47 protein-coding genes and 2 pseudogenes are annotated in these 54,046 nt (G+C 41.8%); 26 read left to right on the top strand and 23 right to left on the bottom strand.

Going from position 1 to position 54,046, the window contains the following annotated elements; genetic code table 11:
* From HHO47_RS14325 to HHO47_RS14335, 3 genes and pseudogenes are all read left to right on the top strand, one after another.
* Positions 1-180 (top strand): annotated as a pseudogene (locus HHO47_RS14325) (ISAs1-like element ISPsesp1 family transposase); the annotation flags it as partial.
* A gap of 15 nt (positions 181-195) precedes the next feature.
* Positions 196-372 (top strand): transposase domain-containing protein, encoded by a 177-nt coding sequence (locus HHO47_RS19420; protein ID WP_348981664.1) that lies wholly within the window; start codon positions 196-198, stop codon positions 370-372.
* A gap of 186 nt (positions 373-558) precedes the next feature.
* Positions 559-1,926: a hypothetical protein gene (locus tag HHO47_RS14335; RefSeq protein WP_169020905.1), complete on the top strand. Its 1,368-nt coding sequence runs from the start codon at positions 559-561 to the stop codon at positions 1,924-1,926.
* A 43-nt stretch (positions 1,927-1,969) separates the two neighbouring features.
* Here the strand turns inward: HHO47_RS14335 and HHO47_RS14340 are convergent, their stop codons facing one another.
* From HHO47_RS14340 to HHO47_RS14345, 3 genes and pseudogenes are all read right to left on the bottom strand, one after another.
* Positions 1,970-2,677: a hypothetical protein gene (locus HHO47_RS14340; protein WP_169020906.1), complete on the bottom strand. Its 708-nt coding sequence runs from the start codon at positions 2,675-2,677 to the stop codon at positions 1,970-1,972.
* 420 nt (positions 2,678-3,097) lie between these two features.
* The gene (locus HHO47_RS19590) at positions 3,098-3,220 is read right to left on the bottom strand and encodes a hypothetical protein (protein ID WP_282435327.1); all 123 of its coding nucleotides are present in this window, start codon (positions 3,218-3,220) and stop codon (positions 3,098-3,100) included.
* 121 nt (positions 3,221-3,341) lie between these two features.
* Positions 3,342-3,923, bottom strand: a pseudogene (locus HHO47_RS14345) (hypothetical protein); the annotation flags it as partial.
* A 476-nt stretch (positions 3,924-4,399) separates the two neighbouring features.
* Here HHO47_RS14345 and gloA point away from each other — a divergent pair.
* Positions 4,400-4,927 carry a lactoylglutathione lyase gene (gene gloA / locus HHO47_RS14350; RefSeq protein ID WP_169020907.1) on the top strand — a complete coding sequence of 176 codons (528 nt, stop codon included), beginning with the start codon at positions 4,400-4,402 and terminating at the stop codon, positions 4,925-4,927.
* A 74-nt stretch (positions 4,928-5,001) separates the two neighbouring features.
* Here gloA and htpX read toward each other — a convergent pair whose 3' ends face one another.
* The 5 genes from htpX to bioB all read right to left on the bottom strand — a co-directional run bounded on the left by htpX (position 5,002) and on the right by bioB (position 9,770).
* Entirely contained in the window at positions 5,002-5,865 is an 864-nt protein-coding gene (htpX, locus tag HHO47_RS14355) for a protease HtpX (protein ID WP_169020908.1), read from the bottom strand.
* A 139-nt stretch (positions 5,866-6,004) separates the two neighbouring features.
* Entirely contained in the window at positions 6,005-6,688 is a 684-nt protein-coding gene (bioD, locus tag HHO47_RS14360) for a dethiobiotin synthase (protein ID WP_169020909.1), read from the bottom strand.
* Positions 6,685-7,524 carry a methyltransferase domain-containing protein gene (locus HHO47_RS14365; protein WP_169020910.1) on the bottom strand — a complete coding sequence of 280 codons (840 nt, stop codon included), beginning with the start codon at positions 7,522-7,524 and terminating at the stop codon, positions 6,685-6,687. The genes bioD and HHO47_RS14365 overlap by 4 nt, the downstream gene beginning before the upstream one ends.
* Entirely contained in the window at positions 7,521-8,675 is a 1,155-nt protein-coding gene (locus HHO47_RS14370; RefSeq protein WP_169020911.1) for an aminotransferase class I/II-fold pyridoxal phosphate-dependent enzyme, read from the bottom strand. Before HHO47_RS14370 ends, HHO47_RS14365 begins: the two co-directional genes overlap by 4 nt.
* Positions 8,676-8,729: 54 nt before the next feature.
* Positions 8,730-9,770, bottom strand: a complete 1,041-nt coding sequence (bioB, locus tag HHO47_RS14375) for a biotin synthase BioB (RefSeq protein WP_169020912.1) — start codon at positions 9,768-9,770, stop codon at positions 8,730-8,732.
* 95 nt (positions 9,771-9,865) lie between these two features.
* Here bioB and bioA point away from each other — a divergent pair, with 95 nt between their 5' ends.
* Positions 9,866-11,155 (top strand): adenosylmethionine--8-amino-7-oxononanoate transaminase, encoded by a 1,290-nt coding sequence (gene bioA, locus HHO47_RS14380; RefSeq protein ID WP_169020913.1) that lies wholly within the window; start codon positions 9,866-9,868, stop codon positions 11,153-11,155.
* A gap of 81 nt (positions 11,156-11,236) precedes the next feature.
* Here the strand turns inward: bioA and HHO47_RS14385 are convergent, their stop codons facing one another.
* Positions 11,237-11,671: an AAA family ATPase gene (locus HHO47_RS14385; RefSeq protein WP_169020914.1), complete on the bottom strand. Its 435-nt coding sequence runs from the start codon at positions 11,669-11,671 to the stop codon at positions 11,237-11,239.
* A 287-nt stretch (positions 11,672-11,958) separates the two neighbouring features.
* On the opposite strand from HHO47_RS14385, the gene asnS reads away from it, so the two are divergent.
* Positions 11,959-13,356 (top strand): asparagine--tRNA ligase, encoded by a 1,398-nt coding sequence (asnS, locus tag HHO47_RS14390; RefSeq protein WP_169020915.1) that lies wholly within the window; start codon positions 11,959-11,961, stop codon positions 13,354-13,356.
* A 200-nt stretch (positions 13,357-13,556) separates the two neighbouring features.
* Here the strand turns inward: asnS and HHO47_RS14395 are convergent, their stop codons facing one another.
* The 8 genes from HHO47_RS14395 to HHO47_RS14430 all read right to left on the bottom strand — a co-directional run bounded on the left by HHO47_RS14395 (position 13,557) and on the right by HHO47_RS14430 (position 22,246).
* Entirely contained in the window at positions 13,557-14,408 is an 852-nt protein-coding gene (locus HHO47_RS14395; protein ID WP_169020916.1) for an HDOD domain-containing protein, read from the bottom strand.
* Between the two features lie 177 nt (positions 14,409-14,585).
* The gene (locus tag HHO47_RS14400) at positions 14,586-15,347 is read right to left on the bottom strand and encodes an SDR family NAD(P)-dependent oxidoreductase (protein ID WP_169020917.1); all 762 of its coding nucleotides are present in this window, start codon (positions 15,345-15,347) and stop codon (positions 14,586-14,588) included.
* Positions 15,348-15,350: 3 nt separating this feature from the next.
* Complete coding sequence (mmsB, locus tag HHO47_RS14405; protein WP_169020918.1) at positions 15,351-16,241, bottom strand: 3-hydroxyisobutyrate dehydrogenase; 891 nt, start codon at positions 16,239-16,241, stop codon at positions 15,351-15,353.
* A 4-nt stretch (positions 16,242-16,245) separates the two neighbouring features.
* Positions 16,246-17,391 (bottom strand): enoyl-CoA hydratase/isomerase family protein, encoded by a 1,146-nt coding sequence (locus tag HHO47_RS14410; RefSeq protein ID WP_169020919.1) that lies wholly within the window; start codon positions 17,389-17,391, stop codon positions 16,246-16,248.
* Positions 17,391-18,170, bottom strand: coding sequence for an enoyl-CoA hydratase (locus HHO47_RS14415; RefSeq protein ID WP_169020920.1), 780 nt, complete (start codon positions 18,168-18,170; stop codon positions 17,391-17,393). Before HHO47_RS14415 ends, HHO47_RS14410 begins: the two co-directional genes overlap by 1 nt.
* A 10-nt stretch (positions 18,171-18,180) precedes the next feature.
* Entirely contained in the window at positions 18,181-19,338 is a 1,158-nt protein-coding gene (locus HHO47_RS14420; RefSeq protein WP_169020921.1) for an acyl-CoA dehydrogenase family protein, read from the bottom strand.
* Between the two features lie 114 nt (positions 19,339-19,452).
* Positions 19,453-20,943 carry a CoA-acylating methylmalonate-semialdehyde dehydrogenase gene (locus HHO47_RS14425; RefSeq protein ID WP_169020922.1) on the bottom strand — a complete coding sequence of 497 codons (1,491 nt, stop codon included), beginning with the start codon at positions 20,941-20,943 and terminating at the stop codon, positions 19,453-19,455.
* A gap of 121 nt (positions 20,944-21,064) precedes the next feature.
* Positions 21,065-22,246: a thiolase family protein gene (locus HHO47_RS14430; protein ID WP_169020923.1), complete on the bottom strand. Its 1,182-nt coding sequence runs from the start codon at positions 22,244-22,246 to the stop codon at positions 21,065-21,067.
* Between the two features lie 328 nt (positions 22,247-22,574).
* On the opposite strand from HHO47_RS14430, the gene HHO47_RS14435 reads away from it, so the two are divergent.
* The 8 genes from HHO47_RS14435 (at position 22,575) to HHO47_RS14470 (ending at position 30,980) form a co-directional block, all read left to right on the top strand.
* Complete coding sequence (locus HHO47_RS14435) at positions 22,575-23,009, top strand: MerR family transcriptional regulator (RefSeq protein ID WP_169020924.1); 435 nt, start codon at positions 22,575-22,577, stop codon at positions 23,007-23,009.
* A gap of 63 nt (positions 23,010-23,072) precedes the next feature.
* A complete protein-coding gene (locus HHO47_RS14440) occupies positions 23,073-24,248 on the top strand; it encodes an isovaleryl-CoA dehydrogenase (protein WP_169020925.1) in 1,176 nt (391 codons plus the stop codon).
* A gap of 11 nt (positions 24,249-24,259) precedes the next feature.
* The gene (locus tag HHO47_RS14445; RefSeq protein WP_169020926.1) at positions 24,260-25,888 is read left to right on the top strand and encodes a carboxyl transferase domain-containing protein; all 1,629 of its coding nucleotides are present in this window, start codon (positions 24,260-24,262) and stop codon (positions 25,886-25,888) included.
* Positions 25,889-25,898: 10 nt separating this feature from the next.
* Positions 25,899-26,669, top strand: coding sequence for an enoyl-CoA hydratase/isomerase family protein (locus HHO47_RS14450; RefSeq protein ID WP_169020927.1), 771 nt, complete (start codon positions 25,899-25,901; stop codon positions 26,667-26,669).
* Between the two features lie 8 nt (positions 26,670-26,677).
* The gene (locus HHO47_RS14455; protein ID WP_169020928.1) at positions 26,678-28,654 is read left to right on the top strand and encodes an acetyl/propionyl/methylcrotonyl-CoA carboxylase subunit alpha; all 1,977 of its coding nucleotides are present in this window, start codon (positions 26,678-26,680) and stop codon (positions 28,652-28,654) included.
* Entirely contained in the window at positions 28,647-29,558 is a 912-nt protein-coding gene (locus tag HHO47_RS14460) for a hydroxymethylglutaryl-CoA lyase (protein WP_169020929.1), read from the top strand. Before HHO47_RS14455 ends, HHO47_RS14460 begins: the two co-directional genes overlap by 8 nt.
* Positions 29,559-29,612: 54 nt before the next feature.
* Complete coding sequence (locus HHO47_RS14465; protein WP_169020930.1) at positions 29,613-30,311, top strand: CoA transferase subunit A; 699 nt, start codon at positions 29,613-29,615, stop codon at positions 30,309-30,311.
* A 12-nt stretch (positions 30,312-30,323) separates the two neighbouring features.
* Entirely contained in the window at positions 30,324-30,980 is a 657-nt protein-coding gene (locus HHO47_RS14470; RefSeq protein ID WP_169020931.1) for a 3-oxoacid CoA-transferase subunit B, read from the top strand.
* Positions 30,981-31,170: 190 nt separating this feature from the next.
* Here HHO47_RS14470 and msrA read toward each other — a convergent pair whose 3' ends face one another.
* A complete protein-coding gene (gene msrA, locus HHO47_RS14475; protein ID WP_169020932.1) occupies positions 31,171-32,463 on the bottom strand; it encodes a peptide-methionine (S)-S-oxide reductase MsrA in 1,293 nt (430 codons plus the stop codon).
* 162 nt (positions 32,464-32,625) lie between these two features.
* On the opposite strand from msrA, the gene pxpB reads away from it, so the two are divergent.
* The 7 genes from pxpB (at position 32,626) to HHO47_RS14510 (ending at position 40,648) form a co-directional block, all read left to right on the top strand.
* Positions 32,626-33,294 carry a 5-oxoprolinase subunit PxpB gene (gene pxpB, locus HHO47_RS14480; RefSeq protein WP_169020933.1) on the top strand — a complete coding sequence of 223 codons (669 nt, stop codon included), beginning with the start codon at positions 32,626-32,628 and terminating at the stop codon, positions 33,292-33,294.
* The gene (locus HHO47_RS14485) at positions 33,291-34,226 is read left to right on the top strand and encodes a biotin-dependent carboxyltransferase family protein (RefSeq protein WP_169020934.1); all 936 of its coding nucleotides are present in this window, start codon (positions 33,291-33,293) and stop codon (positions 34,224-34,226) included. The genes pxpB and HHO47_RS14485 overlap by 4 nt, the downstream gene beginning before the upstream one ends.
* 60 nt (positions 34,227-34,286) lie before the next feature.
* Positions 34,287-34,994 carry a DUF969 domain-containing protein gene (locus HHO47_RS14490; RefSeq protein ID WP_169020935.1) on the top strand — a complete coding sequence of 236 codons (708 nt, stop codon included), beginning with the start codon at positions 34,287-34,289 and terminating at the stop codon, positions 34,992-34,994.
* Positions 34,991-36,016: a DUF979 domain-containing protein gene (locus HHO47_RS14495; RefSeq protein ID WP_169020936.1), complete on the top strand. Its 1,026-nt coding sequence runs from the start codon at positions 34,991-34,993 to the stop codon at positions 36,014-36,016. The genes HHO47_RS14490 and HHO47_RS14495 overlap by 4 nt, the downstream gene beginning before the upstream one ends.
* Entirely contained in the window at positions 36,009-36,677 is a 669-nt protein-coding gene (gene pcp, locus HHO47_RS14500) for a pyroglutamyl-peptidase I (protein ID WP_169020937.1), read from the top strand. The genes HHO47_RS14495 and pcp overlap by 8 nt, the downstream gene beginning before the upstream one ends.
* A 154-nt stretch (positions 36,678-36,831) precedes the next feature.
* On the top strand, positions 36,832-38,505 hold the full coding sequence (gene asnB / locus HHO47_RS14505) for an asparagine synthase B (RefSeq protein ID WP_169020938.1): 1,674 nt from the start codon (positions 36,832-36,834) through the stop codon (positions 38,503-38,505).
* A 562-nt stretch (positions 38,506-39,067) separates the two neighbouring features.
* Positions 39,068-40,648: a BCCT family transporter gene (locus HHO47_RS14510; protein ID WP_169020939.1), complete on the top strand. Its 1,581-nt coding sequence runs from the start codon at positions 39,068-39,070 to the stop codon at positions 40,646-40,648.
* Positions 40,649-40,731: 83 nt separating this feature from the next.
* Here HHO47_RS14510 and HHO47_RS14515 read toward each other — a convergent pair whose 3' ends face one another.
* The 5 genes from HHO47_RS14515 to HHO47_RS14535 form a co-directional block, all read right to left on the bottom strand.
* On the bottom strand, positions 40,732-41,442 hold the full coding sequence (locus HHO47_RS14515; protein WP_169020940.1) for a 3'-5' exonuclease: 711 nt from the start codon (positions 41,440-41,442) through the stop codon (positions 40,732-40,734).
* A gap of 3 nt (positions 41,443-41,445) precedes the next feature.
* Positions 41,446-43,341 (bottom strand): DUF294 nucleotidyltransferase-like domain-containing protein, encoded by a 1,896-nt coding sequence (locus HHO47_RS14520; protein ID WP_169020941.1) that lies wholly within the window; start codon positions 43,339-43,341, stop codon positions 41,446-41,448.
* Positions 43,342-43,423: 82 nt separating this feature from the next.
* Complete coding sequence (locus HHO47_RS14525) at positions 43,424-46,507, bottom strand: efflux RND transporter permease subunit (protein ID WP_169020942.1); 3,084 nt, start codon at positions 46,505-46,507, stop codon at positions 43,424-43,426.
* 2 nt (positions 46,508-46,509) lie between these two features.
* Positions 46,510-47,526 carry an efflux RND transporter periplasmic adaptor subunit gene (locus HHO47_RS14530; RefSeq protein WP_211183734.1) on the bottom strand — a complete coding sequence of 339 codons (1,017 nt, stop codon included), beginning with the start codon at positions 47,524-47,526 and terminating at the stop codon, positions 46,510-46,512.
* Between the two features lie 214 nt (positions 47,527-47,740).
* Positions 47,741-48,748 carry a rhodanese-related sulfurtransferase gene (locus HHO47_RS14535; RefSeq protein WP_169020943.1) on the bottom strand — a complete coding sequence of 336 codons (1,008 nt, stop codon included), beginning with the start codon at positions 48,746-48,748 and terminating at the stop codon, positions 47,741-47,743.
* Between the two features lie 215 nt (positions 48,749-48,963).
* Here HHO47_RS14535 and HHO47_RS14540 point away from each other — a divergent pair, with 215 nt between their 5' ends.
* The 5 genes from HHO47_RS14540 to HHO47_RS14560 all read left to right on the top strand — a co-directional run bounded on the left by HHO47_RS14540 (position 48,964) and on the right by HHO47_RS14560 (position 53,721).
* Entirely contained in the window at positions 48,964-50,289 is a 1,326-nt protein-coding gene (locus HHO47_RS14540) for a DEAD/DEAH box helicase (protein WP_169020944.1), read from the top strand.
* A gap of 2 nt (positions 50,290-50,291) precedes the next feature.
* Entirely contained in the window at positions 50,292-51,122 is an 831-nt protein-coding gene (locus tag HHO47_RS14545; protein WP_169020945.1) for a CvfB family protein, read from the top strand.
* A gap of 352 nt (positions 51,123-51,474) precedes the next feature.
* Positions 51,475-52,353: a hypothetical protein gene (locus tag HHO47_RS14550; RefSeq protein WP_169020946.1), complete on the top strand. Its 879-nt coding sequence runs from the start codon at positions 51,475-51,477 to the stop codon at positions 52,351-52,353.
* The gene (locus tag HHO47_RS14555) at positions 52,353-52,838 is read left to right on the top strand and encodes a hypothetical protein (RefSeq protein WP_169020947.1); all 486 of its coding nucleotides are present in this window, start codon (positions 52,353-52,355) and stop codon (positions 52,836-52,838) included. Before HHO47_RS14550 ends, HHO47_RS14555 begins: the two co-directional genes overlap by 1 nt.
* Before the next feature lie 46 nt (positions 52,839-52,884).
* A complete protein-coding gene (locus HHO47_RS14560) occupies positions 52,885-53,721 on the top strand; it encodes an alpha/beta hydrolase (protein ID WP_075170337.1) in 837 nt (278 codons plus the stop codon).
* Positions 53,722-54,046: the final 325 nt, after the last annotated feature.

Genomic DNA, 54,046 nt, shown 5'->3' on the forward strand with positions numbered 1-54,046 from the left:
ATGTCGTGTTTAAAGAAGATGCATCTCAAATTCACGATCCGTTAAGCGCACAACATATGGCATTATTTCGTCGAGTGGTTAGAAACATGGTAAAACAACATACGAAAAGTAATAGTTCAATAAGAAGCAAGTGTGTAAGAGCGTGTTAATGCTTTTAGAGAGGAATTGTTGTTCGGTTAACATCGTTAACAAAGTGTGCTCGCGCCCTGTGCACATGCCAGCGCTATACTTTATAGTCTTGTTGAAACCGCAAAGGCAAATGACCTTGTGGTGCATGACTATATCACTACTTGCTTACAGCACCTCGCTGAGCAGCCAGATAACCTTGAACCACTGCTACCTTGGAACATTAGCAAAGCTAGGTGTCGTTAGCTATACGCTTACCATTAATTCTCTCAAAAAGCTTGATGTCCTCTATGTGTACATTAGCGTCGCAGGCTTCACGAGAGTCCAAATTTAAAAAATTTAAACTAACAGGCTTTTCATTAACTTTTGTTGCAATTGTGGGTTTTTATGTTTACTTTGTAGATTCTAAAACAATCAAATAAGGACGTTAATGTGAATAAAATCACACTCCCACTCTCATGTTTATCACTTTTAATCTCATCTCAAGTATTGGCAGTTGAACATGATTTAGATAATGCAGGTGAGGTAAATAAATTTGTAACAACAGATGTATTTCCTCAAAAGGCATTAATGAAAAAACAAAGAGCTATTAAGTTAAATGAGGAGTTAGCTGTAGAAAGTACAATCACACCTATCTGTCCTACGCTAGCTACCGGAAGCCTATATACACTTAGTAACTCTCAACCTGGTGAAAGTATTTGTTACCACTTTGAAATTACAGAACGAAGCAAAACGACAGCTTTGCTCGTTGGGCAATCCACAGAGACAGATGTTAACTTAAGTGTACTACGACATAATCCTGATGATACTTTCACTGCGATAGGTACATCTGCGAATGTAGGCAATTTAGATGAGGCTGTATTTGCTTTAACTGAGCCAGGACATTATTACTGGTTTATGGAAGTTATTGACTCCGATGGTTCACCATTCAACTTTGGCGCAGCCGTCACTGCAAATCTAGATGCTTTTGAATATAACGATACAGAAGCGCTTGCGACAATATTACCAGATCAACAAATTGGCCTTACAGGTAATATGGATAGCATTTATGATATTGATTATTACCAATTTACAGCTGTTAACGGGCAAGATTTATCTATTATTCTAACGGATGCAACGTCGAGTGATGAGTATATTATTGAAAAAAATGAAAATGGGTGGGTCCCCTTAACTGTAAATGAACATCACATCGTGTCGAATCTATCTGAAAATCAAAAAATTAATTTAAGAGTGAGAGCAAATACAGCATTGCCAGCTAACCCCGCAAATAATTACAAATTGAATATAGCATCCATTGTGACGTCTTTCTCTAATCAAGTAATTAAGGGAGAAAACGGTGTAACTAGAATACCATATACAACTTTAAACTATGTAGGTCCGTATCTAACAACACAAGCTTATAATAAGCTAAATTGGTCTCTTGTACTCCTTGATTCTGCAGGGGCTCCAATTAAAGGCGCTAGTGCAAATTTTTATCTAATTAAAAATAGTGACGATGCAGGTTCATTAACAGCCCATCAAGCTATATCTGATGTTAATGGACAAATATCAGGGCAAATAAATCTAACTTCTTGTGATGCAAATGTAAAAGGAATTTTACATACCGAGCATAGTTTAGGCTATAAAAACACTTGGGAATCAGACGTAGAAGTCGGCTTGTGGCGTATAGAAATACCGACAAATGAAGGTTTTGATGAAGATGGATACCCTTATACTATAGGTATAGGGGGGGATAGTGTTCCTTATGTATACTTTGGTCATATTTGCGATCAAACCCTTATATCAAGTGAGCCATCATAAATATCAATCAGAGCCTCTTTTAGAGAGGCCCGTATACCAACCTTTAGCGTTTCGAAGCATTACTTCTCAGTTGTGCTGAAACATTATCGTTTAACTTAAGCCAATTCGTTTCATAATCCCATGTTCCCTTAAAATCTTCATTACTTCTTGAGGTTTCTAGCATTTCTCTAAAATCAAAAACTTCAGCAAAATTATTTTCATTTACGTCGTACTTACCCCAGCCCCTAGGCTCCATCTTAATATACTTTAAATAATTAGACTTAAAGTCATTAACGGCAGTGACTAACTCTTCATTACTATTTAGCTTTTCTGCAATGATTGACTTTTCATCATCATTAAGAGAACCAGTTACTGTAAGCTCACCCGACTCATTGATAGAAATTCCCCAACTTTTATTTGCTAAAGAGGGCTGTTCACTTCTTAATTCAGCCATGACTTTATCATAGGGTGAAAGCATTTTTTCAACCGTTTTAGGGACGTCGCCGCCTGGCATATACAAATGAGCTGTGGCAACTCCAATATCATACATAACATCTTCAATAGGTCTTAATACATTGGCATCTTTATTTATAGGCTTATAATAAGTCGCTTCAGGCTCTTTAGGCATGTCTTTGTGATAGATATCCTTTGCTAGTCGTTCCATTTCATTATTTAACTGCTCTTTACTATTTGGTGATTTATTTATTTTTACTGCTGAACTGTTCGATACAAGCTGCGGTGTTAAATTGGTATCATTTGAGTTAACTTTCATATCATTTCCTTGTTCATTCGCTATTTATTTATTATCGGCAAGGTTCTCTTGAACTTTAACTGTTTCTAATAAGAAAACTTAACTTATTAATAAACACTACTTAAGCCTTTGATAGCAGCATTACTATTTAGTATTGTTGAATGGCTAAGTGAAAGGCTGCTCATAATTTCAGTGCAAAAAAAGAGGCTTTCATATGTTGTTTAGCTTATGCTAAAAAACCTTGCTCAAGCTCACAAATAATCCGTTTAATTAATTCACCTCCTCCTATAGTGTTTATAATATTTTGACTTACCAATAGATTAAAAGGCTTATTGTTTTTTTGATGGCGTTCAATTGTCTTAACGCAAACCCCAGTTGCTTTTGCAAGAAAAGTTAAGTCCCAGCACAAGCTTTTCCTAAATAGAGTCGCGTCACTAAATATTATGCCTGCACTAACAACTTTAATTTCATCCAATGGGTTTGAGCTATAGGTTGTTTTCCGCCAGTGACTATTTTTATAAAATCGATATCAGTATCGGCTGTATTCATGTTGGCCTTATTCATAGAAAATACCATCAATAGTTAAATACTACATAGATTTTAGCACCGACGTCGCTCTACCTTAGAAATGTGTCAAACGATGACTTATGCGCCTATTAAAACGTTTATCTAAATTTGAAATACTTTAGATGATTGCGGTCAGTGCCGGTAAAAACGGCGCTACAACAGGCCCATAAACTTGCATATGGTCAGATAAAACAGACATGAACTTATTATAGTTAACTTTAAAAGCGTCGGTGCCTTGGCTGTCACGCATTTCTTCTACCGTACCTATGATTTGCTCTTTAGACTTTTCAGTTCCATTTGTTTCAAGTAAGGTTTGCAACAACTTATTGAATATTTCATTTTGTTCATTATTAATAGCATGCTGTCTTACATGATTACTACCTGTAGCAAGGTTTTGCACATTACCAGCGATGTGTGTATGAAATATTTGCTGGACCTTTTCTTCTGCCACGGGCTGTGAATTCAGTGGCGCATCTCCAGCCTCAGGGGCTTCTGATTCTATTTCTAGCACAAAGTTTAATACACGATTTCGGATCATGTCTAATATGCCAACAAGTGCATTCACAGGAATAACTTTCCATGCTTTAAGACAGTTCATTCCTTGATATATGTTTCGCCCAAAATGAGCAGTAACATCAGCAGGCCACGGCTCTTGAACTGTGCCTCCGTCAGAGCTTTTAATAAGTGATTCGAGAGAAGATACTGGGTGAGTAAGCTAATGTACCCCCAAAATTAGCCTTTATATATCAATGAATTAATAGTATTAAAAAATGTGGGAAGCGAGGGAACATTCATGGTGTTTTGTGATCTTATGAATCGCTCAAAAACAACAGAACTAAACACCATGAATGCGTCTACTATTTTGCACAATATGCTCCACGCTGTCACCCCTAACTCAATTCATAAAGCCAGATTTAATACTTTAGTCGCTGCCGTTAAATCTCTATTGCACTGTCAGCAATGTACCTTGACTTCTATCGGCCGCAACCACTGAAATACAACATAGCCATAAACACACAGCTAAGTATCACCCTATTGTTTTGCCCATAAAACACACATCAGTTTGTAATTTAGCTAGGTGGTTTTAATTTTTGCTGCTGTTGATTATGATGAGCGTACACTCTGCCTTTTTAAATCCATTAAGGTTTTTTCAGTCATTTTATTAAGGATTATCTCATGTCTAGCTATAACGAATCTCCAGAGCAAATTGCACAGGCCACTGAGGGCTATGTGATGCAGCAAACTATGTTGCGTATTAAAGATCCAAAACCGTCGCTGGCATTTTATGAAAACGTATTGGGCATGAAGTTGTTAGGAAAGTACGACTTTCCTGGTATGGAGTTTACCTTGTACTTTTTAGGCTATGAGCAAGACATGCCAAAAGGCGATGACAAAGAAAAAACCCAGTGGGTGTTTCGCCGCCCTGCGCTCATTGAGCTTACCCATAACTGGGGCACTGAAAACGACGATAGCTTTACGGGCTATGTTAGCGGTAATGAAGAACCAAAAGGCTTTGGTCATATTGGTATAAGCGTACCCGATGTATACGCGGCGTGTGAGCGCTTTGCTAAATACGATGTTGAGTTTGTAAAAAAACCAGACGGTGGTTCAATGAAGGGTCTTGCCTTTATTAAAGACCCTGACGGTTACTGGATTGAAATACTCTCGCCCGAGGGCATTACTGACATTATTCAATCGCAATGAAAAACATTAAACATAAAAAAGCCTGCAAATGCAGGCTTTTTGTTTACAAGTACTGTGAAAAACTTGAATTTAATTTAACGACGTAGTGCGTCTATACGTGCGTCAAGCGGTGGGTGAGATGAAAACAACTCAGCCATGCCTTTACCACTGGCAATACCAAAGGCCATCATTGAGCCTTCTAATTGCGATGGGTGGTTTTGCTTTAATCGCTCAAGGGCTGAACGCATTTTGTCTGCGCCCACCAACTGAGCTGCGCCGCTATCGGCTGCAAACTCACGTTTACGGCTATAATGGGCAACTACAATGCTTGCCAGTACGCCAAATAATATTTGGAATAACATATCGAATAAGAAGTAAGTCCAGCTGCTGCCGCCCTCTTCTTCATCGCTATTGATAAAGTTATCTACAATGCCAGCCAGTACTTTTGCGGCAAAAATAACAAAGGTATTAACCACACCTTGAATAAGCGTTAGCGTTACCATATCACCATTGGCCACATGCGATACTTCGTGCGCCAGTACGGCTTCGGCTTGATCTTGGCTCATGTTATGTAATAAACCCGTGCTTACCGCCACCAGCGAATTATTTTTACTCGGGCCGGTTGCAAACGCGTTCATTTCTGGGCTGTCGTAAATAGCCACTTCTGGCATGTTAATACCGGCTTTTTTAGCTTGAGCAGCCACGGTGCTTACCAGCCATTGTTCGGTTTCGGTACGAGGTTGGGTGATCACTTGCGCACCGGTTGATTTTTTTGCGATCCATTTCGACATAAATAACGAAATAAACGATCCACCAAAACCAAATACAGCAGCTATTAATAAAATACCACCTAGGCTACGATGGCTTAATCCCAGCGCACTCATTATTATTGAAAGCACCACACCTAATACCAACATAACCGCGAGGTTAGTTAATAAAAACAAAAATACACGTTTCATACGAGTTCTCCAAAAATAACATTTATTGCTGAGCGATTTACTATGTTTGATCGGCTTTGAGCAATCACTGCGTTATGACACACTATGTCATAACGTCAGCGCCATTCTGTGACAAACTATGTCACAACACAAGGGTTATTTATGGATTTATCGATAATTTTTCAAGCAGGGTTTTATAAATTTGTAATTTAGGGGTTTGCTCTGTGTATGGGCTAATGGCAAGCAGTGGAAAAGATAAATGTGTTTTCAGTGAATCTAGGTTTGCTTGGTATTCATCCATAGTGGAATCAACTTGGTTAGCAATCCAGCCAATGCAATTAACACCTATACTTTGCATATGTGCTGCAGTGAGTAAAGCATGATTTATACAGCCTAACTTCATACCAACTACTAATATAACCGGCAATTGCTCTGCTTTTACCCAGTCGTATAAATACTCTTTATTATTGATTGGTAATGCCCAGCCGCCTGCACCTTCTGTTAACAGATAATCTGCACCTTGTTGCTTAACATGTTGATAAGCCTTACTGAGCTTTTCTACTGTTATGTTTATACTCGCTTGCTCTGCAGCTATGTGGGGAGCTATTGGTGGCGCAAATGCAAATGGGTTAATTATGTCGTACTTAGCGCTTACTGTGGCACTTTCCATTAGTATTAGCGCATCGGCATTTACGAGCTGTTCGAACGCCATTTCACACCCAGAGGCAATCGGCTTAAAGCCTATTGCACGCTTTTTATGTTGTGCGAGTAACTTTAACAGCAAACTGGTTACATGGGTTTTACCGGCGTCGGTGTCTGTACCGGTAATAAAAAACTGTTTCATGGCATGGCCTTATTATTTTTACTGGGCTTTTCTAATGATAACAATACTACATGGTAAGATACATGAGCTTTATTGTTTAAAAGCGGATAGGCATCACAGACTTTTTTTAGCGCTGATTTAGTTAATAAACCACGCCGACTTGTTGTGTGATTTTGTGTGGTGGCACCAATGGCCTTAATCGATTTTATAGCCGCTAATGCACTGCGATGTTGGTCGGTATAAATTACTTTATTTGAGGCGTTGATCTTAAACCCTGCCTTTTCGACCGATTGGTTTATATTGTTATGGCTAGCAAACTGATTAATATGGTTAAGTGAGTCAAGCGCAGTAAAGGCCATTTTTATCTCGTTTAATGACCCTGCAACAACCGTACTAATATAAGCTTGCCCGCCTGGTTTTAATGCTTGGTAAAGCGAGTGCATTAGCGCTTCAAAATTAGCAGACCACTGGAGCGCAAAATTACTAAATAGCACATCAATACTGTTAGCTTGCAGCGGTAAGTTATCCATATCAGCGCACAGTTTAGGGATATTTAAGGTACTGCTTTTTAGCATGTTAAAACTTAAATCTATGGCAACAACTTGGTCAAATAATGCCTTTAAAGCCTCAGTATTAACAAGCGGCCCTGCCCCTAAGTCAACACAGAGCTTTTTAGGGTTAGCTGTAATGAGTTTAAATAAATCATTCGCCGCTTGTTTTTGCACATTGGCATGCTGGCAATAACTGTTTGCTGCTTTTGAAAAGTTATGCGCGGTGGTTTTTTTTAAAACCTCAGCCGCTATACACACAGTGGTGGGACTAAGTGGCTTAGTTTTAATTACCTGCGGGCTTATCATGCGATGGCCTTTTGTAAGCTAGCCACAAGCAGAGCTATATCGTCATGGGTGTGGGCTGCACTTAAAGTGATACGCAAACGCGAGGTATTGTGTAAAACAGTTGGCGGGCGAATAGCCGTTAGCCAAATGCCCTGCTGCTTTAGTTGCTCACTGGCTTTTAACGTTTGCTCGGCGCAACCTAAAACGATTGGCTGAATCGCGGTATTAGAGTCCATTAGTGCAATGTGCTGCTCTTTTGCTAGGCGTTTAAACAGCGCAATATTGGCGTTTAATTTAGCCCGCTTATCGTTAGCATCTCTTATGCTTTTAATACGTGCTAAAGTATGAGAGGCAATAAACGGTGACATAGCGGTTGAATAGGTATAATCTCGATTAAACTGCAGCATGTAATCTATAAAATGCTGCGAGCCTAATACACACGCCCCGCTACTAGCAACCGCTTTACCAAAGGTGATCACTAAAATATCTGGCATACACGCTTCATTGATTAATGACTCACAACTGCCCAACCCGGTTTTACCCAGCGCACCAAAGCCATGAGCGTCGTCTATCATTAACCAGGCATTATGCTGCTTTGCTAAAGCGAATAGCGCTTTAATTGGCGCGGTATCGCCATCCATGGAGAACACGCCTTCAGAAATTATGAGCTTATTGCGCGCTTTTGATTTTTCTAACCGTGAACGGAGATGATTTATATCGTTATGGTTAAAACGTATTAAGGCCGCGTTAGCGTGTAATGCGCCATCAATTAAACTGGCATGGTTTAACTTATCTTGAAAAATAGCACTGTGTTGCGCTGTCGCTTTATCTTGAAATAAGGCTTTAATAACACTGCTATTTGCGCTAAAGCCCGAATTAAAAAGCATCCCAGCTTGATAACCCAAAGCATTACATAAAGCTTGCTCAAGCGCTTGCTGTGGTTGTTGGTAACCCGTAACTAATGCTGAGCTATGGCTACCTAACAATAGTGAGCTGGTTAACTCCACTGGTGAATCACCAAACCCTAAGTAATCATTACTCGCAAAGTTAAGGTGGCTTTTATCATTAACCGTGATTGTGCGCGCCGTTGCGCTTTGTACTATATAACGTTTACGCTGCAACTGCTGTGCTTTGCGCTCATCTAAATGGGTGCTTATAAATTCAAATGACATAAATGCTCTAACCTTCAACGCGATACTCTAAACTATTCCCTATTACTGAGCGCTTTACGCTTCGTAAAACATCTCTGAGGTTGCTTTATCTGCGACCGCTGACGATAACGATGCTTCATAGGCTTCGTCTGAATAATCATGGCGTTTTTCAGGGTTCATGCCTAATTTTTTGATCAAATTCATATCCGCATCAGCTTCTGGATTTTCTGTGGTTAATAACTTATCACCATAGAATATTGAATTAGCACCGGCAAAAAAGCACATTGATTGCATTTGTTCATTCATTGCATTGCGCCCTGCTGATAACCGCACATAACTGTGTGGCATCATAATACGCGCTGTGGCAATGGTACGAATAAACTCAAAGTGATCTAAGTCGTCAACGTTCTCCAGTGGCGTGCCTTTTACTTTTACTAGCATGTTAATTGGCACACTTTCTGGTTGTTGCGGTAGATTAGCAAGCTGCATCAATAAACCAAATCTGTCGGCTGCTTGTTCACCCATACCCACAATACCGCCAGAGCACACTTTCATACCGGCATCACGTACATTACCTATTGTATCGAGACGGTCTTGAAATGTACGGGTAGTGATAATTTGCTCATAGTATTCTGGCGAGGTATCAAGGTTATGGTTGTAATAATCAAGACCTGCATCGCGCAGCGCATGAGCCTTTTGATTATCCAACATACCCAATGTCATACAGGTTTCAAGGCCGAGCTCTTTAACTTCTTTAACCATTTGCGAAATATACGGCATGTCTCGGTCTTTAGGATCAGACCATGCAGCGCCCATACAAAAACGGGTTGCGCCTTTTTGTTTTGCTAAGCGTGCTTGTTCAACTACTTTTTCAACTTCAAGCAGACGTTCGCGTTCTAAATCAGTTTTATAGTGGCCCGATTGTGGGCAATATTTACAGTCTTCTGGACAAGCGCCGGTTTTAATTGATAGTAAAGTAGATATTTGCACTTCATTAGGATTAAAATTAGCACGATGTACAGACGCGGCTTTAAACAATAAATCGTTAAACGGCATTTCAAATAAAGCTTTTACTTCTTTATGTGTCCAATCGTGGCGAACAGCTGCAAACTCCATAATTCTCTCTTTTTATTTTTCATGACGGTGATATTGGCTTAGTCTACGACTTGACGTAACATTGTCAACGAACCAAGCAATCATTAAGTTTACAAATGAACAATAAGCACACGATAGACCTTGATTTTGATCGCCACCATATATGGCACCCGTATACATCAATGACGCAACCTTTGCCCGTTTACCCTGTAAGTCACACACAGGATAATCGTATTTTTTTAGCCACAGGTGAAGTGCTAATCGATGGCATGGCTTCTTGGTGGAGCGCTATACACGGTTACGGCCACCCAGTATTAAAAAATGCTGCAATCGAGCAAGTAGATAAAATGAGTCATGTGATGTTTGGTGGCTTAACCCACGCACCAGCTGTAGAGCTGTGTAAAAAGCTCGTTGAGATCACGCCAAGCACACTGCAAAAAGTGTTTTTAGCAGATAGCGGCTCAGTGTGTGTTGAAGTAGCAATAAAAATGGCTTTGCAATATTGGCTAAGCCAAGGTATTACCAGCAAACAAAAACTGATGACACCGTTAAAGGGCTATCATGGCGATACCTTTGCAGCAATGAGTGTTTGTGATCCAATTAACTCAATGCACTCACTATACCAAGGTTTTTTACCAGAGCATGTGTTTGTCCCTGCCCCAAAAAGCCAATTTGGGCAAAGCTTTGACCCACAAGAAGCGCATACCCTAACTCAGTATTTTAAAGAGCACCATCAACACATTGCAGCCTTTATTATTGAGCCAATGGTACAAAATGCTGGGGGAATGAACTTTTATCACCCTGAATATTTAAAAACCGCTCGTAAGTTGTGCACAGACTATGACGTACTGTTAATTTGTGATGAAATCGCCACAGGGTTTGGCCGCACAGGTAAATTATTTGCCGTAGAACATGCTGAGATTGAGCCAGATATTTTATGCATAGGTAAAGCGTTAACTGGCGGCATGATGACCTTATCAGCCACCTTAACCACAGATAAAATTGCCAGTGGTATCAGCGAAGGTGAAGCTGGGGTATTAATGCATGGCCCTACTTTTATGGGTAATCCATTGGCCTGCGCAGTGGCGTGTGCGAGTATTGATTTATTACTTGAACAAGATTGGCAAGCGCAAATAAGCCACCTAAACGATGCGCTGCAAACATTACAGCGTTGCAGTGAGCTTGAGCAGGTTGTTGAGGTAAGAACACTGGGTGCAATTGGTGTCGTTGAGCTTGATAGTGTAATTGATGTTGCCAAGATCCAAGCTTTTTTCATCAGCCAACATGTCTGGATCCGCCCATTTGGTAAGCTTATCTATTTAATGCCACCGTATATAAGCAGTGAAGAGGATATAACCATATTGGCAAATGCGATATACGACGCTATCGCGGGCAAACATTTCTGAGCATATATTACTGTTCAAGTATGAGTGAGCAAGTATTACTGATAAAGCCAGCCCCCAAACTACAACGAGTTTGGGTGAGTGTTACCACTCAAACATATAAGCCATTTTGCTGATCATTTTCAGTGGAATATTATGGCTATTACGTTTGGCATACAGGTGCTGCATTGATTTGTCTTTCACTTCACCCACTATCACTTCTTTAACTTGGTAACCAAGGGCAACAGCTGCTTGGCTATAAGCAATAAATTCCCATTTTTTAATATTGGTGTTATCAACAATGATAAGAGGAATTTCTTGCGCCAACGCATTTATAAAACGGGCTAAATTCAAATTGTGGTATTGCGACAGCTTAAACTTATCAAACTGATAGTCACCCTGTTCATTATAAAAATAATCATCGGTCGAACAAATTAAGTATTGGCTTTGATCGCCCGCAACCATTTCATCGGCTAGGTTTTGTGCATAATAAGACTTACCGCACCCTGGTAAACCACGTAAAATAAAGACTTGTTTCATAATACCTATATATTTAGCAAGTTAATTTAATTATCGTAATTTCGTATAATGCCACAAAACCCGTTTTGATCGCAGTGAAAATCACCTTTAAATTATGATCTAGGTTGTTTTTTATCACAAAAAATAAAAGTTGCCGGTTTTTTAGCGACAAAAATCATAAAAATGCAAAAGAATAAGCAAAGAGTTACCTTTGAATGTTTTTTTATTTTACATTCAAAGGTAAGATACACCGTTCAAGTGCGATAACGCACATATTAATGTAGGCAACTTATATCATTGGAGTGAAGATGAGCCACTTAGCGATTTCAGAGCTATTAAAAGGCAAGGTTGCGGTAGACAGCCAAGTAACAATTAAAGGCTGGATCCGTACTCGCCGCGATTCAAAAGCAGGAATTTCATTTTTAGCCGTTCATGACGGTTCGTGTTTTGATCCAATTCAGGCGGTAGTACCTAATTCACTTAATAATTATGATGAAGTTACTAGCCTAACAGCCGGTTGCTCCGTGTCAGTTACCGGTGTTTTAGTACAATCAGCAGGCCAAGGTCAATCTTTCGAAATTCAAGCAAATAGCGTACAAGTGCTAGGCTGGGTAGAAAACCCAGACTCATACCCAATGTCGGCAAAACGCCACAGCATTGAGTATTTACGTGAGCACGCTCACCTTCGCCCACGGACCAACATGATTGGCGCGGTAACACGTGTACGTAACTGTTTAGCGCAAGCTATTCACCGCTTCTACCATGAGCAAGGTTATTACTGGATCAGCACGCCAATCATCACTGCAAGTGACTGTGAAGGTGCAGGCGAAATGTTCCGTGTATCAACGCTTGATATGCAAAACCTGCCGCGTACAGATAAAGGCGATGTTGATTACAGCGAAGATTTCTTCGGTAAAGAAGCATTTCTTACGGTATCAGGTCAATTAAATGGTGAAACTTACGCCTCAGCGATGTCAAAAATTTACACTTTTGGCCCTACTTTCCGCGCTGAAAATTCAAATACTTCACGCCACTTGGCAGAGTTTTGGATGGTCGAGCCTGAAGTTGCCTTTGCCGATTTAGAAGATATTGCCAAGCTTGCTGAAAACATGCTTAAATATGTGTTCAAAGCGGTACTTGAAGAACGTCGTGATGATATGGAATTTTTTGCGCAACGTGTTGAAAAAACAGCCATTACCCGTCTTGAAGAATTTGTTGAGAAAGACTTTGCACAAGTTGATTACACAGCTGCAGTGGAAATTCTTAAAAGCTGTGGTAAGAAATTTGAATACGCCGTTGAATGGGGTGTTGACTTACAGTCTGAGCACGAGCGTTATTTAGCTGAAGAACACTTTAAAGCACCAGTAGTTATTAAAAACTACCCGCGTGATATTAAAGCATTCTACATGCGCCAAAATGAAGACGGCAAAACTGTAGCTGCAATGGACGTTGTAGCACCAGGTATTGGCGAAATCATTGGTGGTTCACAACGTGAAGAGCGCCTTGATGTGCTTGATGCACGTTTAGAAGAAATGGGCTTGAATAAAGAAGACTACAGCTGGTATCGCGACCTACGTAAATACGGTTCAGTACCACACTCTGGTTTTGGCTTAGGTTTCGAACGTTTAGTTGCATATGTAACTGGTATGGGCAACGTACGTGACGTGATCGCCTTCCCACGTACCAAAGGCAGTGCTACTTACTAAAATAAGTTGATGCTTACTGCAATAGATTACAGCAAAAGCCAACCTGAGGGTTGGCTTTTTTAATACTTTTTTCAATAGAGAGTACCAGATCAAACCGGACTTGGCTTTGAGTTACAAAATCGACGCTTTTCCCTCAAGCCGGCTCTAATTGGCACCATGTCGAATGTTGGTAACATAATCATCACTAATGCTTAATGTATCTATGATAAATTGTTTAAAAAATCAATAACGTCCTCTTGTAAGTCACAATACTCATCATCATTCATATGAAGTACACCTAAGATTTTTGATTCTATAACCCCCCACTGTGATATAGGCGAGCCTCGTCTGAGCATATTGACTAAATTTTCAGACATTTTCAAAATAGCAAAGCAGATTTTCTCGTCTGTATCTGTCACCTCAGCAAGAATAGCGACATTGTGGTGATTGAGAATTAATTGACATATCTCTTTTGGTAGATGCCAGCTATTAGCAAAATAATAGCCAACAACTGCATGGTTTGTTTTATATAAACGCTCTTCAATCTCAATAATAGTTTCTTTGTCTGTTTGATTAGCACAGTGCAAAGCGGTTAAGTAATTATCATATTTAATTGCCATAGGAGGCACACCGCAATCATGAAAAAGCCCAAGCGTATACAAAGGCTCTAGGGCTATTTGTTTTTTAAGACGCTGACCTATCATCATATTTACATTAGCAATTTCGGTTGATGTATCCCAAAATCTTTCTAAGCTAATGCAGCTGTTCTCAGTTGCAAACATTTCTTTTAATTTCAAGCCCTGTACAAGCGCATTGACTCCGTCCCAACCAAGAAACATCACAGCTTGCTTTATATCAGCCACAGTACGAGACAAACCATAAGCAGGGGAATTTATTATTTTTAGTATTGCTGATGAAATCGCTAAATCCTTTACCACTACCTTAGCGGCATCAGCAATAGGCGCATCGCCAGTTGCTATTAAATTTTGTAACTCAGTTAATATTTCGGGTTTAGGGGGAATAATAAAATTTCTATTTATATCTTTCAGTATTTGTTCGTTTATCTCAATCATGTATGTTTGATCCCTGAAGGTGCTTATCATTATAAGAACAAATAGATAATTAATAATAGAAGTTCATCGCAACTATGCCAACTAAAATAGTAAGTGCTATTTTATTAAGCAATTAAGCTATAAAAACAAAAACGGCAAGCCGAGGCTTGCCGTTTTATTACACTTAAAAAAGGTTTCTTACAAACGAATACCGCCGTCAATCTCAACCACACGACCGGTGAAGAAGTCGTTTTCGATAATATACTGCGCTGTGTGCGCAATTTCATCCACTTCACCAAAACGCCCTACTGGCGTGACTGCAAGCATACGTTGCTTAGCTTCGGGTTTCATGGCGTCGGTCATATTAGTACGAATGACACCCGGGGCAATGGCGCCAACACGAATACCAAAACGGCCAAGCTCTTTTGCCCAGCCAGTGGTCATCGCTACCACACCCGCTTTCGACGCAGCATAGTTAGTTTGACCAATGTTGCCAGCACGAGCAACACTCGACATATTAACTATCACGCCGCCTTTACCCGATTCAATCATATGGCATGCAGCTTCACGCCCCGCTAAAAACACGCCGGTTAAGTTTACATCAATCACTGACTTAAATTGATCAAGCGCCATTTTAGTAACCACTTTACCTTCTTTGGCTTTGATAAACATACCATCGCGTAAAATACCGGCATTATTTATCAATACACCAATATGACCAAAATCGGCATTAATGGTATTAAAGGTATCAACCATAGCTTGTTCATCAGTCACATTAGCTACATAGGCTTTTACAGTTACACCATGTTGGCTAAGCTCAGCAACTGCATCATCTAACAGCGCTTGTTGCATATCAATTAACGCAATATTAGCACCAAGGACTGCAAGTTTATGCGCCATTGCAAATCCTAGGCCTTGCGCACCACCGGTGATCACCACGGTATTATTTTTAATTTCCACCTGTTACTCCTTCGAGAATAATTTAAATATGGCGCTAAAGTCTTCGCTACCCGCACCTTGGTGTTGCAACATGGTATAAAGGTTTTTAGCCATTGACCCCATTGGGGTTGATGAATTACTTTGCTGCGCCGCTTCCATAGCAAGGCCTAAGTCTTTAGCCATTAAATCAACCATAAAGCCTGGTTTGTAATCATTACTCGCTGGGGTTGTGTCCATCACACCTGGACATGGGTTATATAATTCAAGTGTCCAGTTACGGCCCGAGCTGGCGGTCATAATATCGCTGAGCACTTTTGGATCTAGGCCGTTGTTAATACCCATTTGTAGTGCTTCGCTAGTGCCTGCCATTAAAATGCTTAACAGCATGTTATTACAAATTTTTGCTACTTGCCCTGCGCCAATATCACCTGCATGAAAGATATTTTTACCCATATCAGCAAGCACCGGTTGGGCCTTAGCAAACTGTTCATCGCCACCACCTACTATAAAGGTCAGTGTGCCAGCCGTTGCACCGGCAACACCACCTGATACCGGCGCGTCAACAAAGTCGATACCGTGTTCACTCAACTCAGCGCCTACGTCGCGGGCTGATGCAGCATCAATCGTTGAGCAATCAATTACTAATGTTGACTTTGCTAAAATATGTACCAGCCCTGTCTCACCAAGGTAAAGCGACTTCACATGCTTACTTGCAGGTAGCATGCTGATCAACACATCAACATCACTTGCAGAGTGTTTAGCATCTATTGCGGCAATCGCCCCCTTGTTCGCCAAATCATTTACGACTGACTGGTTTAAATCAAACACTTTGACCTGATGACCCGCTTTAACTAAGTTCGCAGCCATTGGGCCGCCCATGTTACCTAAACCAATAAAACCAATAGAAAGTGACATAACATTATCCTTGTGTAAGTTGTTTTAGTGGATGTGAGTTGTGATCCCAACGTTGAACAAAAAAACTCTCGACTAATTCATCAGGGATCTGTTCAAGCGTTTTGAACTGCCAATTAGGCGCGCCATCTTTATCGATCAGTAGCGCACGAATACCTTCTTGGAACTCACCGACTTCACCACAACGAACCGACATACCCAGTTCCATTTGAAAACATTCGCCTAAACTTTTACCTTTTGAACTGGCAAGTTGACGCTCAACTAAGGCGCAACTGAGCGGGCAACCATGCTTTAATGCTTGTTGTGCTCGGATAAGCCACGTATCGTCAGTTTCTAGATTTAAAATATAATTTACTTTATCGCGAAGATCCGTAAATTCCCCCAGTTTTTGAATAGTGGCTAATTGCGTCTTTACATTGCCTTTTGGCATATGCCCAGAAACATTATCAAGTTCGGTAAGTAAGCTGCTCAGCTTATCGTGATTCAACGAAGCCGTCTTACCCCACTTAATAGTGCACAATTGCTCAATCAGAGTGTCGAATTTATCGGCTTTGAGGTAGTGATCAGCCAATCCCACATACATCGCATCGTCACAATTAATAGACGCCGCAGTTAGCCCTAAAAATAAACCAACATGCTCAGGCATTTTATGTAAAAAGTAACTGCCTCCTACATCTGGATATAAACCAATTGTTAGCTCAGGCATAGCAATACGTGAGTTCTCAGTTACTACGCGATGACTCGCTCCGGCCATTAAGCCTAAACCACCGCCCATCACAATGCCATTACCCCAAACAAGGATCGGTTTATCATAACAATGAATTTGATGATCAAGGCGATACTCATGAGCAAAGTAATCTTCTATTAGATTTGCCGGTTCACCGCTGTTCATAGCGTTATGCAGGCTGACTACATCCCCCCCAGCACAAAATGCTTTTTCCCCGGCTCCTTTGATGATGACCATAGCAATATTGCTATCATCTGCCCATGCTAATAACTGCGGCTCTAATAGTTTGATCATCGCAAAATTAAGTGCGTTTAATGACTTTGGCGCATTAAGGGTAGCAAAACCAATGAGTGAGCCGTTGGCAGCGGCCGCGGTTTCAAATACCACAGGCGCATCAGACGAATTTAATTGCGTTAACTCAATCATTAGCCATTCACCCAATTTGCTTTGCGTTTTTCTAAGAAGGCATTTACACCTTCTTGTTGGTCTTGCGTATCAAACAAACCAACAAATAACTCACGCTCAAGCGGTAATACATGCGCCATTGGCTGAGTACGGCCTTTTTGGATCAGGGTTTTACAGGCACTAACAGCAACAGGACTTTGATCTGCCACTTGAGTGGCTAATTTAAGTGCCACAGCAAGGCTGTCACCTTGTGGAACGACTTCTTCAACTAAACCAATTTGTAGCGCTTTATCAGCTTTTAGTCGCTCACCACATAAAATCATCCGTTTAGCCCAGCCTTCACCAACTAACCATGCTAGGTTTTGAGTGCCACCCGCACACGGTAGTAAACCTACTTTGGCTTCTGGTAGTGCCATTTGTGCTTGCTCTTCTGCAATGCGAATATCACATGCTAACGCCACTTCTAGGCCTCCACCCATGGCATAGCCATTGATAGCGGCAATGGATACACCTCTAAATGCAGTTAATGCTTCAAATGCGTCACCAAATACTTGCGACATAGTCGCTGCTACGCCTTTATCGCCACCAGCAAATACATTTAAATCAGCACCAGCACTGAAGAACTTTTCACCCTCACCGGTGATCACTAATGAGTAAACATTTTTATTGTCATTAAGTTCATTTACCATATTTTTTAAGGCAATTAACGTGTCTTTAGTCCAGGTATTCGCTGGCGGATTAGACATGGTTAAAATCGCTACGTGACCTTCAATGGTTAACTCAATACTTGGGTTTGACATAACTCGCTCCTTATAAAATATCGGCGGCAGATTCAGCTAAAATACGGCGTGCAATAATCACCCGCATGATCTCGTTAGTGCCTTCTAAAATTTGATGAACCCGCACATCACGTACGTGGCGCTCCAGTGGATATTCTTTGATATAACCATAACCACCATGAATTTGTAGTGCGTCATTACACACAGTAAAACCAACATCGGTGGCAAAACGCTTTGCCATGGCACAATAAGTGGTTTTTTCGCTGTCATTATTATCAAGTTTAAAAGCCGCTAAACGCACCATTTGACGCGCCGCAACAAGTTCAGTGTTCATATCGGCAATTTTAAATTGCAGTGCTTGAAACGCAGCCAACTGTTTACCAAATTGTGTGCGTTCTTTTAAGTATTCTCGGGCTGTTTCAAGTGCCGCTTGGGCAGTACCAATTGAACAAGTTGCAATATTAATACGTCCGCCATCAAGGCCTTGCATTGCAAACTTAAAGCCTTCGCCCTCAGCACCTAGTAAGTTATGCGCCGGTATACGCACATCTTCAAAACTAATTAAGCGCGTTGGTTGTGCATTCCAGCCCATTTTCTCTTCTGCTTTACCATACTCAACACCTTTGGCATCAGCCGGTACTACAAACGCAGAAATACCTGCCGCACCTTCACCACCAGTGCGTGCCATAACCACTAATACTTCGGTCTCGCCTGCGCCTGAGATAAACATTTTTGAGCCATTGATCACGTAATCATCGCCATCACGAACCGCTTTTGTTTTCAATGAGGCTGCATCGGAGCCTGAACCAGGCTCTGTTAAACAATAAGAAGCGAGTAGCTCCCCCATAACAAGTTGATCACAATATTGAGCTTTTGTTTGCTCAGTACCAAAACTTGCAATCATCCATGTCGCCATATTGTGAATGGTCAACATTGCGGTAGTCGCTGTACAACCCATCGCCAGCTGTTCAAAAATAATACTTGAATCTAAGCGCGACAGGCCTAAACCGCCCGCTTCCTCTGGCGTATACAAACCACAGAAACCCAGTTCACCCGCAGCTTTAATGGTATCTTTTGGAAAAAAATGTTCGCGATCCCATTTAGCGGCATAAGGAGCCAGTGCAGATTCTGCGAATTGGCGAGCTGTTTGAGCAAATGCTTGCTGATCTTCAGTTAAATTAAAGTCCATAGGAGACCTCTTTATAAAATGTGTGTTGTCAAAATCAAGATTAGTGAAGGGCAACAAAGGCTCAATGCTGTGGAGTGCCTTTGTTACCCCTCTTTTTTATTAAGGGGAAACTCATTATTTAAGATTAATGCTCATATTAGGATCTGAGGCAATCTCATCTTCAAACCAACGTGAAGTAATTGTTTTGGTCTCAGTGTAAAAACGAATACCTTGCTTACCGTAGGTATGCGTATCGCCATAGAATGACCCTTTCCAGCCAGTAAACGAAAAGAATGGCAGTGGCACAGGAATTGGTACGTTAATACCCACTTGACCTACTTCAATCTCATGTTGGAACTTACGCGCAACAGCGCCACTTGAAGTGAATAACGACGTGCCGTTACCAAATGGTGATTCATTAATAAGGGCAATTGCTTCATCAAGCGAATCAACAAACATACACGCCAGTACTGGGCCAAATATTTCTTCTTTGTATAAATCCATCTCAGTGGTGACGTCAGTAAATAAGGTAGGTCCTACCCAGTTGCCCTTTTCATACCCTTCTACTGTAAAGTCCGAGCCATCAATTAAGCATGTTGCGCCTTGTGCTTTACCACTTTCTATTAATGATAAAATTCGTGCTTTAGCAGCCGCTGATGTTTGTGGTCCATATGCAGCATCTTTATCATCCCACACACCTGGGCGCACATTGGCAAAACCAGCTTTAATATCTTCAACCCAATCTTTCGCTTGGCCAACAAACACCGCCACTGAAATCCCCATACAACGCTGACCCGCTGCACCAACAGAGGCACCAACAAGGTTATTAACAACGTGTGAGCGACTTGCATCAGGCATGATCACCATGTGATTCTTAGCACCAACACAGGCTTGTACACGTTTTAAATTAGCTGTGCCTTTAGAGTAAATGTATTCACCTACGCCACACGAGCCAACAAACGAAATTGCGCGTACTGCTGAGTCTTCTAATAAGCGGTCAACTTGTGGCTTAGTACCATGAACAACTTGCAACACACCTTTAGGCGCACCCGCTTCAATGAATAATTCAGCTAAACGCATAGGGGTAAGTGGGTCTTGCTCTGAGGGTTTTAAAATAAAAGTATTACCGCAGACAATCGCCAATGGGAACATCCACAGTGGGATCATCGCTGGGAAGTTAAACGGCGTAATGCCCGCGCATACACCCAGTGGTTGCATATACGAGTAAGTGTCGATTTTACGGGCCACGTTTTCCATGGTTTCACCCATCATTAAAGATGGCGCATTAGCTGCTTGCTCAACCACTTCAATACCACGCCAAACATCGCCTTTAGCATCTTCAAAGGTTTTGCCTAATTCATGGCATATAATGGTGGCTAGTTCATCGTGGTGCTCTTTTAAAAGTGCTGCATACTTCATCATAATGCGCGCACGTTCAGTAATTGGCACATCTTTCCAGCTTTTAAAGGTGTCTTTGGCTGATGCGATAGCCGCATCCATCTCAGCGTCGGTAGCACACGGTACTTGTGCAAGCACCTCTTGGTTTGCTGGATTAATAACGTCAATCAGTTGATCTGATGTTGATTGAACAAATTCGCCGTTGATCAGTAATGGTACTTGGTGCATAACGCACTCCTCCCCAGAGGGTAATTAATTAAGCCGCAGCGTTAACCGATTAAGGTATGTTGTTATTAAAAGAGCCTGCGGCTATGAGAGTTTAAATTTAACTAATTTGTACAGTGCAACTTTAAATAGCTTCAACCGCCAGTGCGACCGCCTCGCCACCGCCAATACATAAAGACGCTACGCCTTTTTTCAGGCCACGATTTTTAAGCGCATGGATAAGTGTCACTAAAATACGTGCGCCGCTGGCACCAATTGGGTGGCCAAGTGCACAAGCACCGCCATTAACATTCACTTTGCTGGCATCAAGTTTTAATTCATTAATCGCCAACATTGTCACCATGGCAAATGCTTCATTAATTTCCCATAAGTCAACGTCATCAGTTGTCCAACCAGCTTTTGCAAGCAAAGTATTCATCGCGCCAACTGGTGCAAGAGTAAACTCACTTGGTTTTTGAGAATGGGTACTGTGCGCAACAATACGACACAGTGGCGTAAGCCCTTGTGCTTTAGCATGCGATTCACTCATTAAAATAAGGGCTGCTCCACCGTCTGAAATTGACGATGAATTAGCCGCTGTGATGGTGCCGTCTTTTTTAAACGCAGCACGCAAACCGGGAATTTTTTCTGGGCGTGCATTACCTGGTTGTTCATCAATGCTGATGGTTACATCACCCTTACGAGAGCTAATAGTGTGCGGCGCAATTTCATTTACAAAATCGCCATTGGCAATCGCTGCATTGGCTTTGGTCAGTGAGTTAAGTGCAAATTCATCCATTTGCTCGCGGCCAATACCATATTCATCAGCCGTATCTTGCGCAAAACAGCCCATCGCTTTGTTATCGTATGCGTCTTCTAGACCATCACTCATCATGTGATCTTTAATTTCGCCATGACCCATACGCATACCGCCACGCGCTTTAGGAATAAAATACGGCGAGTTGCTCATGCTTTCCATGCCACCGGCAACCGCGCTGTTAATTGAACCGGCTTTAATTAAATCATGCGCAAGCATGGCGGCCTTTAAACCTGAACCACATACTTTGTTGATGGTCGTCGCGCCAGTACAGCGTGCAAGACCTGCTTTTAACATAGCTTGGCGTGCAGGCGCTTGACCTAAACCTGCCGGTAATACACAGCCCATGATCACTTCATCAATATCTGTATCGCTTAATCCCGTCTCAGCAAGTGCACTAGCAATGGCTGTTGCACCTAATTCAGGAGCGGCTGCATCACTGAGAGCCCCCATAAAACCACCCATAGGGGTGCGTTTTGCTGCTACAATAACAACGGCTTCGGTAGTCATAAAAAAGGCTCCATTTTATAATTGGCTATATTCATATGCAGAGATTAGCCAAACATTGTATTTATAATCTGCTTATGAGCATACATAATATTTACGTTTACGCCAACGTAAATCTAAAATCAAGGTTTTTGCGCCCAATAAAAGTGTAAACATATCTTTATTTTGCTGTAGTCTAATACAAACAGCGCCTCTGCAAGCTGCATTAATAAAGGTTTAACCTGCTATTTATGGCTTTAGGCTATAAGTCTAAAGTATAAGTTCCACAATCCACTTTACCTTTACGTAAACTTCACTTATATTGGGGTTATTCGAATGAGGTAAAAACACTATGAATCAAGATAATCAAACAAACTTTGCAAGTTCAGCCGCCGAACCGGCAAGCAATGAACAAACCTTTAGTATCAGTGAACTGGCTAAAGAGTTTGATATAACCACCCGCTCAATTCGCTTTTACGAAGATCAGGGCTTAATTTCACCTGAGCGTAATGGCCAAACCCGTATTTATTCCAAACGCGATAAAGTGCGTTTAAAACTTATTTTACGTGGCAAGCGGTTAGGTTTTACCTTGGCTGAAACAGGCCGTTTGTTTGAACTTTATGATGCCGATAAATCCAGCGCTAAACAGCTAGTGACTATGCTTGACTTAATTGCAGATAAAAAAGCTGATCTAAGCCAACAAATGGATGACATAAAAGTTGTCTTGATGGAATTAGTAACCGCAGAGCGTCGTTGTCGCGACACCTTAAATCAATTAGATGAATAACTAGTTTTAAACAATAGCGATTAAATGACTATTCATTAACAGTCTCTCACACAGGAATGAATCATGAGCACTATTTCACTCTATAAAGAAATGAACTTTGGCCTAGGCGAAACCGCAGATATGATCCGCGATCATGTAAACAGTTTTGCCAGCCAAGAAATTGCCCCTTTAGCTGAAAAAACCGATCTTGATAATGCGTTCCCTAATCAGCTTTGGCCACAACTTGGCGAAATGGGCTTACTAGGTATGACAGTATCTGAAGAGCTCGGTGGTGCCGGTCTTGGTTACCTTGAACACGTAATCGCAATGGAAGAAATAAGCCGAGCAAGTGCCTCTATCGGCCTAAGTTACGGTGCTCATTCTAACCTCTGTGTTAATCAAATCAATCGTAATGGCACGCAAGCACAAAAAGAAAAATACTTACCAAAATTAATTAGTGGTGAACACATTGGTGCCCTTGCCATGAGTGAGCCAAACGCAGGCTCTGACGTAGTATCAATGAAACTTAAAGCTGAGAAAAAAGGCGATAAGTACATTTTAAACGGTAATAAAATGTGGATCACTAACGGCCCTGATGCGCATACTTTAGTGATCTACGCAAAAACTGATCAAACCGCTGGCGCAAAAGGCATTACCGCGTTTATTGTTGAGAGTAATTTTCCTGGCTTTTCTACCGCGCAAAAACTCGATAAACTCGGAATGCGCGGCTCAAATACCTGCGAATTAGTGTTCGAAAACTGTGAAGTGCCAGAAGAGAACATCCTTGGTAATTTAAATGAAGGCGTTAAAGTACTCATGAGCGGCCTTGATTACGAGCGCGTAGTACTTGCAGCAGGCCCACTGGGCATAATGCAAGCCTGTATGGACATCGTTGTACCGTATATTCATGAACGTAAGCAGTTTGATACACCGATTGGTCAATTCCAGTTAATACAAGGCAAAGTAGCCGACATGTATACACAAATGAATGCAGCTCGTTCATACGTATACACAGTAGCGCGTTCGTGTGATCGCGGTGAAACAACCCGTAAAGATGCCGCAGGCGCAATTTTATATGCGGCAGAGCTGGCAACTAAAATGGCACTGGATGCTATTCAAATTCTCGGTGGGAACGGTTATATCAACGAATACGCCACTGGCCGCCTACTGCGTGACGCTAAGCTTTATGAAATTGGCGCCGGCACCTCGGAAATTCGCCGTATGCTCATTGGTCGCGAATTATTCACTGAAAGCCGTTAAGGATAAGCGCTATGACTATTTTAAAATCAAGCGTTAACCCTCACGATCCACAGTTTTTGCAAAATCATAAAAACATGGCGGCACTGGTTGATGATTTACGCGACAAAGTAAGCGAGATCAGCCAAGGTGGTGGCGCAGCGTTGATAGAACGCCATCAAAGCCGCGGTAAAATGTTCGTGCGTGAACGCATTAGTACTTTACTTGACGAAGGTTCACCCTTTTTAGAAATTTCACAATTTGCTGCATTTGGTGTGTATGAGCAAGCTATACCATGCGCCGGTGTTGTTGCTGGTATTGGCCGTGTTAAAGGCGTTGAATGTATGATCATCGCCAATGATGCGACAGTTAAGGGCGGTACATATTTTCCATTAACCGTTAAAAAACATTTACGCGCACAAGATATCGCCGAGCGGTGTCATCTACCGTGTATTTATTTAGTTGATTCAGGTGGGGCCAACCTACCTGAGCAAGATGATGTGTTTCCTGACAAACTGCACTTTGGTCGTATTTTTTATAATCAAGCACGTATGTCGGGCAAAGGCATTCCACAAATTGCAGTCGTTATGGGTTTATGTACCGCAGGTGGCGCGTATGTACCTGCGATGGCAGACGAAAGCATCATTGTAAAAGAGCAAGGCACAATATTTTTAGCAGGTCCTCCGCTGGTAAAAGCAGCAACCGGTGAAGAGGTAACCGCAGAAGAACTTGGCGGCGCTGACGTACACTGTAAAACATCTGGGGTTGCCGATCATTATGCTGAAAATGACGCTCATGCGTTATCAATTGCTCGTCAATGTATTGAACGAATTAATTACCAACGCCCTACTACTTCGCCATTACTTAACCAAGGGCTTAACCAAGAGCAAGTGAAGGCGCCACGTTACGACATTAGCGAGTTATACGGCATTGTGGGCACCGATCTGAAAAAACCATTTGATGTTCGCGAAGTGATTGCGCGTACCGTAGATGACTCTTCATTTGATGAATTTAAACGTTACTTTGGCGATACCTTAGTAACGGGATTTGCGAAAATCTATGGTCATCCGGTTGGGATTATTGCTAACAATGGCATTTTGTTTAGTGAGTCAGCTCAAAAAGGCGCGCACTTTATTCAGTTGTGCGCACAACGAAATATTCCACTGGTGTTTTTACAAAATATTACCGGCTTTATGGTAGGTAAAAAATACGAAGCTGAAGGCATTGCTAAACACGGCGCTAAAATGGTGATGGCGGTATCGTGCGCTGATGTTCCTAAATTTACTGTATTAATTGGCGGCTCTTATGGCGCAGGTAACTATGGCATGTGTGGTCGTGCATTTGAACCAACCATGATGTGGATGTGGCCGAATGCGCGTATTTCTGTGATGGGTGGCGAACAAGCAGCAGGTGTTATGGCGCAAGTTAAGCAAGATGGGTTAGCCCGTAAAGGCCAAAGCATGACTGATGAGCAAATTAGCGAGTTTAAACAGCCGATTATAGAGCAATACGAGCAACAAGGTCATCCATATTATGCCAGCGCCCGTTTGTGGGATGACGGTATCATCGATCCAGCAGATACCCGTAGTGTGCTAGGTTTAGCCCTCAATGCCGCAGCCAATGCACCAAAACGTGATTCGCAATTCGGCGTATTTAGAATGTAAGGACGTGAGTATGTCAGTAACACTACAAATAACTAAATCAAATGTGGCTGTACTCGTTTTAAGTCGCCCTGAAAAGCGCAATGCCTTTAACGAGCAAGTGATCCAAGAACTTATTCAATGTATAGAGCATGCTAATAGCTTAGATGTACGCGCCCTTGTTTTAAAAACTGAGGGAGAGCATTTCTCTGCTGGGGCTGATCTTAATTGGATGAAGTCCATGGCAAACAATGACTTTAGTGAGAATCTTGCGGATTCAAAACAACTTGCCAAATTAATGCATGTATTAGCCAGCAGCCCTCTGCCAACGGTATGTGCTGTGCAAGGCGCGGCATTTGGCGGTGCACTGGGCTTAATTGCCTGTTGTGACATAGCCATTTGCCAAGACAACGCACAATTTTGTTTGAGCGAAGTAAAACTTGGCCTAATACCTGCGGTCATTAGCCCTTATGTGATAAGAGCCATTGGCGAACGCGCTGCACGTCGTTATTTTTTAACCGCTGAGATTTTTGATGCTCACACAGCCAAGCAATTAGGCTTAATTCATCAAGTAACCGGTAAACTTGACTGCGCACTTGAGCAACTACTTGAAACACTGATCAACAACGGTCCTGTCGCGGTTCGCGCAGCAAAACAATTGATCAACGATGTAGCTGGCCATGCTATGAATGAACAAATCATAAATTTAACCGCAGAGCGTATCGCACACATTCGCGTATCTAAAGAAGGCCAAGAAGGGCTTACTGCCTTTTTTGAAAAACGCCCGCCAAATTGGCAAAAATAGGGATCCCCATGAGCACACAATCATTACAAAAAATTCTTATTGCTAATCGCGGCGAAATTGCATGCCGTGTGATGCGAACTGCAAAACAAATGGGTTTAACCACTGTTGCGGTTTATTCAGATGCCGACAAAAATTCACAACATGTAAAACTCGCCGATGAAGCCTACCATATTGGCGCAGCGCCGAGTAAAGACTCTTATTTGGTGGCTGGTAAAATTATCCAAGTAGCACTGGATGCAGGTGCTGATTGCATTCACCCTGGTTACGGCTTTTTATCTGAGAACAGTGAATTTGCTAAGGCCTGTGAAGCCAATAATATTGCGTTTATAGGCCCACCAGCGAGCAGTATCGAAGCAATGGGTTCAAAAACCCGCGCCAAAGAAATAATGGCAGCCGCGCATGTACCCTTAGTCCCTGGTTATTATGGTGACAAACAAGATCCTGCGTTTTTACAGGCTGAAGCTGAAAAAATTGGTTACCCAGTGCTTATCAAAGCAGCCTTTGGTGGCGGTGGTAAAGGCATGCGCGTGGTTGAACATGCAAAAGACTTTATCAATGCTCTACAAGGTGCACAGCGTGAGGCTATCGCAGGTTTTGGTAACGACTTAGTACTACTTGAGCGCTATGTTAATAAACCACGCCATGTTGAAGTGCAAGTGTTTGCTGATAATCACGGTAACTGTGTGTACTTGGGCGATCGTGATTGTTCGTTACAACGCCGCCATCAAAAGGTGATTGAAGAAGCCCCTGCGCCTGGTTTATCTGACGAACTACGTAAAGAAATGGGCGAAGCCGCAGTACGCTGCGCACTGGCGATCAATTACCGAGGTGCAGGCACGGTAGAGTTTTTACTGTGTGGCGATGAATTCTTCTTCATGGAAATGAATACCCGGCTGCAAGTTGAGCACCCTGTAACTGAAATGGTTACTAGTATCGATTTAGTCAATTGGCAAATTAACATCGCCGCAGGTAAAGCATTACCACTTGCGCAAGATGACATCCAGTTACAAGGTCACAGTTTTGAAGCGCGTATTTACGCCGAAGATCCAAGTAATGACTTTATTCCCTGCTCTGGCACCATCAATGGCTTGAATATACCAGTTCAATCTGAGTATGTACGTATTGATACTGGGATCAAACAAGGGGATGAGATAAGCCCATTTTATGATCCTATGATCGCTAAATTGATCGTTCATGATGACTCGCGCGAGCAAGCTTTAGCGCGATTAAGCACAGCCCTTGAACAATTTCATTTAGCGGGCTTTAGTTGTAATGTGAACTTTTTACACACCCTTGCTAATCATCCTACCTTTAAACAAGGTGCTCCTGATACTCACTTTATTGAAGAGCAAGGCGATGCGTTGCTTAAAGTTGATAACAAGCAACGTTTGATGAGTACTGTAATTGCGGCATTTAGTTATTTATCTGGCTTAAATAATACAGCCAATAGCAGCCCATGGGATGGTCTTTCTGGCTTTAAACTCAACATAAAAGCGGCAATTAGCATCCCGTTTTCTGATCATATTATAACTGCAACACCCCAGCAAAATGGCTTTATCATCACGATTGACGGAGTTGACTATACAACCTCCGGCAGCATTGAAAATAGCTTATGCAGCGTGTTTATTAATGGCGATAAGCACACATGTCATGTTGTAAACACTGACAATGTGATTACAGTGATGTACAAAGCGCTACAAAGCACGTTTGATGTAATAGACAAACATTATATCAGCGAGCACGAAAGTGATGCTTTGCCACTTGCAGCCCCGCTCAATGGCACTGTCGTTAAGCACCTTATTGAAATTGGTAGCACAGTCACTAAAGGTGACGCGGTGGTGATCATCGAAGCTATGAAAATGGAATATACGCTCAACGCCCCCCATGATGGTGTATTGCAAAGCTATTGTTTTGCAGAAGGCGCACTGGTGAGTCATGGCGCCCTATTAGCCATTGTCAGCGATGAGAACGCAGCAGATGAATAACACACTCCCAAACCATGTTCGCGTTGTTGAAGTAGGTGCCCGTGATGGCTTACAAAACGAGCGTGCAGTAACTACCCAAGATAAGGTAACCTTAATTAACGCCCTTGCTGATGCGGGTATTACAGACATTGAAGCAGGTGCCTTTGTATCCCCTAAATGGGTGCCGCAAATGGCCGATTCCAGCGATGTAATCAGCGCGCTTGATTTACCTACCACTAATTTAACGGCACTTACGCCAAACTTAAAAGGTGCCGAAGCTGCGCATGCTGTAGGTATTAAAGAATTTGCTATTTTTACCGCTGCCAGTGAAGCCTTTTGTCAAAAGAATATTAACTGCTCAATTGACCAAAGCATAGCCCGCTTTACTGATGTAATGGCCTTTGCTAAATCACATAATATTCGTGTTCGTGGTTATGTTAGTTGTGTACTTGGCTGCCCATATGAAGGCGATATCGATCCGCAGCGCGTACTACAAGTAACTCAAAAGCTATTAGATCTTGGTTGTTACGAAGTAAGCCTTGGTGACACTATTGGCGTAGGCACCGCAAAAAAGGTCGATGAACTGTTGGACGTGCTACTAGCTGAAATTGATAAGTCATTGTTAGCTGTTCATTTTCACGACACTTATGGTCAAGCGCTCACAAATATTTACACTGCCCTAAAGCGAGGTATCGCAACGGTTGACAGTGCGGTTGCAGGCCTTGGTGGTTGCCCTTATGCTAAAGGGGCGTCAGGAAATGTTGCCACTGAGGATGTAGTTTACTTACTGCAAGGGCTTGGCATAGAGCATGGAATTGATTTAGAAAGACTGGCTAAAGCTGGTTGGGCAATTTGCACGGCATTAAATAAACAACCTGTGAGCAAGGTATCCTTGGCACTTAAAAATCAAACTACTGAGCACTAGTCTATATTTAGCTTTGAGTTAGTAGTCATATAATTATAAATAAGGAGTGGGTCCATGGCCGGTTTCGATAAAGTGGTTTCAAGTTATGAAGCTGCAATGGAAGGCTTAAAAGATGGCGATACCATTATCGCTGGTGGTTTTGGTTTATGCGGTATCCCTGAGGGATTGATCAACGAAATCAAACGTAAACAAACCAAAAAACTCACTGTGGTATCGAATAACTGCGGTGTAGATGATTTTGGTTTAGGTCTTTTATTGCACGACAAACAAATTAAAAAAATTATTGCCTCCTACGTGGGTGAAAATGCCCTATTCGAACAGCAATTGTTGAGTGGCGAAATTGATGTGGAATTGACCCCACAAGGTACGCTGGCTGAAAAAATGCGTGCCGGTGGTGCTGGTATTCCTGCTTTTTATACAGCGACAGGTTACGGTACGCCAGTGGCAGAAGGTAAAGATGTAAAAGAATTTAACGGGCGTCCTTATATCTTAGAAGAATCAATCACTGGTGAGTTTGCCATTGTCAAAGCATGGAAAGCAGATCGTTATGGTAATTTAGTGTTTCGCCATACTGCAATGAATTTCAACCCCATGGCTGCAACAGCAGGTAAAATTACCGTTGCTGAAGTAGAAGAAATTGTTGAACCGGGTGAATTGGAACCAAGCCAAATTCACACCCCTGGTATTTTTGTTAATCGCGTGATCAAAGGTAACTTTGAAAAACGCATTGAACGTGTAACCACTTGCGATTAAGGAGCAATAATCATGGCATTATCACGTGAACAAGTCGCAATGCGCGTTGCACAAGAACTACAAGACGGTTATTACGTTAACCTCGGTATCGGTATTCCCACTCTAGTGGCAAACTACGTGCCTGATAACATTGAGGTCATGTTGCAGTCTGAAAATGGCTTACTAGGTATGGGGCAATACCCTACTAAAGCAGAGCTTGATGCTGATATGATCAACGCGGGTAAAGAAACCGTGACAGCAGCCACAGGTGCAGCCATATTTAATAGTGCAGATAGTTTTGCAATGATCCGTGGAGGTCATGTAGACTTAACTGTTCTAGGTGCATTTGAAGTTGACCAAAACGGTAGTATCGCATCGTGGATGATCCCTAAAAAGCTTATAAAAGGCATGGGCGGTGCAATGGACCTTGTCGCTGGCGCAAAAAATATTATCGTTACTATGACCCATGCAAGTAAACATGGTGATTCGAAACTGCTAGAAAGTTGCTCTTTACCTTTAACTGGTGTTAACTGTGTGAAGAAAATAGTAACGGATTTAGCCGTGTTAGAAGTCAAAGACGGCGCATTTCATCTGCTAGAGCGCGCTCCGGGCGTGTCAGTTGATGAAATTATTAGTAAAACAGCAGGTAAATTACTTGTTGATGGTGAGATCCCTGAGATGGTTTTTTAATTTAACGCTCAGTTCCACCCTGTACCGACCTCATTCCCAGTGCCAATGGCGCTGAGTTACCCAAAATCCCTCGCAAGAGGGATTTTTTATTCTATTCTAGATGCACCATGTTAGGGTAAAAACAGTTTGTGCCCCATAACTGTGAAAACCACCCACTATCTGTAATTTCCTCAGCCGCTATTTTAAACGATTAAATGTCTTTGCGAGCGACGAAATCTAACACAGTTGCATTAATGCAATAGCGATCTTCACCTTTTGGCCCTTCACCTGGGAACAAATGCCCTAAATGAATACCCGTAGATTTAGATTTGATTTCAATACGCTGCATACCGTAACTGGTGTCTTCATGCATAGTCACGTTGTCTTTGATGGGGTGAGTAAATGACAGCCACCCAGTGCCCGATTTAAACCGATCCCGAGTATCAAACAGCGGTACTCCACTTAATTTGTCTGTAAAAATACCATCCGGGGTGTTTTTAAAAATATCGTACTGTTTACAAAATGGGCTGTCGGTACGGGCCTTAAATGCCACTGTATATGCTTCACTATCCCCTAATTTAAATGCACCAAGTGCTTTATAAAACTCTTCACTAGACACATAACCTTGGCGACCATAAACCTCTTTACCATCTTCTAAAAATAAGATTGTTGGAGTGGCCCACGTCGCTGACTTAATCGTTAAGCCATCAAGCTGATCAGCTTTACGATAAGTGACGATAATGCTGCCTTGATAATCATCTAACACATCTTTTTTGAGTTTTTCACAATAAGGACAATAATCCCGTGAATCAATGATCACCACCTGCTTTCCTGCCAGTAAAGCGGTATTATCAACTTCATCATCACTGCGTTTTTCAAATACAACGCCTGTTGAATGATCAGGGCAATAGCCATTCGGATTTTTAGCTAAGTAGTCTTGATGATACTCTTCTGCCGGAAAAAATTCCGTTAGTGGTTTTATAATGGTTTTTATAGAGCCATACCCACCTTGGGTTAGTTTATCTTGATACTGTTGTTTTAATTCTTCAGCCAGTGCTGCTTGTTGCTCAGTAGTGGTTAAAATAATTGAACGGTATTGCGTACCAATATCATTTCCTTGGCGGTTTTTTTGCGTTGGATCATGACTTTCAAAATAGCTTTTTAATAACGTTGCAGCACTGATTATGTTGCTATTGTAAGTAACTTCAACAACTTCAGCGTAATTATTTTCATCAAACTTGCGCGATGATTGAGTAATATTGCGATACGTTGCTTTAAAACCTTTACCATCGGCGTAGCCTGACTTTGCATCAATTACACCAGCAAGCGCTTCATAACGTTTTTCTGCCCCCCAAAAGCAACCAGAGCCAAGTACTATGGTTTCTAAATGCATTGTTGCTTGAATATCATTATCTTTTTCATTGTTAAGGGAAACACCATAACTTGCTGCACTAAAAAAAATAGTTAAAGTGGTCAATTTAAGCCAATTCTTTGCTACCAACATACTTACCTCATTCTATTTGTTGCTTCATTTTAGTAGACCTTGAGGCAGAACATATTATTTCAGGAGTCTGGATTATCTTATTGCTTATTATCACCGCGGTATAAACATTTCATACTTTATATGCTAGCTTGAGGTATTCAAGAATAATAAATACATTTAGCTATGGATCAACAAACTACCTCTGCAACGATTAGTGTTCTCAGTAATAACAGCATATTGCTTGATGCCACTGCCCTAAACGATGACAGCCTGAGCATTCAAAAAAAAATCTGGGCACTAGTGCAACAATGCAATACCCGCGACGCCTTTATAGATGTAGTACCCGCAATGAACTCACTGACAGTTTATTTAATAGACCCTGCGACACTTGCTCACTGGCAAGCTCAGTTAGTACTTTGGTGGACAAACATAAATCCGTACGACTATCAGGGTAAGCATCATAAAATTATTACCCAATACGGTGGTGAATATGGCCCAGATCTAGAGTATGTAGCTGAGTATCACAATTTATCGCCACAACAAGTAATTGATATACATAGCCAAGGGCATTATCAAGTATTGTTTTTAGGCTTTCAGCCAGGCTTTGCTTATTTACACGGTCTAAATAGTCAATTACATACGCCGCGCCGCGCACAGCCGCGAACTCGAGTGCCCAAAGGTTCGGTTGCCATTGGCGCTAATCAAACCGCGATTTACCCAGCTGATTCGCCCGGTGGTTGGCATATTATCGGCCACAGTGATTTTGCATTATTTGACAGTGAAAATACTCCACCATGCGCCATACAACCGGGCGATACGCTGCAATTTGTTACCAAGGAGTCGGTATTATGATCACCGTAATAAAACCCGGAATGCAAATGACGATTCAAGATCTCGGTCGTCATGGCTATCGCCATTTGGGGATTGCCCAATCCGGCGCACTGGACCCGTATGCAATGATCATTGCTAATCGCTTAGTGGGCAATGATGATAACCAAAATGTTATTGAGATCACTTTAGGCTTAGCGCAATTACAGTTTCAATGTGCCACTGTTATTGCACTGCATGGCGCTGATATGCAAGCAAAGCTTGGTGGGGTAAGTATTTATCCTGGCTGGTGTTATCCAGTAGAGCAAGGGCAAACACTGACATTGGCAACCGCTCGGCAAGGTTTTCGCAGCTACCTCGCAATTAAAGGTGGTATTGATTGTCATGCAGTGATGAATTCAACAGCCACCGATATTGCAGCAGGTTTTGGTGGGCTGACGGGCGCGACTTTACAAGCCAATGCTCAACTCCCTATCACGCCATTTGATGGCGATTGGCCGCAACGTGGGGCGATTGCCCCGGCTAAGCGCAGTGTGATCCGCGTTCATTCAGGCCCACATCAACAGTTACGATCACAACAATATAGTGATTTTTTTGCCCAGACTAAGTGGCAAGTCAGTCCGCAAAGTAATCGTATGGGAGTGAGGCTCAGTACTGAGCATAATCAATTAATGCATACACATTCATTGCCTTCTTTAGCTGTTAGCCCGGGCTCTATCCAACTAACGCCCAGTGGCGAGCCTATCGTGCTGCTAAATGATGGCCAAACAACCGGAGGATACCCGCTACTTGGTACTGTAATCAGTGCCGATCTGCACCAGTTTGCACAGCTTAAACCTGGTGACTTTGTGCAATTTGAGTTCGTTAATCTAGCAGTTGCAAATACTGCGCAGCAAAAACTGGACGCTCACCTACAACAATTGACTATTGCACTAAAAAACCTGAGTATCAGATAATAAATCACTTAAGCTCAGCTTAATAAATAATAATAAACACACCATAATGTAGGAACCAGCATGTTTGACCTTAATTATTGGCCATTAATTGGCATTCCAGTGGTTGTGCTAGGATTTGCCTTGCGCTTTAACCCACTGATTGTAGTAACCGTTGCTGGCCTTGCAACTGGTTGGGCGGTAGATTTAGATATCTTCACCCTTTTGCAAACCTTTGGCGAGAAGTTTATGAACTCTCGTCAACTGGCCAGCTTTATTCTTATTTTACCCGTTATCGCACTGCTAGAGCGCTATGGTTTACAACAGCATGCGAAAAGCTGGATTGCACAAATTCAAAGTGCCACCAGCGCACGTATATTAGCTCTGTATTTTATCGTTCGAGAATGCTCCGCAGCCCTTGGGTTATTAAGTCTTGGCGGTCAAGCACAAACGGTTCGTCCATTATTAGCCCCCATGGCATTAGGTGCCGCGACCAATAAATATGGTGAACTACCAAAACCCATAAAAGATATGATCAGTGCCCATGCCGCAGCCGTTGATAATATTGCGGTGTTCTTCGGTGAAGATATTTTCATTGCTTTTGGTGCTGTGCTATTGATGGATGCCTTCTTAAAGGAAAACGGCATTGCCGGAATTGAACCGCTGCATATTGGTTTATGGGCTATTCCAACCGCCATTGCCGCACTCATTATTCATTTATTTAGATTATCTCGTTTAGAAGCAAAAATAGCGCTGGCTGTTGCTCACTACAAAAAACAGGAAGTGCTATGAGTAAAGTAATAACAACCGATGTAACTACCTCAAGCGCTGCAGTTATCACCATTGAAAACATTTATCTATTAATTGGTCTCGTTGTGATGTTTTTAGTTGTACGAACGCTGCAAGATAAAAACCATCCTAAAAGGCTCACCACAGCCTTATTTTGGTTGTTATTTGGTAGCAGTTTTTTATTTGGTGATGTATCAATTGCCTTGCTCGGCAAAGCCAACACTTATTTATGGGTTGGGGTGAGCGTAGTATTGATTGCTCTGTTAGCGGGCTTAAAACTAATAAGCATGGGCAGTTATCAACCACTCACTGAGCAGCAGCAAACACAATCGGCATCTCGTCTAGGCAATAAATTATTTGTTCCCGCATTAATGATCCCCGTGATCACGGTATTACTGACTGTTTCTTTTGATGGTATCGCAATTGGTGATTATTACTTACTTGATCAACGTCATTTAACTCTCGCATCGCTCACTGTTGCCTGTGTATCTGCGCTACTTATTGGCTGGAAGATTACTGGAGGTAACCCGATTGAAGCTGTTACTGAATCACGTCGGCTGCTAGATTCTATCGGTTGGGCAGCAATACTGCCGCAAATGCTAGCAATGCTCGGTGGCGTATTTATTGTGGCGCAAACAGGAGACGCAATTAAAGAGTTGGTTACTTTATTTATAGCGCCAGATAATCGTTTTATGCTGGTGGTACTGTATTGTGTTGGCATGGCGTTATTTACTATGGTGATGGGAAATGCGTTTGCTGCATTTCCGGTAATGACTGCGGGTATTGCTATGCCTTTTTTAATCGAAGGTCATGGCGCAAGCGCCGCACCACTGGTAGCAATTGGGATGTACAGTGGTTACTGTGGTACGTTAATGACGCCAATGGCGGCAAACTTTAATATCATTCCGGCGGCATTACTCGACCTCAAAGACAAATACCATGTTATAAAGGTGCAAATTCCTACTGCGTTGATCTTATTAACGGTCAATATTTTTTTAATGTATATGGTGGTTTTTAATGACTAAACTGACATCACGCATGCCCTGCGTATTGGTTACTGGTTTTGCACCATTTGGCGGCGAATCGCTCAATCCGTCGTGGCAAGCGGTAAGCAAACTCGACGAACATTTAATCGCTAAACACCGAGTAATAGCCCTTGAGCTACCGTGTGAGTTTCATACCTCATTAGAGGTACTTTATAAAGCCATAGAGCAGCATCATCCGGTTCTAGTATTGTGTATCGGGCAAGCAGGTGGCCGCAGTGAAATAAGCATAGAGCGTATCGCGATTAATATTGATGATGCACGAATTAAAGACAACGCGGGGCAGCAACCTATTGATCATCCCGTCGTCAAAAATGCTCCCGCTGCTTATTTTGCGAAATTACCTATCAAACGCATGTTATTAGCACTGCAACAAAGTGAGATCCCAGCCGCCATTTCTAATACAGCGGGTACATATGTGTGTAATCACGTTATGTATGGTCTATTACATCATATCAATGAGCATGAACCACACATCAAAGCGGGCTTTGTACATATCCCTTATTTACCCAGCCAAGCTGTGCACCATAATGGCGCACCGAGTATGAGCGAAGAAACCGTCCTAAGTGCGTTAAAAGTAATGATCAACGAAGCTATTGTTACAAAACAAGATCTAAAAGTCGCGGCTGGCACCACCCACTGATCAATTTGGTGCATCAGCGGCCATGCTGGTGCATAAATTATTCTTAAAATAGTGTAAAAGCTATATGACTTAGTTAATTATTTCTGTTAAAACAAACGTGAATGGTTAGGTATTATGACCTAACTAACACACATGATAGGAATGAGGAGTTACTATGTGTTCAATTTTTGGTGTATTAGATATAAAGTCTGATCCCGCCCCATTGCGTGTACAAGCAATTGAAATGTCAAAATTATTACGTCACCGCGGGCCTGATTGGTCTGGTGTATATTCATCTGAAAAAGCGATTTTAGTGCACGAACGCTTAGCCATTGTTGGCGTATCAAGCGGTGCACAGCCATTATATAACCCTGAGAAAACACATATTTTAGCGGTTAACGGGGAAATTTATAATCATAAAGAGTTAGCTGCAAATTTAGATACTGATTTTACCTTTCAAACGCAGTCTGATTGCGAAGTCATTCTGGCATTGTATAAGCAAAAAGGCCCAGAATTTTTAGACGATTTAAACGGTATTTTTGCTTTTTGTTTATACGATGAAGAGCAAGATGCGTATCTTATTGGTCGTGACCACATTGGGATAATTCCACTTTACACTGGCCACGACGAGCACGGTAACTGTTATGTCGCTTCTGAGTTAAAAGCGCTTTCACCGATTTGTAAACATATCGAGGAGTTTCCACCGGGCCATTACTTATACAGTAAAGATGGCGAATTACGCCCATACTATAAACGTGATTGGCAAAGCTATGACGCTGTTAAAGATAACAGCGCAAAAGTTAAAGACGTCAAAGAAGCACTTGAATCCGCTGTTAAACGTCAGTTAATGTGTGACGTACCTTATGGCGTATTGTTGTCAGGTGGTTTAGATTCATCGGTTATTTCGGCTATTACCCAACGATTTGCAGCAAAACGTATTGAAGATAATGATGAAAGTGATGCTTGGTGGCCAAAATTACATTCATTTTCAGTAGGACTTGAAGGTTCTCCAGATCTTGCTGCTGCGCAAAAAGTAGCTGATATGATAGGAACTGTTCACCACCCGATTATATTTACGATCCAAGAAGGGATTGATGCCCTACGTGAGGTTATTTATCACATTGAAACCTACGATGTAACGACGATCCGTGCCTCTACCCCCATGTACTTAATGGCTCGCCAAATCAAAGCGATGGGTATTAAAATGGTGCTCTCTGGTGAAGGCGCTGATGAGCTATTTGGTGGTTACTTGTACTTTCATAAAGCACCAAATGCACAAGAGTTTCATGAAGAATTAAATCGTAAAGTATCTAAACTGCACATGTTTGATTGCTTACGCGCAAATAAATCAATGGCGGCATGGGGTGTAGAAGCCCGCGTCCCCTTTCTTGATAAAGAGTTTGTTGATGTTGCTATGCGTATCAACCCAGAAGCTAAAATGTGTAAATATGGCAAAATTGAAAAGCATATTTTACGTGAAGGCTTTGACGGCTACTTACCTGATGAAGTGTTATGGCGTCAAAAAGAGCAGTTTTCAGATGGTGTAGGTTACAGCTGGATTGATACATTAAAAGAGTTTGTAAACGAGCAAGTAACCGACCAAGAGCTTGAAAACGCAAAATTTAAATACCCTATTAATACGCCAGATTCAAAAGAAGCTTACTACTACCGTACTCTTTTTGAATCGCACTTTCCTGGTGATGCATCAGCTAAATGTGTACCACATGGTAAATCGGTAGCGTGTTCAACTCCTGAAGCACTTGCATGGGACGCATCGTTCCAAAACAATGCAGATCCATCAGGTCGTGCTGCGGGTATTCATAACGACGCCTACGCACAAAAGAAATAATAAGCCTAGTCGCTATTAAATCTGGCATTAACTCACAGACCGCACAAAGCCCCGCGCCTTGTGCGATATTTTGCTATTGAGCAAGTTTTTAACGATACACCAAGACGCTATAAAGGCTCGTTTGCGCTAATTGTCATTTATACAAATACAGGGGAAGTATTTAAAATCAGAATACATCAACGCGCACTGCAACTAGAATTAGCCACCTTGATAGCACCAAGGTACAAACAGAGGTTCTACTACAACAATAAAACACCAACCCGTTTACGGCTTTATAAAACTACAAAAAATAATAGCTCAATTAACCTCAATAAACAGCCGCGATTACTTTAACAATCAAACTAATTTTTAACCTTTGCAAAATTTTTTACTTTTATATAAAAACATAAAAATGTTTACAATAACCATATAAACCGCTATTTAACAACAAAATCATTTACATTTGGTATTTAACTCATACACTAGTAGCTGTATGATCATCAGTTAAATTAGTTAGTCTTCAAATAAATTAAATATGCTGCAGATCACAAGCAGCTTATTAAGACAACAAAAGAGGTATTGCATGAAGGATAATCATGACAAATATAGTATCGACAATACGGATTACACCGTAGGTCAGGATAACGTGCAAAAATGGGGGTTTGATATACATAATCCTGTTTTTGGCATTAGTGCGGGCCTGATTGTCACCTTTTTAATCGCCATTCTCGCTACCGAGCCAGCAACTGCAAAAGCAGCACTTGATGGTGTGAAACTCGATATAATTAATAATTTTGATGCCTTGTTTATGTGGGCTGCAAACTTCTTCGTTATTTTTTGTTTAGCACTGATCATTTCTCCTTACGGAAAAATCCGTTTAGGAGGCAGTGATGCTAAGCCTTCATATACGCGTGTTTCATGGCTCGCTATGTTATTCGCCGCAGGCATGGGTATTGGCTTAATGTTTTGGGGAGTCGCTGAACCGGTTGCCTATTTTACTGGTTGGTATGAAACACCACTGAATGTAACCCCTAATAGTCCTGAAGCTGCAAAGCTAGCTATGGGGGCGACTATGTTCCATTGGGGCCTGCACCCTTGGGCTATTTATGCTGTAGTTGGCTTATCACTATCATTTTTTACGTATAACAAAGGTTTACCTTTGTCTATTCGGTCAATTTTTTACCCTATATTGGGCGATAAAGCATGGGGCTGGCCTGGTCATATCATTGATATTTTAGCGGTACTAGCAACTTTATTTGGCCTGGCAACATCATTGGGCTTAGGCGCTCAACAAGCGTCAGCGGGGATAAACCACGTATTTGCTCTCGAAGGCGGCATTGGCTCACAAATACTCGTTATTGTAGGCGTTACCCTACTGGCTGTTATTTCCGTTGTACGTGGCATCGATGGCGGTGTAAAGCTCCTTAGTAATATCAACATGCTCATTGCTTTTGCCTTATTGGTATTTATTTGTTTAGTAGGCTTTGCTGTTGCGATGGGTAATATTCCTACCACCTTTATGGGTTATGTTGAAAATATCATTCCATTAAGTAATCCACATGGCCGTGAAGACGAAACATGGATGCATGGCTGGACTGTCTTTTACTGGGCTTGGTGGATTTCGTGGTCACCGTTTGTAGGTATGTTTATCGCTCGCGTATCACGTGGTCGTACTATTCGTGAATTTTTGATTGCGGTATTACTTATCCCAACATTAGTTACAGTGTTATGGATGTCAATTTACGGCGGTATTGCAATTGATCAAGTAGTCAATGGAATTGGCGCACTTGGCCTAAATGGTTTAACCGATGTCCCTATGGCTATGTTTCAGATGTTAGATGAATTACCTATGTCTAATATTTTGTCTGTTATAGCTGTGCTATTAGTTTTAGTGTTCTTTATCACTTCATCTGATTCAGGGTCATTAGTAATAGACTCTATCACTGCTGGCGGGAAAATCGATGCGCCAGTACCACAACGCATATTTTGGGCATCTATTGAAGGCGCTATTGCAGCTGCGCTACTGTGGATTGGTGGTACACAAGCAATAGAAGCACTGCAAGCAGGTGCGGTCTCTACCGGCTTACCATTTACAATCGTCTTGCTGTTTATGTGTTTAAGCCTTATTTTAGGTCTGAGAACTGAGCCGTTACCGGCTAAATAAACGCAATTTAAAACAACAAACGCCGCAAAGTTGCGGCGTTTTTTTATTTAAGCTTATTAGTCAAAGTTCAAGTTAAGAGATTTTTAACTCCATAACTGCGAGATCGGTGTATCTTCTCGGTAATGGTAACTCAATTGTGCTTGTAACAGTTCAGCCGTTGCTAAAGCGTCAGTTAAAGCATTATGGTTTTTATACACAGGTAATGAATAACGCTGGCGACAATCACCTAACCTAAGCGATCCTAACTTAGAATTAAATAACCAACCGAGCAAACCCTGCCTCGCTTTTAGGGCTTTGCGTTCAATTTCCATGGTATCGACCAAGGCAAAGTTAATCCCCTCGTTAAGCCTAAGTAGCAGTGCAGTATTTAAAAAGTGGCGCTCAATCGCGGCATAATGTACAACCACAACTTTACCACTGAGCGCTTGCAATAACGGCTCAATAATATGATTAAAATCCGGTGCATCGTCAATTTCTGAATGCGTTATGCCATGTATTACAATGGATCCCTCATTAAAATTTCGCCTAGGGCGGACAACCCAATGGCGACTCTCTTTGCAATAGATACGCTGTAAATTAAAAGGAATTAAACCAACGCTGACAATATCATCACGGGTGCTATCTAAACCGGTTGTTTCAAAGTCCATTGCAACAAATGGCACATCTTTAATTGCTGCAAACTTATCGCTAAAAGCAGCTCCATAAAAGCGTTTGATTGTGTCATTTTGAGTAGTACTTAATAAACTTGTATAACGTGCTGCCCAGTCAATCATTGCTTGCTTTTTAAAAGCCATACATTACTTCACCCCAGAGTTTGCTGAGTAACCAAATTTCAAATAGCTTTGTGCTTTTTCTAAAATTGCAAAAGCCTCTTTTAAATTACGCTGCTCAAACGGCGATAATAAATGAGGGTCTAAATCGTTGTCTGGTTCTTCTCCTTGTTCAATTTGCCATGCTTGATGACGGATCCGCATCATGGCAATATATTCCAGCGCATCGCGCAAATCTTGTGCTTTGCCTTTAGGTAATAAGTTAGCCTCGATAATATCTTCTAAGCGCTCAAACGAATTTTGTTTACGTGAACCAACCGCTAATGCATGAACGCGCACCACATCAGATAGCGGTGCTGTACCACGACGTTTTAAGTTCATTGAGCGCTTATGTTGGCCATTGTGCTCAAGTACAAAGCCGTTAAAGAATCCCAATGGCGGTGTTCGGTTGCGAGCATTAGCAGCAAGGTTAGCTAAAAAGCGTTTATTTACTTTGCTTTCTTTTGCCACCAGCGTTTTAAGCTCATCGGCCCATTTTAGCTTGCCCCAAACGCCATCTAAGTCAAAAAATATCGAGCTATTGAGCAGTGCTTGCGGTTTGGGCTCGGCCATCCAGCTAGCAAATTTTTCTTGCCATTGCTCGCGGGTCATACGCCATTTTTTAAACGATGCCATAATTTCACCATCACAATAGGTATAGCCACACTTAGCCAAGCCATCACACACAAAGTCTGATAAGTTTTGAAAATACTCATCGTGCAATGTCTCATCGAAACTATTATCTAAAATCAGTGCATTATCTTGATCGGTTACAATTAACTGCTCGTCCCGTGCCATTGAGCCCAGCGCAATAAAACAATAAGGAATGGGCGGCTCGCCAAATTTTTCTTCTGCTAGGGCTAATAGGCGCTGTTTAAAGGTACGTCCTATTACTGCCATAGCAGTCCCTATCATATGCGAATTGGCATCTTCGTTTACCATACGCACAAACACATTAGGTAATTGGCGGGCATAATGAACTAAGTCATCAACCGATTGCTGAGCTAAAATACCGCGTACTAACAATAAGCTACTTTGTGATTCATAGCGTAAAATATCAGATAGCGATATCACCCCTATTGGTCGCTTTTTATGTACCACAGGCAAGTGATGTAAGTTATCTCTGAGCATGGCTAAAACAGCTTCAAAAACGTAAGAGTTACTATCGAGCAAAACCAACCCTGAGGTCATTACCTCTTTCGCCGGCGTATCAAACGTAAGTCCTTGGGCAACAACTTTCGTACGGATATCTCTATCTGTGATGATCCCCACCACTTGACCGTCATCTTCTTCTGGATCGTCGCTTATTTGTTTTTCTATATCAGTAACGAGTACTGAAGAGACCGATTCTTGTGTCATCAAAAACGCGACGTCTTGTATGGGGGTTTGTGTAGTAACAGTGACTACATCGCGATGTAATAATGATTTAACTTTTGCGGTGGTTAAATCATTGCTGTCGGCTTGCTCTACTATGGCTTGGTGCAAGCGTACGTTGCCATCCACTTCGAAAAAGTCGGCAAAGGTTTCGTATTTATCACAGTATTCGTTGAAGGTATTAACGTTAATGCAATACGTTAAGGTATCTTCAAGTGCACGAGCTGGAAACCGCACTTTGCGGTTCATCAATAAACCCATTTGGCCAAAAATACCGCCTGTAGCTAAGCGATTATAGAGTTCACCATTACGGCGTGAAATCTCAACTGAGCCACTACGAATAATATACAAGTCACTAATATCTTGCCCTAAATGCAGGATATCAGTTTCGGCACGAAAGTAAGCAACCTCTATTTGCATTGCTAATTCGTTCAATGCCTCAGTAGGAAGCGTATCAAATGGGGGATGTTCAACTAAAAATTGGGCTATTTCAACTTGCTCGGCCTGCATAGGGAATCCTTGTGGCGTGAATCTAGTTGAATTGTGAGCCTAATTGGCTATTTTTTCAAAGAAAAATAGCCAATTAGCGTAATTAATTATCTACTTGATCTAACTCCTGAGCTAATTGTTTTGACTCATCGCCGCGAGGGCTGGTAAAGCGGGCTAAACCCAAGTAAATCACCGGTGTTAAGTACAAAGTAAACAACACCGCTAAAGACAAGCCACCAAATACGACCCAGCCAATGGCATTACGTGCCTCAGCCCCTGCTCCAGTTGATAATATCAGCGGCAGTGCACCTAGTAAGGTGGATATCAAGGTCATAGTAATTGGTCTTAAACGTACTAATGCTGCTTGCTCTACCGCTTTACGCACGGTTAATCCTTGGTCGCGCAATTGGTCAGCAAATTCAACTAACAAAATCGCGTTTTTCGCGATTAAACCAATTAACATCACCAAACCTATTTGCGAGTAAATATTTAAAGAAGTACCAGTTAAATACAGCGCTAAGATTGCTGATGTAATACCAAACGGTACGGTTACCATCACCACTACGGCACTATTAACATTTTCAAACTGTGCTGCTAATACTAAAAATACGATTAAAAATGCCAATATGTAAGTGATAAATACTTCATTAGAGGTTTCTTCAAAGGTTAATGCTTCACCTTTAAATGCCAAGCTAATGCCACTTGGTAGCGTTTGCTCTGAAATATCACGTAATTGCGATACCAGCTGTGCAATACTCATGTCCGCTGGCAATTCCATATCAAGCTCGATGGCACGACGCTGTGCGTGGCGTTCAAGCTCGGCGGCAACACCTTCTTCAGTAATGGTTGCAACACTACTCAGTGGTACTAACTGACCGTTATTTGCACTGATATATAAATTAGCGAGATCACTGGGATCTTTAATGGTTTGATTTTGTGCTTGCAGAATAATCGGTACGGACTGATCACCAATATTTAAATCAGCAATATCATCGCCATTTATCGCAGCCCGTAAGGTGATTGATATATCGCTCAGTGATACCCCTAATTCCTCTGCACGACGTCTATCAATATTAACCCGCAATTGCGGCTGCGATGGCTGATATGAAATACGCACGTTGTCAATCGACGGGATCGTCTGCTCAACCTGTGCAGCAAAATCTTGTGCGGCCTTATAAATCTGCAGGTAATCTTGCCCTAATAGTGCCAGCTCAATACCGCCACCTTGACCGCGTAAATTTAAACTATTTGACCCAGACGGATAACCTGCAGCTCCAGGAATATTACCCAGCGGACCACGAATTTTGTTAATGATCTCTTGCTGTGAAAAATGACGTTCATCCCAGTGTTTTAAAGGCACGGTAATAAACACAATATTTGGGTCCCACTGCCCTACAACGGTATAAATAGATTCAATTTCGCCGCTTTGCACATACGCCAGCAAAATATCTTCCATTTGCATTGCTTGGCGGTCCATAAAGTTCAAACCAACACCATCAGGGCCCCGAGCAAAGATACGGATTTTTCCGCGATCCTCTGAAGGCAGTAATTCATTGTCTAAATTAAGATACAAAGCGCCCGAACCCGCAGCGACTAATAAACAAGCTATAAACGTAAGCCACGCATGATCAAGCACCCAATGAATGGTTTTGGTATAAATATTAGCAAGCCAATGGCCTATTTTAGCAAACGGGTGTTTACCACCTTGTTTGAGTTTTAGCTTTGAGGTGAGCGCTGGCACTAATGAAAGCGCCACAAAGCTTGAAATGATCACCGCTCCCGCAAGTACCCCACCAAACTCCCTAAATAATCGCCCTGCTGTTGAAGGTAAAAAAGCGATAGGAACAAATACCGCCGCCAACACCGCAGTCGTTGCGACAACAGCAAAAAACACTTCTCGGGTGCCAATAACCGCAGCAGCACGGCGGCCAAGGCCTAAACCGCGTTGACGTTGAATGTTTTCGCTGACCACTATCGCATCATCAACTATCAACCCCGTTGCTAACACTAATGCCAGCAAAGTAAGTATATTGATTGAAAAACCCAGTGCCCATATCAACGCTAATGAACCAACCAAGGCAACAGGAATTGCAAATGCAGGCACTAAAGTCGCACGCCAAGAGCCAATAAACACCCACAATGTAATGATCACCAGCAGCACAGTTAATACCAGTGAGTAAATAACCTCATCAACTGAGCTCCTGATAAATTGTGCATCATCGGAAGTTAGAGTAAATTTAAGCTCCGGAAAACGCGTTTGCACTTTTGCTAATAAACTTAATACCTCGTCAGATATTTCAATGGTATTTGACTGTGCTTGACGTATAACTTCCATGCCAATCACTGGCTGGCCGTTTAAGCGAACCATAGAGCGAGGATCCGCAGGGCCAAAATACACCGCCGCAATATCACCAATACGCGTACCATCACGAATAATAATATCGGCCACTTGCTCAGCGGTAACCGAGGTTGCATCTGCGCGCACAATAATTTGTTGATCCGTCGATTTCAAACTACCGGCCGGTACGTCAAATGGCGCTTGGCGTAGTACTTGGGCTACATCAGGAACGGTTAAATTAAAACTGGTTAATTTAAGTGGATCAAGGCGTACCCGTAAAACACGTTTTCGGTCACCATTTAAACGTACATCTGCCACACCTGGAATGGTTAAAAACTGCGGTGCTAAATCAACCTCAACCAGTTCAGTCAACGCTTCAAGGGCTATGGTATCGCTTGATACGGTCAAAGATACAACCGCCTCGGCATCATTATCAGCCTTGATAATAGAAACGCGCTCAACTTCTTCAGGCAACTCACGTTGTACACGTGCTATCGACTCACGGGTTTCATTGGCAGCATCATCAAGGTCAACACCAGCACGAAACTCAACAACAATCCGTGCGTTGCCTTCTTCACTTTGTGCGCGAATGGTTTTTACACCACTTACGCGAGCCACTGCTCCTTCAAGTTTACTGGTTACTTCGGTATCAACCGTCTCAGGAGAGCCGCCAGGAAATGAAGCCGACACCGTGATCCTTGGCGTATCAACATCAGGCAGTTCACGAACTTCAACTCCGGCAATCGCCGCAATACCCGCAATAATGATCAGTAAATTAAGCACCACAATAAGGACAGGTCGGCGAATTGCCATTGAAGGGAGATCTTGCATCATAGGTTGTTGTTTCATACCTACTCCTGCGCGGCTGCAAGTGGCTTGATATAATTAAGTTCTTGCGCCGGGCGTAAACGTTGTACGCCTTCAACTACCAAAATATCGCCTTCGTTTAAAGGCCCAGATACGAGCAAACGACCCGCTAAACGTTGTTGGATTTTAACATCAACGCGAGTTGCCTTTTGAGCAACACTTGTCCATACATAGGGACCGGTTGCGCCCCATAAAAGTGCAGCTTCAGGCACGGCAGCCAAACTTTGCCCTAAGACCTCAATATGTACTCTAAAACTCATACCTGGTAAAAATTGTGCTTGTGTATTATCCAGTTTTGCCTTGACACGTAACGTACGTGTTTGTGGGTCAATGCGTGAGTCAAGATAAGCTATTTGCGCATTTATCGCATTACTTCCTTGCCACGGTATTACGGTCACATTACCGCTGCTTCTAAGCATTGAAATTGCCGACTCTGGGGCATTAAAATTAATGTATAACGAACGAGTATCATCAATACTCGCGATGGCTGTTTGAGTGGTAATACGGTCACCAACTTCAACATCCGTTAACCCCATAGTGCCACTAAAAGGCGCTCGTACTTGGCGATCTTCTAATTCGGTTTCTGCTTTAGTCACCGCAACTTTCGCTAACTCATACACGGTTTTTGCATCATCTAGATCACTTTTTGGCACCGCCCCTTTAGCATGACTTTGCTGCAAACGTGTTTGTATTCGTTCACTATCTGCAAGTTTTATTTTCGCTTCATTAAGCGCCGTTTTTTGTCTGCGCGAATCTAGCTCTAATAAAATAGTACCTGCGGTTACCTGATCACCGGGTTTAAAATGCACAGCCGTCACTTTATCCCCCACTGCAGGATAGAGGATAACAGAACGAATAGCTTCAGCATTACCAACCGCTTGAACTTGCTCTTTTGCACGTTCCATCGCAACAGATTCAACAATTACATTAGCAGCAAATGCCGATGGCATTACCGCAGAACAAGTAATAAAAACGCTGACTAAAAGAGCTCGTAATTTCAAAAATATCACCTAATTAATTATTATTTTCATGATGGCACGCAGTGTAACAGTGTTTTGATCAATAAAAAGTCTAGTTCGATTAACTGTCAAAACAATACGTTGAAATATCTTTATAATGGAGTAATTTAAAAGCTGCAACTCAATCTAGTTTACCTTTTAAAAAGCCCCAGACAATGCTGAGGCTTTATAAGACGATAGTAAGAGCTCGATTAAATCACTTTTTACGCTGTGCGTCTTTTTGCGCTTTTTTAGCCTCTTTACGTTTTTGTAAAACAGCTTGTGCTTCGTTGCCGATATGGCCTTCACCACGAGCTTGCGCTAATTCAATTTGCTTTTGACGCTCAGCAAATCGTTCACGTTGTTCGTCGGTGACATCAGCAATACAATGATGACACGAGACCCCTTCCATGTACTCTGGTTTTAGCTTTTCTTCTTCAGTGATTGGCATACGACACGCATGACATTGATCGTATGAGCCTTTTTGTAAGTCGTGATCGACTGCTACGCGATTATCAAATACAAAGCATTCACCTTGCCACATGGTCTCTTCTTTTGGCACTTCTTCTAGGTATTTTAAAATGCCGCCTTCAAGATGGTACACATCTTCAAAACCTTGCTCTTTCATGTAAGCCGTTGATTTTTCGCAGCGAATCCCACCTGTACAAAACATCGCTACTTTTTTATGCTTTTCTGGGTCGAGATTTTCTTTTGCCCACTGCGGAAACTCGCGAAATGTTTTAGTATTTGGATCTACTGCGTTTTCAAAAGTACCTATTTCGATTTCATAATCATTGCGGGTATCAACTAAAATAACCTCTGGATCTGAGATCAATGCATTCCAATCTTGTGGTTTTACATAACTGCCAACCACTTTCAGCGGATCAATCCCTTCAACCCCCATTGTGACGATTTCTTTTTTTAGTTTTACTTTAGTACGGTAAAACGGGCATTCATCATCAAATGATTCTTTACTAACAATGTTATCAAGATTCGGTTGGCTGTCTAACCAGCTTAAAAGGTTGTCAATACCTTCACGCTTGGCAGACACTGTACCGTTAATACCTTCTGCGGCAATTAATAAAGTACCACGTACTTCATTGGCTTCCATCACATCTAACAGTGGTTGGCGTAAGGCTTCGTATTCAGGTAAAGAAACAAACTTATAAAGTGCACATACAACAAAGTGCTCGCTGGTTGCATTGTCTTTATGGACAGCAGTCATGGTGATCCCTATTTTGCTTTAGCCGTTATTGGCGGTAACCGAATCGTAAATCCGGCGCATAATACATATTGAGGGCGCGTATTTTACGCTTTTTCTAATTAAATGCAAAAAAAGCAGTGATAATTGGCTTTTTACTGTTAGCTGCACTCGGGACTGCGCTATAATGGCAAAATTATTTATACCCAAACAAATTGCTCATTTTGGAGAAACACACTTTGCATTTTACTGATCTTGGGATTGATACTCGCCTTGAAACACAATTAGCGCATCAAGGGATCACCCAGCCTACCGATATTCAAGCCCATGCAGTGCCTACTGCCCTTGCAGGTCATGACATTTTCGCTCAGTCTAAAACTGGGTCAGGCAAAACCTTAGCTTTTTTATTACCTGCTGTTCAACGGGTTATAAAACAAAAGGCGCTCAGTAAACGTGATCCTCGTGTGCTTATTGTGGCGCCTACTCGTGAACTGGCGACCCAAGTTTTTACTCAACTTAGGTTACTTATCGCGGGAACCAATATAAAAGCGGTAAAAATACTCGGTGGTGAAAACTTTAATGACCAAATTAAAGCACTGCGTAATGATCCTCATTTTGTTATTGCTACACCAGGTCGTTTAGCTGATCACCTCACCCAACGATCATTGCAGTTAAGTGGTTTAGAGTTATTAATTTTTGATGAAGCAGATCGGATACTTGATTTAGGTTTCACTGAACAATTAAAAATGATTAATGATTTGGCCGACCACCGCTTACGCCAAACATTATTGTTTTCAGCCACGCTTGATCACGCCCAAGTTGATGCGCTATCGCGTAATTTACTTAAAAAGCCTAAACAAATAATGCTAAGTGCTGCAAATGAGCAGCATTCTGATATTAAACAGAGCTTATATTTAGCTGATCACTTAGATCACAAAGAAGCGCTATTAGAGCACTTTGTTAAACAAGAAGACGTTGGCCAATGCATTATTTTTACCGCGACACGAGCAGACACAGCCAGATTAAGTGAGCTTTTAAATAGTAAAGGGTTAAAAGCTCAAGCGCTGGCGGGTGATTTAACGCAAAGTAAGCGCCTTGATATTATGGATGCTTTTAGCCGGGAAAACTTTAAAATTCTAATTACCACTGATGTTGCCTCACGCGGCCTTGATTTATTAAGTGTAACTCATGTAATCAATTTTGATTTACCTAAACACGCTGAAGAGTATGTGCATCGTATTGGTAGAACTGGTCGAGCTGGCTTTAAAGGCACAGCTATCTCATTGGTCGGTCCTAAAGATTGGCCTAGTTACAAAGCAATTAAGTCATTTTTAAATGATGAATTAGCTTTTCATACTGTTGAAGGGCTAACGGGTAAATTTAAAGGCCTGCGGGATAAAAAACCGCAAGTACAGAATAAAGTAAACGATAAAGTAAAACCAAAAGCTAAAGCTGCGCCTAAGCGCAAAGCTAAGCCGAAAAAACCACAAGCACCAATTAAAGCACCTTTAAATATTGATGGTGATGCACCTATGCGTCGTCGTAAAAAGCCAGAGCAGGAATAATTATGAGTTACCTTGGTACAACCCAAACTTTATTTGTAAACGAAGTAAGTAACGAAGGTGCTTACCTTGATGGCCATGATTTAGGTGAGGTTTTTTTACCTAGTCACGAGATTAAACATGAGTTAGAAGCCGGCGATAGCATCAGTGTTTTTATCTTTTTAGATAATGCAAATTTACCGACAGCAACAACTAAAAAACCACACGCTCAAGTGGGTGAATACGCCCTACTACGCGTTAAAGAAATTAATAGCATCGGCGCTTTCTTAGATTGGGGTTTAGACAAAGATGTACTTGCCCCATTCAATGAACAAAAACCAAGAATGCAGGAAGGTTATTCCTACCTCGTGCGTTTATATTTAGATAATGCCAGCGGCCGTATTTGTGCATCAAATAACTTTAATCGCTTTCTAAATAAGACAGAGCCTGAGTATGCACCACTGCAAGAAGTACAGCTTATTGTGACAGGAAAAACAGACATTGGTTACAAAGTCATTATTGAAGAAACGCACTTTGGGGTGATCTTCTATAACATGGTGTTTAAAAACATGTTTGTTGGCCAACGCTTAACAGGTTATGTTCAAAAAGTACGTGAAGACGGTAAGATTGACGTTATCCTAGAAAAACCAGGCATGGCTAAAGTAAGCGAGCTTGGCGAAAAGATCATGGATAAGTTAAAACAAGAAGGTGGCGTGCTCGCAATAGGCGATAAATCCGATCCTGAACTTATCAAAAAAGTGTTCTCTACCAGTAAAGCAAACTACAAAAAAGCCATTGGCGGCCTCTTCAAGCAAGGTTTAATTGATATTGAAGCAAATTCTATTAGGCTTAAGTAAGCGGTAATTTAAAATGATATAGAAAAGAGTAAAGTGAAAGCTTTGCTCTTTTTTGTTTTTATAAGCCTCAATGGCAACTATGAGCGTGAACCGGACACTGAAAAAGTTAAATTTATTCCTACTTCTTTGAGTAGGAACCTAATTTTGGCTGATAACATTATTAACCGCCGTTTTGGTGTATTTTAACCACGGTAATTTTATAACATACGTAATTTCCTGTTTACATTGGGGTTGTTTAGTGGAATTATGGAGCTATGTAATATACACCGTTTTGGGGTGTTATAATCCCCCAAAATGGTGTTCAATAAGCTGTTATTTCTCATCATAAATTCAATCAAAGGAGTAAGCTGAAATGCTTTCAGATCAGGAAAAGAAAGAGTTAAAACAACAAATAAAATCAAACCAACATGAAGTATTCGTTGTTTCAATTGAAGAAATGGATGTCATTGTGCAATCCTCACCTAAAGGGAAGTTGCCGCATATTAAAAATGCTTGGCAAAAGTTAAAGGGGAAAGCGGAAGTCGGAGCAAACTATTACGCCTCAGCAGATGATCTTAGAACCCTAAGCAAACTCGTCGGCGATCTTGGCGGGTTTGCTTCCAAGGCCTATGTCAAGAGTTATGGTGGAAAGCCGCATATCATCCTAAAAGGGCACCCAGGGTTGCGGCGCGTTCTGACTGGCACCAAATACGGCATAAAGAATCCTAAAGTCATTACAATGGGGTTAGGCAAAGCGGGGGCAATACACGCTGCAAAGTCTGGAGGTATTCTATCAATCGTATTGCTTTCCGCTTATAGAGTGGCGGACTATTTTTTAACAGATCAGGCCACACTAAGCCAGCTTATTGGTTCCTTGGCCACAGATGTAGTGAAAGTAGGTATTGCTACAGGCGCATCAATAGTTGCTGCATCTGCAGTTGTTGCAATGGGGTTTACTATAGCAATAGGGCCAATCGCAGCGGTCGTTTTGGTCGGAATTGGCACATCTATGGCTTTGAGTGCCTTGGATGAACACTATGGGGTTACAGACAGAGTTATAGCTGGTTTGGATGACATCGGTAACAGCATTGAAGGTCGAATCGATCAAGTAAAACAAAACTTATATCAAAATATGGGTAAGCTAGCAGATTCAATTTTTGACTACGCAGTTGAATCAGCAAAATCGGTCTTAATTGATGCTGCTAAGCATACGATAGATAAGTTTCTTACCGGAAGGCCGAGGCTGCAATAATGAATGATGAACTCCATCCATCAGTTTTAGTTCGGCTTTTGAGTATTAGTTTTTTTCTGGTATTCGCTCTTGCTGCTTTAGCATGGTTTTCCCTTAGCATGAATGATCTCACAACCGCCCTTTCAAGTGGTCTCCCTATGGTTGGTTTTGACAAGGGTTCAACATACATGCTGGGCGCTGGCATTGGCGGTCTTATAATCGTCATTGGGGGAGTGATTCAAGGACTACTTCGGAAAAATTTAACTCCTAGAGCGAAAACTTTGTTTGCGAGAAGTTTAATCTTTAGCTTGATTTTAATGTTCGGGTTTCCTCATGTAGCTCATTACGCTGTAACCAGCTACACACAGCAAGAAAATTATCAAGTTTGCAGCGATGCTACCTATCGGTGGGCTTTATACAGTAAATTCTATTACACAAAAAACAATTTGGCTTGCAGTGAACTAGTCGAACAAAAAGAAATAACAAAAAGCTCAAGCGGACGCTGAAAAGCGCGCCGCTTAGCTTGGCGTTATACACATCAGGGAAGTTAGAATGAAGAAGTTAGTATTGGCGCTCTCAATCTTGTTGCTTACCTCATCAGCATTGGCGGATGACTCAATTTTATTAGGCACCTCTACATCGTTAGAATCGAAGATCATGGGTGAAAATAGACCTTATATGGTTTACTTACCCCCGTCTTACGAAACAAGCGAAAATACCTACCCTGTCATTTATCTTCTTGACGGTGATATCCACAGATTTAAGGGATTTGTCGGAGTACTTGAATCATTGAGTACAGAAACGTTAGAAAATCAGGTTCAAGAGTCAATTGTCATTTCCATTCCGAATACAAATAGATCACGAGATTTAACGCCTTCATCTCTTAGAGAATGGAAGTTTAAAGGCCGAGTTTTGGACACATTTGAACAAACAGGAAATGCTCAACAATTCGCTGATTTCCTTAAAAAAGAGCTAATACCAGCCATTGATGCTAAATACAGAACTTCTAAAAAACGGCTGTTGGTTGGTGAATCGTTTGGCGGTTTGTTTGCTGCAAACACTCTTCTAAATTCACCATCTGTTTTTACAGACTACCTAATTATAGATCCAACATCTCTATGGGATAACGACTATTTAAATAGAGAATTTAATGCTAGTAATGGAGAATTAAAGCCTAGTTCTCGTGTTTACTTTGCTTTTGCAGACAATTCTCACCTAGGAGAAATCGGATTAACTAATTACAAATGGGGTACTACTTTTGCCTCATCTGTAATAGAAGCAACACACGGTATCTCTCAACAGCATTACTTTGAAAATGAAACTCATGGCACTGTTGCTTTTCTAGCTTGGTACAATGGCCTAAAAGTCCTTTTACCAGCGACCGAGTAGTGATGTGTATAACAAACCAAGTAAGCGGGACAGTAACACGTGGGCTCTCGTCACTTCGTTCCGAATTTTAGCCCACGTATTATTGCCCCTTCTTGGGGCGTTGGTATGACTCCCACTGTCAAGTTAAACGCACTGATCCTTGCCTAACTTTTTAAGCCATAATTACTTCAGCTCGAATTAGAGCAAGTTAATACATAGGATGAAGCAAGTAATGTCGTCGGTTATCTTGCTGATATTCGTTGGTTATTACTATTTCTAGTAACAGAGCAGACCTTACTTAGTTCGTCGTGGCACCTGTCTTCAGTCTATGTTCGTGGTTCAATGC

The sequence above is a fragment of the Pseudoalteromonas arctica genome (genome assembly GCF_012927645.1).
In the GTDB taxonomy this organism is placed as follows: domain Bacteria; phylum Pseudomonadota; class Gammaproteobacteria; order Enterobacterales; family Alteromonadaceae; genus Pseudoalteromonas; species Pseudoalteromonas arctica_A.

What these genes read in the sequence shown, in the direction of transcription:
- asnB (WP_169020938.1), top strand. Translation starts at nt 36,832, where the DNA reads ATGTGTTCAATTTTTGGTGTATTAGATATAAAGTCTGATCCCGCCCCA.
- HHO47_RS14385 (WP_169020914.1), bottom strand. Translation starts at nt 11,671, where the DNA reads ATGAAACAAGTCTTTATTTTACGTGGTTTACCAGGGTGCGGTAAGTCT.
- HHO47_RS14515 (WP_169020940.1), bottom strand. Translation starts at nt 41,442, where the DNA reads ATGGCTTTTAAAAAGCAAGCAATGATTGACTGGGCAGCACGTTATACA.
- pcp (WP_169020937.1), top strand. Translation starts at nt 36,009, where the DNA reads ATGACTAAACTGACATCACGCATGCCCTGCGTATTGGTTACTGGTTTT.
- asnS (WP_169020915.1), top strand. Translation starts at nt 11,959, where the DNA reads ATGAGCCACTTAGCGATTTCAGAGCTATTAAAAGGCAAGGTTGCGGTA.
- HHO47_RS14415 (WP_169020920.1), bottom strand. Translation starts at nt 18,170, where the DNA reads ATGTCAAACCCAAGTATTGAGTTAACCATTGAAGGTCACGTAGCGATT.
- HHO47_RS14485 (WP_169020934.1), top strand. Translation starts at nt 33,291, where the DNA reads ATGATCACCGTAATAAAACCCGGAATGCAAATGACGATTCAAGATCTC.
- HHO47_RS14420 (WP_169020921.1), bottom strand. Translation starts at nt 19,338, where the DNA reads ATGGACTTTAATTTAACTGAAGATCAGCAAGCATTTGCTCAAACAGCT.
- bioB (WP_169020912.1), bottom strand. Translation starts at nt 9,770, where the DNA reads ATGGAGTTTGCAGCTGTTCGCCACGATTGGACACATAAAGAAGTAAAA.
- HHO47_RS14510 (WP_169020939.1), top strand. Translation starts at nt 39,068, where the DNA reads ATGAAGGATAATCATGACAAATATAGTATCGACAATACGGATTACACC.
- bioA (WP_169020913.1), top strand. Translation starts at nt 9,866, where the DNA reads ATGAACAATAAGCACACGATAGACCTTGATTTTGATCGCCACCATATA.
- HHO47_RS14465 (WP_169020930.1), top strand. Translation starts at nt 29,613, where the DNA reads ATGGCCGGTTTCGATAAAGTGGTTTCAAGTTATGAAGCTGCAATGGAA.
- HHO47_RS14435 (WP_169020924.1), top strand. Translation starts at nt 22,575, where the DNA reads ATGAATCAAGATAATCAAACAAACTTTGCAAGTTCAGCCGCCGAACCG.
- HHO47_RS14365 (WP_169020910.1), bottom strand. Translation starts at nt 7,524, where the DNA reads ATGATAAGCCCGCAGGTAATTAAAACTAAGCCACTTAGTCCCACCACT.
- HHO47_RS14395 (WP_169020916.1), bottom strand. Translation starts at nt 14,408, where the DNA reads ATGATTGAGATAAACGAACAAATACTGAAAGATATAAATAGAAATTTT.
- HHO47_RS14440 (WP_169020925.1), top strand. Translation starts at nt 23,073, where the DNA reads ATGAGCACTATTTCACTCTATAAAGAAATGAACTTTGGCCTAGGCGAA.
- HHO47_RS14520 (WP_169020941.1), bottom strand. Translation starts at nt 43,341, where the DNA reads ATGCAGGCCGAGCAAGTTGAAATAGCCCAATTTTTAGTTGAACATCCC.
- HHO47_RS14340 (WP_169020906.1), bottom strand. Translation starts at nt 2,677, where the DNA reads ATGAAAGTTAACTCAAATGATACCAATTTAACACCGCAGCTTGTATCG.
- HHO47_RS14460 (WP_169020929.1), top strand. Translation starts at nt 28,647, where the DNA reads ATGAATAACACACTCCCAAACCATGTTCGCGTTGTTGAAGTAGGTGCC.
- HHO47_RS14430 (WP_169020923.1), bottom strand. Translation starts at nt 22,246, where the DNA reads ATGACTACCGAAGCCGTTGTTATTGTAGCAGCAAAACGCACCCCTATG.
- HHO47_RS14525 (WP_169020942.1), bottom strand. Translation starts at nt 46,507, where the DNA reads ATGAAACAACAACCTATGATGCAAGATCTCCCTTCAATGGCAATTCGC.
- HHO47_RS14425 (WP_169020922.1), bottom strand. Translation starts at nt 20,943, where the DNA reads ATGCACCAAGTACCATTACTGATCAACGGCGAATTTGTTCAATCAACA.
- pxpB (WP_169020933.1), top strand. Translation starts at nt 32,626, where the DNA reads ATGGATCAACAAACTACCTCTGCAACGATTAGTGTTCTCAGTAATAAC.
- HHO47_RS14470 (WP_169020931.1), top strand. Translation starts at nt 30,324, where the DNA reads ATGGCATTATCACGTGAACAAGTCGCAATGCGCGTTGCACAAGAACTA.
- HHO47_RS14490 (WP_169020935.1), top strand. Translation starts at nt 34,287, where the DNA reads ATGTTTGACCTTAATTATTGGCCATTAATTGGCATTCCAGTGGTTGTG.
- HHO47_RS14455 (WP_169020928.1), top strand. Translation starts at nt 26,678, where the DNA reads ATGAGCACACAATCATTACAAAAAATTCTTATTGCTAATCGCGGCGAA.
- gloA (WP_169020907.1), top strand. Translation starts at nt 4,400, where the DNA reads ATGTCTAGCTATAACGAATCTCCAGAGCAAATTGCACAGGCCACTGAG.
- mmsB (WP_169020918.1), bottom strand. Translation starts at nt 16,241, where the DNA reads ATGTCACTTTCTATTGGTTTTATTGGTTTAGGTAACATGGGCGGCCCA.
- bioD (WP_169020909.1), bottom strand. Translation starts at nt 6,688, where the DNA reads ATGAAACAGTTTTTTATTACCGGTACAGACACCGACGCCGGTAAAACC.
- HHO47_RS14560 (WP_075170337.1), top strand. Translation starts at nt 52,885, where the DNA reads ATGAAGAAGTTAGTATTGGCGCTCTCAATCTTGTTGCTTACCTCATCA.
- msrA (WP_169020932.1), bottom strand. Translation starts at nt 32,463, where the DNA reads ATGTTGGTAGCAAAGAATTGGCTTAAATTGACCACTTTAACTATTTTT.
- HHO47_RS14410 (WP_169020919.1), bottom strand. Translation starts at nt 17,391, where the DNA reads ATGATTGAGTTAACGCAATTAAATTCGTCTGATGCGCCTGTGGTATTT.
- HHO47_RS14450 (WP_169020927.1), top strand. Translation starts at nt 25,899, where the DNA reads ATGTCAGTAACACTACAAATAACTAAATCAAATGTGGCTGTACTCGTT.
- HHO47_RS14545 (WP_169020945.1), top strand. Translation starts at nt 50,292, where the DNA reads ATGAGTTACCTTGGTACAACCCAAACTTTATTTGTAAACGAAGTAAGT.
- HHO47_RS14535 (WP_169020943.1), bottom strand. Translation starts at nt 48,748, where the DNA reads ATGACTGCTGTCCATAAAGACAATGCAACCAGCGAGCACTTTGTTGTA.
- htpX (WP_169020908.1), bottom strand. Translation starts at nt 5,865, where the DNA reads ATGAAACGTGTATTTTTGTTTTTATTAACTAACCTCGCGGTTATGTTG.
- HHO47_RS19590 (WP_282435327.1), bottom strand. Translation starts at nt 3,220, where the DNA reads ATGAATAAGGCCAACATGAATACAGCCGATACTGATATCGATTTTATA.
- HHO47_RS14370 (WP_169020911.1), bottom strand. Translation starts at nt 8,675, where the DNA reads ATGTCATTTGAATTTATAAGCACCCATTTAGATGAGCGCAAAGCACAG.
- HHO47_RS14445 (WP_169020926.1), top strand. Translation starts at nt 24,260, where the DNA reads ATGACTATTTTAAAATCAAGCGTTAACCCTCACGATCCACAGTTTTTG.
- HHO47_RS14550 (WP_169020946.1), top strand. Translation starts at nt 51,475, where the DNA reads ATGCTTTCAGATCAGGAAAAGAAAGAGTTAAAACAACAAATAAAATCA.
- HHO47_RS14495 (WP_169020936.1), top strand. Translation starts at nt 34,991, where the DNA reads ATGAGTAAAGTAATAACAACCGATGTAACTACCTCAAGCGCTGCAGTT.
- HHO47_RS14555 (WP_169020947.1), top strand. Translation starts at nt 52,353, where the DNA reads ATGAATGATGAACTCCATCCATCAGTTTTAGTTCGGCTTTTGAGTATT.